The 47,915-nt window shown below is 61.2% G+C and carries 47 protein-coding genes, 2 tRNA genes and 1 riboswitch (1 of these 50 only partly in view); of the genes, 28 read left to right on the top strand and 21 right to left on the bottom strand.

What is annotated here, in order from left to right:
• A partial coding sequence (locus HAT86_RS06860) for an NADH-quinone oxidoreductase subunit NuoE family protein (protein ID WP_196780539.1) occupies positions 1-467 on the bottom strand: 467 nt, incomplete at its 3' end.
• Positions 468-682: 215 nt separating this feature from the next.
• Between HAT86_RS06860 and HAT86_RS06855 the strand changes: the two genes are divergently transcribed.
• The gene (locus HAT86_RS06855; protein ID WP_167194867.1) at positions 683-1,081 is read left to right on the top strand and encodes a hypothetical protein; all 399 of its coding nucleotides are present in this window, start codon (positions 683-685) and stop codon (positions 1,079-1,081) included.
• Positions 1,082-1,162: 81 nt separating this feature from the next.
• On the opposite strand, the gene xseA is transcribed toward HAT86_RS06855, so the two are convergent.
• On the bottom strand, positions 1,163-2,749 hold the full coding sequence (gene xseA / locus HAT86_RS06850; RefSeq protein WP_167194864.1) for an exodeoxyribonuclease VII large subunit: 1,587 nt from the start codon (positions 2,747-2,749) through the stop codon (positions 1,163-1,165).
• A gap of 73 nt (positions 2,750-2,822) precedes the next feature.
• Between xseA and purD the strand changes: the two genes are divergently transcribed.
• Positions 2,823-4,088, top strand: coding sequence for a phosphoribosylamine--glycine ligase (gene purD / locus HAT86_RS06845; protein ID WP_167194861.1), 1,266 nt, complete (start codon positions 2,823-2,825; stop codon positions 4,086-4,088).
• An 88-nt stretch (positions 4,089-4,176) separates the two neighbouring features.
• Here purD and HAT86_RS06840 read toward each other — a convergent pair whose 3' ends face one another.
• Both HAT86_RS06840 and HAT86_RS06835 read right to left on the bottom strand, forming a co-directional pair.
• A complete protein-coding gene (locus tag HAT86_RS06840; protein WP_231125843.1) occupies positions 4,177-4,611 on the bottom strand; it encodes a hypothetical protein in 435 nt (144 codons plus the stop codon).
• Positions 4,612-4,647: 36 nt separating this feature from the next.
• On the bottom strand, positions 4,648-4,971 hold the full coding sequence (locus HAT86_RS06835; protein WP_167194854.1) for a 2Fe-2S iron-sulfur cluster-binding protein: 324 nt from the start codon (positions 4,969-4,971) through the stop codon (positions 4,648-4,650).
• 133 nt (positions 4,972-5,104) lie between these two features.
• Between HAT86_RS06835 and HAT86_RS06830 the strand changes: the two genes are divergently transcribed.
• The 4 genes from HAT86_RS06830 to HAT86_RS06815 all read left to right on the top strand — a co-directional run bounded on the left by HAT86_RS06830 (position 5,105) and on the right by HAT86_RS06815 (position 8,304).
• The gene (locus tag HAT86_RS06830; protein WP_167194851.1) at positions 5,105-5,476 is read left to right on the top strand and encodes an OB-fold nucleic acid binding domain-containing protein; all 372 of its coding nucleotides are present in this window, start codon (positions 5,105-5,107) and stop codon (positions 5,474-5,476) included.
• A 99-nt stretch (positions 5,477-5,575) separates the two neighbouring features.
• Positions 5,576-6,112 (top strand): peptidoglycan-binding domain-containing protein, encoded by a 537-nt coding sequence (locus HAT86_RS06825; protein ID WP_167194848.1) that lies wholly within the window; start codon positions 5,576-5,578, stop codon positions 6,110-6,112.
• Between the two features lie 382 nt (positions 6,113-6,494).
• The gene (locus tag HAT86_RS06820; RefSeq protein WP_167194845.1) at positions 6,495-6,716 is read left to right on the top strand and encodes a DUF1127 domain-containing protein; all 222 of its coding nucleotides are present in this window, start codon (positions 6,495-6,497) and stop codon (positions 6,714-6,716) included.
• Positions 6,717-6,996: 280 nt separating this feature from the next.
• A complete protein-coding gene (locus HAT86_RS06815) occupies positions 6,997-8,304 on the top strand; it encodes an ArgE/DapE family deacylase (RefSeq protein ID WP_167194842.1) in 1,308 nt (435 codons plus the stop codon).
• Here HAT86_RS06815 and HAT86_RS06810 read toward each other — a convergent pair.
• On the bottom strand, positions 8,301-8,585 hold the full coding sequence (locus tag HAT86_RS06810) for a hypothetical protein (protein ID WP_196780538.1): 285 nt from the start codon (positions 8,583-8,585) through the stop codon (positions 8,301-8,303). The two genes, HAT86_RS06815 and HAT86_RS06810, sit on opposite strands and share 4 nt — an antisense overlap.
• 89 nt (positions 8,586-8,674) lie before the next feature.
• A riboswitch (cobalamin riboswitch) is annotated at positions 8,675-8,859 on the bottom strand.
• 160 nt (positions 8,860-9,019) lie between these two features.
• Positions 9,020-11,371, bottom strand: coding sequence for an ATP-dependent helicase (locus HAT86_RS06805; protein ID WP_167194839.1), 2,352 nt, complete (start codon positions 11,369-11,371; stop codon positions 9,020-9,022).
• A 131-nt stretch (positions 11,372-11,502) separates the two neighbouring features.
• On the opposite strand from HAT86_RS06805, the gene HAT86_RS06800 reads away from it, so the two are divergent.
• From HAT86_RS06800 to hisH, 5 genes are all read left to right on the top strand, one after another.
• Positions 11,503-12,684 (top strand): alpha-hydroxy acid oxidase, encoded by a 1,182-nt coding sequence (locus HAT86_RS06800; RefSeq protein ID WP_167194836.1) that lies wholly within the window; start codon positions 11,503-11,505, stop codon positions 12,682-12,684.
• Between the two features lie 225 nt (positions 12,685-12,909).
• Complete coding sequence (locus HAT86_RS06795; protein ID WP_167194833.1) at positions 12,910-16,347, top strand: pyruvate carboxylase; 3,438 nt, start codon at positions 12,910-12,912, stop codon at positions 16,345-16,347.
• A 663-nt stretch (positions 16,348-17,010) separates the two neighbouring features.
• Positions 17,011-17,085 (top strand) — tRNA-Gly (locus HAT86_RS06790).
• Positions 17,086-17,222: 137 nt separating this feature from the next.
• Positions 17,223-17,810, top strand: coding sequence for an imidazoleglycerol-phosphate dehydratase HisB (gene hisB, locus HAT86_RS06785; protein WP_167194830.1), 588 nt, complete (start codon positions 17,223-17,225; stop codon positions 17,808-17,810).
• Positions 17,811-17,815: 5 nt separating this feature from the next.
• Positions 17,816-18,454: an imidazole glycerol phosphate synthase subunit HisH gene (gene hisH, locus HAT86_RS06780; protein ID WP_167194827.1), complete on the top strand. Its 639-nt coding sequence runs from the start codon at positions 17,816-17,818 to the stop codon at positions 18,452-18,454.
• A 62-nt stretch (positions 18,455-18,516) separates the two neighbouring features.
• Here the strand turns inward: hisH and HAT86_RS06775 are convergent, their stop codons facing one another.
• A complete protein-coding gene (locus HAT86_RS06775) occupies positions 18,517-18,903 on the bottom strand; it encodes a DUF2147 domain-containing protein (RefSeq protein WP_167194824.1) in 387 nt (128 codons plus the stop codon).
• 140 nt (positions 18,904-19,043) lie between these two features.
• On the opposite strand from HAT86_RS06775, the gene hisA reads away from it, so the two are divergent.
• Positions 19,044-19,766 carry a 1-(5-phosphoribosyl)-5-[(5-phosphoribosylamino)methylideneamino]imidazole-4-carboxamide isomerase gene (gene hisA, locus HAT86_RS06770; RefSeq protein ID WP_167194821.1) on the top strand — a complete coding sequence of 241 codons (723 nt, stop codon included), beginning with the start codon at positions 19,044-19,046 and terminating at the stop codon, positions 19,764-19,766.
• Positions 19,767-19,784: 18 nt separating this feature from the next.
• Here hisA and HAT86_RS06765 read toward each other — a convergent pair whose 3' ends face one another.
• Positions 19,785-20,240 (bottom strand): DUF302 domain-containing protein, encoded by a 456-nt coding sequence (locus HAT86_RS06765; RefSeq protein WP_167194818.1) that lies wholly within the window; start codon positions 20,238-20,240, stop codon positions 19,785-19,787.
• Between the two features lie 99 nt (positions 20,241-20,339).
• Between HAT86_RS06765 and HAT86_RS06760 the strand changes: the two genes are divergently transcribed.
• The 4 genes from HAT86_RS06760 (at position 20,340) to HAT86_RS06745 (ending at position 22,685) form a co-directional block, all read left to right on the top strand.
• A complete protein-coding gene (locus HAT86_RS06760; RefSeq protein ID WP_167194815.1) occupies positions 20,340-21,248 on the top strand; it encodes a DMT family transporter in 909 nt (302 codons plus the stop codon).
• A gap of 77 nt (positions 21,249-21,325) precedes the next feature.
• The gene (gene hisF, locus HAT86_RS06755; protein ID WP_167194812.1) at positions 21,326-22,090 is read left to right on the top strand and encodes an imidazole glycerol phosphate synthase subunit HisF; all 765 of its coding nucleotides are present in this window, start codon (positions 21,326-21,328) and stop codon (positions 22,088-22,090) included.
• Positions 22,087-22,398: a phosphoribosyl-ATP diphosphatase gene (locus HAT86_RS06750; protein ID WP_167194808.1), complete on the top strand. Its 312-nt coding sequence runs from the start codon at positions 22,087-22,089 to the stop codon at positions 22,396-22,398. The genes hisF and HAT86_RS06750 overlap by 4 nt, the downstream gene beginning before the upstream one ends.
• Positions 22,395-22,685, top strand: coding sequence for a Dabb family protein (locus HAT86_RS06745; protein WP_167194805.1), 291 nt, complete (start codon positions 22,395-22,397; stop codon positions 22,683-22,685). The genes HAT86_RS06750 and HAT86_RS06745 overlap by 4 nt, the downstream gene beginning before the upstream one ends.
• A gap of 90 nt (positions 22,686-22,775) precedes the next feature.
• Here HAT86_RS06745 and HAT86_RS06740 read toward each other — a convergent pair whose 3' ends face one another.
• The 3 genes from HAT86_RS06740 to rlmB all read right to left on the bottom strand — a co-directional run bounded on the left by HAT86_RS06740 (position 22,776) and on the right by rlmB (position 24,585).
• Positions 22,776-23,249 carry a CoA-binding protein gene (locus tag HAT86_RS06740; RefSeq protein ID WP_167194802.1) on the bottom strand — a complete coding sequence of 158 codons (474 nt, stop codon included), beginning with the start codon at positions 23,247-23,249 and terminating at the stop codon, positions 22,776-22,778.
• Between the two features lie 193 nt (positions 23,250-23,442).
• On the bottom strand, positions 23,443-23,772 hold the full coding sequence (locus HAT86_RS06735; RefSeq protein ID WP_167194799.1) for a hypothetical protein: 330 nt from the start codon (positions 23,770-23,772) through the stop codon (positions 23,443-23,445).
• Between the two features lie 24 nt (positions 23,773-23,796).
• Positions 23,797-24,585, bottom strand: coding sequence for a 23S rRNA (guanosine(2251)-2'-O)-methyltransferase RlmB (gene rlmB, locus HAT86_RS06730; RefSeq protein ID WP_167194796.1), 789 nt, complete (start codon positions 24,583-24,585; stop codon positions 23,797-23,799).
• A gap of 139 nt (positions 24,586-24,724) precedes the next feature.
• On the opposite strand from rlmB, the gene HAT86_RS06725 reads away from it, so the two are divergent.
• Both HAT86_RS06725 and HAT86_RS06720 read left to right on the top strand, forming a co-directional pair.
• A tRNA-Tyr gene (locus HAT86_RS06725) sits at positions 24,725-24,808 on the top strand.
• A gap of 126 nt (positions 24,809-24,934) precedes the next feature.
• Positions 24,935-25,942, top strand: coding sequence for a hypothetical protein (locus tag HAT86_RS06720; protein ID WP_167194793.1), 1,008 nt, complete (start codon positions 24,935-24,937; stop codon positions 25,940-25,942).
• A 29-nt stretch (positions 25,943-25,971) separates the two neighbouring features.
• Here the strand turns inward: HAT86_RS06720 and HAT86_RS06715 are convergent, their stop codons facing one another.
• Positions 25,972-26,385: a VOC family protein gene (locus HAT86_RS06715; protein ID WP_167194790.1), complete on the bottom strand. Its 414-nt coding sequence runs from the start codon at positions 26,383-26,385 to the stop codon at positions 25,972-25,974.
• Between the two features lie 101 nt (positions 26,386-26,486).
• Here HAT86_RS06715 and HAT86_RS06710 point away from each other — a divergent pair, with 101 nt between their 5' ends.
• The 4 genes from HAT86_RS06710 (at position 26,487) to HAT86_RS06695 (ending at position 32,814) form a co-directional block, all read left to right on the top strand.
• On the top strand, positions 26,487-27,767 hold the full coding sequence (locus tag HAT86_RS06710) for an O-acetylhomoserine aminocarboxypropyltransferase/cysteine synthase family protein (protein ID WP_167194787.1): 1,281 nt from the start codon (positions 26,487-26,489) through the stop codon (positions 27,765-27,767).
• Between the two features lie 15 nt (positions 27,768-27,782).
• The gene (locus HAT86_RS06705; RefSeq protein WP_167194784.1) at positions 27,783-28,145 is read left to right on the top strand and encodes a hypothetical protein; all 363 of its coding nucleotides are present in this window, start codon (positions 27,783-27,785) and stop codon (positions 28,143-28,145) included.
• A 185-nt stretch (positions 28,146-28,330) separates the two neighbouring features.
• Entirely contained in the window at positions 28,331-30,754 is a 2,424-nt protein-coding gene (locus HAT86_RS06700) for a hypothetical protein (protein ID WP_167194781.1), read from the top strand.
• Between the two features lie 143 nt (positions 30,755-30,897).
• Positions 30,898-32,814 carry a cation:proton antiporter domain-containing protein gene (locus HAT86_RS06695; protein WP_167194778.1) on the top strand — a complete coding sequence of 639 codons (1,917 nt, stop codon included), beginning with the start codon at positions 30,898-30,900 and terminating at the stop codon, positions 32,812-32,814.
• A 70-nt stretch (positions 32,815-32,884) separates the two neighbouring features.
• Here the strand turns inward: HAT86_RS06695 and cobT are convergent, their stop codons facing one another.
• On the bottom strand, positions 32,885-33,901 hold the full coding sequence (cobT, locus tag HAT86_RS06690; RefSeq protein ID WP_167194775.1) for a nicotinate-nucleotide--dimethylbenzimidazole phosphoribosyltransferase: 1,017 nt from the start codon (positions 33,899-33,901) through the stop codon (positions 32,885-32,887).
• A gap of 82 nt (positions 33,902-33,983) precedes the next feature.
• Between cobT and cobS the strand changes: the two genes are divergently transcribed.
• Positions 33,984-34,745, top strand: a complete 762-nt coding sequence (gene cobS / locus HAT86_RS06685) for an adenosylcobinamide-GDP ribazoletransferase (RefSeq protein WP_167194772.1) — start codon at positions 33,984-33,986, stop codon at positions 34,743-34,745.
• Between the two features lie 54 nt (positions 34,746-34,799).
• Here the strand turns inward: cobS and HAT86_RS06680 are convergent, their stop codons facing one another.
• From HAT86_RS06680 to HAT86_RS06660, 5 genes are all read right to left on the bottom strand, one after another.
• On the bottom strand, positions 34,800-35,309 hold the full coding sequence (locus HAT86_RS06680) for a CarD family transcriptional regulator (RefSeq protein ID WP_167194769.1): 510 nt from the start codon (positions 35,307-35,309) through the stop codon (positions 34,800-34,802).
• A gap of 279 nt (positions 35,310-35,588) precedes the next feature.
• A complete protein-coding gene (gene fdxA, locus HAT86_RS06675) occupies positions 35,589-35,927 on the bottom strand; it encodes a ferredoxin FdxA (RefSeq protein WP_167194766.1) in 339 nt (112 codons plus the stop codon).
• Positions 35,928-35,979: 52 nt separating this feature from the next.
• Complete coding sequence (locus tag HAT86_RS06670; RefSeq protein ID WP_167194763.1) at positions 35,980-36,360, bottom strand: RNA-binding S4 domain-containing protein; 381 nt, start codon at positions 36,358-36,360, stop codon at positions 35,980-35,982.
• Positions 36,361-36,374: 14 nt separating this feature from the next.
• Positions 36,375-39,203, bottom strand: coding sequence for a helicase-related protein (locus HAT86_RS06665; RefSeq protein WP_167194760.1), 2,829 nt, complete (start codon positions 39,201-39,203; stop codon positions 36,375-36,377).
• 23 nt (positions 39,204-39,226) lie between these two features.
• The gene (locus HAT86_RS06660; protein WP_231125842.1) at positions 39,227-39,733 is read right to left on the bottom strand and encodes a tetratricopeptide repeat protein; all 507 of its coding nucleotides are present in this window, start codon (positions 39,731-39,733) and stop codon (positions 39,227-39,229) included.
• A gap of 129 nt (positions 39,734-39,862) precedes the next feature.
• Between HAT86_RS06660 and HAT86_RS06655 the strand changes: the two genes are divergently transcribed.
• Both HAT86_RS06655 and HAT86_RS06650 read left to right on the top strand, forming a co-directional pair.
• The gene (locus HAT86_RS06655; RefSeq protein ID WP_167194754.1) at positions 39,863-40,150 is read left to right on the top strand and encodes an SCP2 sterol-binding domain-containing protein; all 288 of its coding nucleotides are present in this window, start codon (positions 39,863-39,865) and stop codon (positions 40,148-40,150) included.
• On the top strand, positions 40,150-41,115 hold the full coding sequence (locus HAT86_RS06650; RefSeq protein WP_167194751.1) for an alpha/beta fold hydrolase: 966 nt from the start codon (positions 40,150-40,152) through the stop codon (positions 41,113-41,115). Before HAT86_RS06655 ends, HAT86_RS06650 begins: the two co-directional genes overlap by 1 nt.
• Here HAT86_RS06650 and HAT86_RS06645 read toward each other — a convergent pair whose 3' ends face one another.
• Positions 41,116-41,946 (bottom strand): fumarylacetoacetate hydrolase family protein, encoded by an 831-nt coding sequence (locus HAT86_RS06645; RefSeq protein ID WP_167194748.1) that lies wholly within the window; start codon positions 41,944-41,946, stop codon positions 41,116-41,118.
• 94 nt (positions 41,947-42,040) lie between these two features.
• On the opposite strand from HAT86_RS06645, the gene HAT86_RS06640 reads away from it, so the two are divergent.
• From HAT86_RS06640 to HAT86_RS06630, 3 genes are read left to right on the top strand one after another with little or no spacing between them, the layout of a single operon-like run.
• Positions 42,041-43,042: a ligase-associated DNA damage response exonuclease gene (locus tag HAT86_RS06640; RefSeq protein WP_167194745.1), complete on the top strand. Its 1,002-nt coding sequence runs from the start codon at positions 42,041-42,043 to the stop codon at positions 43,040-43,042.
• On the top strand, positions 43,039-44,631 hold the full coding sequence (locus HAT86_RS06635; RefSeq protein ID WP_167194742.1) for an ATP-dependent DNA ligase: 1,593 nt from the start codon (positions 43,039-43,041) through the stop codon (positions 44,629-44,631). Before HAT86_RS06640 ends, HAT86_RS06635 begins: the two co-directional genes overlap by 4 nt.
• 59 nt (positions 44,632-44,690) lie before the next feature.
• Positions 44,691-46,511, top strand: a complete 1,821-nt coding sequence (locus HAT86_RS06630) for a M3 family oligoendopeptidase (protein WP_167194739.1) — start codon at positions 44,691-44,693, stop codon at positions 46,509-46,511.
• 22 nt (positions 46,512-46,533) lie between these two features.
• On the opposite strand, the gene HAT86_RS06625 is transcribed toward HAT86_RS06630, so the two are convergent.
• A complete protein-coding gene (locus tag HAT86_RS06625; protein WP_331272509.1) occupies positions 46,534-47,589 on the bottom strand; it encodes an alpha/beta hydrolase in 1,056 nt (351 codons plus the stop codon).
• A 74-nt stretch (positions 47,590-47,663) separates the two neighbouring features.
• Positions 47,664-47,915 carry the 3' end of an RNA polymerase sigma factor RpoH gene (rpoH, locus tag HAT86_RS06620; RefSeq protein ID WP_167194736.1) on the bottom strand. It continues 645 nt past the right edge of the window, so only the last 252 of its 897 coding nucleotides appear in the window; its start codon lies beyond the right edge, outside the window — the gene reads right to left on this strand; its stop codon occupies positions 47,664-47,666.

Genomic DNA, 47,915 nt, shown 5'->3' with positions numbered 1-47,915 from the left:
TGGCCCAGCTCCAACACCGGGGCGGTGTCGCAGCGGCCCATGCACGGCGCGCGCAGAACGCGCACCTGCGCCGGGTCATGCCCCTCCTCCAGCGCGGATTTCAACTGTTGCGCGCCGGCCAGCTCGCATGACAGCGAATCACACACCCGGATGGTCAGCGCCGGTGGCGGGGTTTCACCCTCTTTGACCACGTCAAAATGCGCGTAAAAGGTTGCGACTTCGTAAACTTCGGCCTGCGAAATGCGCAATTCTTCGGCCAGCGCCCGCAGATGCGCCGCCGACAAATGGCCGAATTTGTCCTGAACCAAATGCAGATACTCAATCAGCAAATCGCGCCGCCGCGGCCCATCGCCCAACAGCCCGCGCACACCGTCCCACGCATGGTCCTCCAACTGGCGGCCCTTCGGCGTATGACGGCCCTTGCCCTTGCCTGACTTCCACACGCCCTGACGCTCGTCCAATGCCATCTGACTGTCTCCTGATCCGGATTTCACACTTCGGATACCGCTCTGCATACTGCCACGCCTGATCAAAAACGACACCTGCGCCGCTGTAAGCGTTCGCAGCACCGCGAATTCACGCGTGATGTTTCCGATCGTATCACATCACAGCCATTTGGCGGCACCGGGTTTGAAGCGCAAAATCTGTAGCCTGCTGTCAATCGCTCTGGCACAATGGCCTTATGAAACAGATCGTCATCCCCTTGGGCCTGATGCTTTTGGCCCCGGCGCTACAGGCCCAAGACACGATGGGGGCCGCCGCGTTCGAGGCCTACACGCAAGGCAAAACATTTTACTACGGGGCACAAGGCACGGCCTACGGAGCCGAAGAATACCTGTCTGATCGCCGTGTGCGATGGTCTTTTCTGGATGGGGATTGTCAGACTGGATATTGGTACGAAGACGATGGGCTGATCTGTTTTGTCTATGACGACCGCCCCGATCCGCAATGCTGGAGCTTTGTCAAAACCACGAACGGGCTGGTGGCCCGTTATCTGACCCAGACACGCGAAACCGAGCTTTACGAAGTTGAACAAAGCGATGAGCCACTGGAATGCAAGGGGCCGCGCATCGGGGTGTAAGTTTCACTTATGCCACCTGAATTCGAACCTTATCCACAAATTTACCGTTAAAACTCCGAAAACTCGAACCTTCGGACAGACTTAAAACAGACTTCCCTGATCCGGCGGATCGGCTTTGGGCGTGGCGGGCTTTGCAGAGGTGCGCGCGGGCTTTGCGGCAGGCGGATTGCCGTCCTGTGCTTTCGGCAAGGACAGGCGGCCATCCGCAAACTCGATCTCCAAGGCGTGTGCCTTGGCTGCAGCCGTCTTGGTGGTCACAACCTGTTCGTCGCCGCGCACCACTGCGTAACCACGCTGAAGCGTGGCCTTGTAGCCCAATGTCTCGCGCAAGCGGTCAAGCCCGTCGATCCGGTCACGCCATGCTTTGGTTTGCCGACCCGCAGCATCGGCCAAGCGACGGCTGATCTGGTCAAGCTGCTGTTGCTTTTGACCGATATCGCGTTGAATCGGCCGCAAGCTCAGGCGGTCGGTGCGACGGTCCAACGCCTCGCGCTTGGCTGTCACGCCGCGCAGCAGCGCCGGATCCAGACGCGCGCCCCATGACGCCAGCCAATCGCGCCGACCGTCCAGTCGGGAATGCAGCGTTCCGGGCCGCAATGCGCCCGACGTCTCGTATAGTCGCACGCGGCGGGTCTGAACGCTACGGGTCAGCGCCGCCGGCAGACGGTCTGACCAGCCGTCAAGCCGCTGGCGTGGGCCATCCAACAACCGGTCAGGCCGGGGCAAGGCACGGGCAAGGTCGCGCAACCGTTGGCCCCGCGCGCTGACACCAGAGGTCAGCGCATGGGTCAGCCGCGCCTCTTGATTGTCCAACCACGCCAACAGATCCAGCCGCACCGGCACCGCCAATTCGGCCGCCGCCGTGGGAGTGGGCGCGCGTTGATCGGCGGCAAAATCGATCAGGGTCGTGTCGGTTTCGTGGCCCACGGCAGAGATCAGCGGGATGTCACTGGCCGCGGCCGCGCGCACCACTGATTCCTCGTTGAAGCCCCACAGGTCTTCGATGCTGCCGCCGCCGCGCGCCACGATGAGCAAATCCGGGCGCGGCAGCGCGCCACCGGGCGTCAGGCGGTTGAAGCCCTCGATGGCGCGGGACACTTCGGGGGCGCATTTTTCGCCCTGCACCGCCACCGGCCAGATCAGCACCTTGCGCGGAAAACGATCACGCAGACGATGCAAAATATCGCGGATCACCGCCCCCGAGGGCGATGTGACCACCCCGATCACATCGGGCAGAAACGGCAGGGGGCGCTTGCGCTCGGGCGCGAACAAACCTTCCGAGGCCAATTGCGCCTTGCGCTTTTCCAACATGGCCATCAGCGCGCCCATGCCCGCCGGTTTGATATCCTCGATTACGATCTGATACCGTGACTGCCCCGGAAAGGTGGTCAGGCGGCCCGTGGCGACCACCTCCATGCCCTCTTCGGGCTGCACCGAAAGGCGCGTGGCCACACCTTTCCAGATCACCCCGGCCAGCACCGCGCGATCATCCTTGAGGTCCATGTAAACATGCCCCGAGCGTGGGCGGCTGACGCGCCCGACCTCGCCTTTCACCCGGACATGGGTGAATTCGCCTTCGATCACGCGCTTCACCGCGCCCGAGATTTCGGAAACCGAAAATTCCGGGGCGTTTTCGCCCTCTATGGGGTCATCAATCAGATCCGACATGCCTGCGCCTTGTGTCTGCCTGCGGCCCACCTTAGAACGCCTTTCAGGCAAGGCCAAGCAGGAGAGTGGCGGCATGAATATCCTGATCCTCGGGGGCGGTGGGCGCGAACACAGCATCGCATGGGCGGTGATGCAGAACCCCAAATGCGACAAGCTGATCGTGGCACCGGGCAATGCCGGTATCGCGCAGATCGCCGAATGCGCCAGCCTTGATATCGAAAATGGCGCGGCCGTGGTCAATTTCTGCGAAGGCAACGCCATCGAATTTGTCATCATCGGCCCCGAGGCCCCGCTGGCCGCAGGCGTCAGCGACCGGCTGCGCGATGCGGGCCTTTTGGTGTTTGGCCCTTCGCAGGCGGCGGCGGAACTGGAGGCCTCGAAGCGCTTTACCAAAGAGATTTGTGACGCGGCAGGGGCCCCCACGGCGGCCTATGCCCATTTCACCGGCGCCGACGCCGCGCGGGCCTATGTCAAGACGCAAGGCGCGCCGATTGTGGTCAAGGCCGACGGGCTGGCGGCAGGCAAGGGCGTGATCGTGGCCGAAACCGAAGAGCAGGCGCTGGCGGCTATCGACGACATGTTCGGCGGCGAGTTCGGAGCGGCCGGGGCCGAGGTGGTGATCGAAGAGTTCATGACCGGCGAAGAGGCCAGCTTTTTCGTGCTGTGCGATGGCGAAACCGCCCTGCCCATCGGCACCGCCCAAGATCACAAGCGCGTCGGAGAAGGCGATACCGGCCCCAATACCGGCGGCATGGGCGCCTATTCCCCCGCGCCGGTGCTGACCGACGAGATCGCGCAAAAGGCGCTGGATGCCATCATCAAACCAACGCTGGCCGAAATGGCCCGGCGCGGCACACCCTATCAAGGCGTGCTGTATGCCGGATTGATGATTGAAAACGGCCAGCCCCGGCTGGTGGAATACAACGTGCGCTTTGGCGATCCGGAATGTCAGGTGCTGATGATGCGGCTTGGCGCGCAGGCACTGGACCTGATGCAAGCCGCCGCCGAGGGCCGTCTGGCGGAGGCGCAGGTGAATTGGGCCCATGACCATGCCCTGACCGTGGTGATGGCTGCAAATGGCTATCCCGGAAGTTATGAAAAAGGCAGCACGATCAAAGGGCTGGATAATTGCGGCGAGGACAGTTTTCACATGGTGTTCCACGCGGGCACGTCTGAAGAAGACGGGCAGATCGTGGCCACGGGTGGTCGTGTTCTGAACGTGACGGCGCGCGGGGCATCGCTGAGCCAAGCGCGCGATCGCGCCTATGCCATGGTTGACCGCATCGACTGGCCACGAGGGTTCTGCCGCCGCGATATCGGCTGGCGCGCGCTTGGATGATCACCGGGATCGGATCGCGTTGCGATCCGACCGAGGCGAGGGGCGCTGCCCCTCGCGCTCCCCGGGATATTTTTGAACAGAAGAAGGCTCAGGGACAGGTTGTCGCTGCGGTCAGGCGATCCGGCCCTTCATAAGGCCCCCAGCGACGCGTCGTTACCCGCCCATGCGTCAGCCGGGCTGCCATGACCGTAGACCAATCGCCACTGGACAGAATCATTTCGGGGCCATCGCCACAGTCACGCAGGCCACCGAGGACGACATCCCAGCCGATCTGGTGGTTGGTCAGGCCCGGATTGTCGGCCACATGCCGCAGCGTTCCATCGACATAGCGCCAGATGCGCAGGGTTTTATCCAGATTCGGGCGATCACCATAAGCGATTTCAATCAGCCCGTCAGACATTTCAAGCCGCAACGCGCCCCATTCGACGGCATCGCCAAGACCCCTGTGATCACATCGTGTGGTCGGATCGATAGTGCTGGCCGCAGTGATCTGTTGAGCGGATGCCGCGCCGGCAAGAAACATCGCAAGCCCCACAATCGAAGGGCCTGCGCATATCATTTAGATTTGCTTTTCGGGCATTTTCACGACCAGCCCGTCAAGCGCGTCCGACACCTTGATCTGGCAGGTCAGGCGCGAGCGTTCAGGATCAGGCTGATAGGCGAAATCCAGCATATCTTCTTCCATGTCATCCTTGGCGGGGATTTTTTCGACCCACGTCGGATCGACATAGACATGGCAGGTTGAGCAGGCGCAAGCGCCGCCGCAATCGGCCTCGATGCCGGGAATGTTGTTGTCGCGCGCGCCTTCCATCACGGTCAGGCCGTTGGCCACGTCGACCACGTGCTCGGTGCCGTTATGCTCGATATAGGTGATCTTCGCCATGAGCTTTTGCTCTCCCCTTCATGTAGCAGACATGCACAGCTACCTAGTCAAGCCACGCGGCCCGGACCAGCCCAATTTGCGACTTGACCCAAAAAGAGTTGCGATAAATTTCCCATGTTCTATTTTTGTTCTTATGCGTGTGCTGTCAGCATCATCCTCCCCTCGTGCCGGAACAGGCCATTGGCCCCGCCCGCCCGCCTGCCTGACGGCCGCCCGCCTGCATCACCCGCCCGAAGGTGCGCGCGTGGCGGTGGCCGGTCTGGTGATTTTGCGGCAACGGCCCGGCACTGCGAAGGGCGTGATCTTTTTGACACTGGAAGACGAAACAGGCGTGGTGAACGTGGTGGTCTGGCGTGCGCTTTACGAACACGCACGCCGCGCCGTGATCGCGGGGCGTATGCTGCGTGTTACCGGCCGGATACAACGGCAATCCGGCGTTGTGCATGTGATCGCGGAACAGATCGAAGACCTGTCCAGTCTGTTGGACCGGCTGCTTGAGCCTTAAGGTGCGGGCACCATATCTGACCACGCGAAGACCGGGCCGCTTTCCCAAACGGGCGAAACCCGCTAGGATGTGAAAAAACAATGCCCCCGAGGCCCGAGCATGACATCCACCCCCGTCTTTTCCACGCTGCTGGCCTGCTTAGTTCTGGCCGCCTGCACCCAGTCCTTGCCATTGGGCCAGCCGAACGAACCAAACATCATGCACACCCTGCAAGAAGCCCCGCCCGGCGCAGCCCCCGGCACCTGTTGGGGCAAGGATATCAGCCCTGCCATCGTCGAAACCGTCACCGAGCAGATTGTATTGCAGCCCGCCGAAGTGCGAAATGACGGCACCGTGGTGCAGCCTGCCCTCTATAAGACAGAAACCCGACAGGCCATCGTGCGTGAACGCAAGGTGACGTGGTTTCAAACCCCCTGCGCCAGCGACCAAACACCCGAATTCGTGGCGTCGCTGCAGCGTGCGCTCAAGGCGCGAAGCATGTACCGCGGGCCGATTTCCGGCAAAATGGATGCCCGAACCCGTGCTGCGGTGCGGGCCTTTCAGAAGTCTCAGGGGCTGAACTCGGGTATCCTGTCGCTGGCGGCCGCCCGCAAACTGGGCCTTGTCGCGGTCAAAAACCCGGACGCCGACGAATAACCCCGGCCAACCATACAGGCCGCGCTGCCCTGCGCTGCTAAAAACCACGTTTGATTCGACGCGTTGCGCCACGATCGCGCGGCCCAGTGTGGCCTTTTTCCCACAGCCCGACAAAGGCGTCAGCCCCACCGCCACCCTGACCGCCCACCTGTCAGGCCGCCCGCTTAAAAACGCAGCACGCCATATTCTTCTTGGCCAAAGCGTTTTTTTAAACTGCCTGAAATTTACCAGTGACTGCTTAACCTTAGGTCAGTTTTGCTTATGCATTTTCTGCATAGCAGCATTGATCACGTCAGGTATTGTGCGACCGCAGCATTGGGCTAATTTAATCCCAACAGCGAAACACGCACATCGTGCCCAACCGAAGAGCCGGATCAAAACAATGACTTTTGCCAATTACTCTCGCGCAACGGAAACCGGCCTTGGGCTGGAGCTTGGTGCGGCTCTCAACCACTTGATGCAGCGCGTGGCCGATTACCGTATTTATCGCGCCACTTTGTCCGAGCTGCAAGGGTTGAGTGATCGGTCATTGGCCGATCTGGGCCTGCATCGCTCGGGCCTGCGCGGTATCGCCCTGCATGCCGTCTACGGCGCGCAACACTAGGAATTTCGAGTTCAGGTGCTTCTCTCCTCCTCCCTGAAGCATCTGTAAATGGCGGCGGCCTCCTTTCTCCTCCTCCCTAGGAGGTCGCCACCCAAAAGACCCGGGTCATTTGACCCAACCAGTTGCGATAGGCCCTCTCCTCCTCCCTGGGCCGCTCGTAAAATGGAACGGCGGCGCCTCTCCTCCTCCCTGGCGCCGCCGTTTTCTTTTTATCCCCATACACTTGACTGTCGGCGCCATAGGCTGCTCGTATCGAATGACACAATTCGGGACAGTAGACATGATGCAACCGCCACTCGATTCCGCCACAACAAACGCAATCCGCGCGGCCGTCGCTGACGGCTTTGAGCGGCAAACGCAGTTTTTGGCTGATTTCACCCGCATCCCCAGCCTGCGCGGGCGCGAACACGCCGCCCTTGATTTCATGGCCGGGGCGTTGCGCATGCGCGGCTGGCAGGTGGACGATTGGACCGTGTCCACCGATCAGCTTGCCGATCAGCCCGGCTTTAGCGATTGCAACGGCGAGGTGCCGCATATCCGGTCCGTTGTCGGCACACTTGAGCCTTCGGCGCCCCAAGACGTGGGCCAATCCCTGATCTTGCAAGGCCACCTTGATGTGGTGCCCGAAGGCCCACATGATATGTGGCACTCGCCGCCATTCGATCCGCAAATCCGCGATGGCTGGATGTATGGGCGCGGGGCGGGCGATATGAAGGCCGGCAAGGTCGCCGCCCTGTTTGCGGTCGATGCGCTGCGGCGCGCGGGCTATGCCCCGGCCGGGCGGGTCCATTATCAATCCGTCGTCGAAGAAGAAAGTTCGGGCCTTGGGGCCGTGGCCACGCTGGCGCGCGGTTATCGTGCGGATTGCGCCTTTATCCCGGAACCTACCGGCCTTGGGCTGGTGCGCGCGCAGGTGGGCGCGATCTGGTTTCGCCTCAAGGTGCGCGGACGGCCCGCGCATGTGGCCTATGCAGGCGCAGGGGCCAGCGCGATCACCGCCGCGATACACCTGATCACCGCCCTGCAGAAAATGGAGGCCGACTGGAACACGCAAGCCGCCCAACACCCTGATTACCGCGATGTGCCACACCCGCTGAACTTCAACGCAGGTCAAATCAAAGGCGGGGACTGGACGTCAAGCCTGTCCGCTTGGTGCGATGTGGATTGCCGCATGGGCCTGTTGCCCGGCGATGATGTGGCCGCGCGTCGCGCGCAAATCGTCGAAACGGTTCAACAAGCCGCCGCCGCGCATCCGTTCCTGCGCGACATGCCCCCCGAAATCGAATGGACCGGCTTCATGGCCGATGGATACAGCTTGCAAAACGCCGACGCGCCCGAAGCCGCCTTGGCGCGCGCCCATTCCGCCGCCACAGGTGCCTCAAAACCACAAGATCAATCTTGGACAGCCCTCACCGACACCCGGTTTTACGGCCTCTATCACGGCATCCCCAGCCTGTGCTACGGCCCCGAAGCCGACAGCATCCATGGGTTTGACGAAAAGGTGAATCTGGCCTCGGTCCAACGCTGCACCGAGGTCATCGCCCTGTTCATCGCCAATTGGTGCGGCCTGCGCCCCCTGTCCGGTTAATGCCAGGCCGCTGCCCGCCTGCGCCGGCGCCCTGCCCCTGACAGCGCGCCGTTGTGCCCGGCGTGTTGCAAAAACCCGACAAAGGCCTGCGCTGCCGGGCTGGCGGCGTTGCGCGCGGCCGGACAGTCCAACGCATCGCGCGCGGCCGTCGCCGTCACAAGCTCGGTCTCGGAAAACACCCATTCCAGAAACCCGAGGCGCGCCATGGCATCCGCTTCGGCCCCGATGGCGTCGCTGGCTTCCAACCCATCCAGAATACGGGTCACACACATCTTGTTCACTCCACCGGCCACACCCCGGGCCGGGCTGGGGCAAAGAACAGGGTGAACGGGGCCAAGCCGTGGCGTGCCGCGTCCCCACCGCCCTCCGCAGCTTGACGTTGTCCAAGGCTGGTTTCCGGGCTTGGCGAGATCGGATGCAGCGCCTTCCCGGACCGTCTTGGTCCAGTGGCCTGTGCCGCATCCCCCATCCTTACCGTTGCGGGGGCAGCGCCGGAGTTACACCGGCTTCCCAATTCTCCCGGCAGAACCGGGCACCTCAGGCGTTAACTGTGGCGCAATCCCAAAACCCGCGCAAGCCGCAAAACCGCCTTGTCAGGGCGCTGACCGACACAGGCAGGCTCTTCTTCTGTTCAAAAATATCCCGGGGAGCACGAGGGGCAGCGCCCCTCGTCTAACAAACCTGCGCGGCGCAGCCGCCCCTTTTGGGTATGATATCAGAACGGTACGTCATCCGCGCCGGTGACAAACCGGCCAACCACTTTCTTGACGCCCGCTTTTTCGAACTCAATTTCCAGCTTGTCGCCTTCAACCCCGATGATCGCGCCATAGCCGAACTTCTGATGGAACACGCGTTCGCCCAAAGTATGCGCGCTGATCGCTTGGGCGTCGATCACGCTGGATTTCGAGTCGCGCGGCTGGCTGATTGGCCTGTCGCCCGCGCGCGATTGCAGCCGCCGCCAACCCGGCGAGTTATAAACATTGGCCTCGGCCGCGCGCGTTTCCAGCCCACTTTGCACCGAACCGCCCGCCGCCGCGCCATAGCCGCCGCCATAAAGGCCCGGCGGGGTCAGCACCTCCACATGCGCCTCAGGCAATTCGTCAATAAAACGCGAAGGCATTTGCGATTGCCATTGCCCATACACCCGGCGGTTTCCGGCGAATGAAATCGTGCAAATTTCTTCGGCGCGGGTGATGCCGACATAGGCCAAACGGCGCTCTTCTTCGACGCCCTTGAGGCCGGATTCATCCATCGAGCGTTGCGAGGGGAACAGCCCATCTTCCCACCCCGGCAGGAAGACGGCGGGAAATTCCAGCCCCTTGGCGGCATGCAGGGTCATGATCGACACTTTCTCGCCCTGCTCTTCGTTTTCATTGTCCATGATCAGGCTGACATGTTCCAAAAACCCGCCAAGGTTCTCGAACTGCTCAAGCGCTTTCACCAGTTCCTTGAGGTTTTCCAGACGGCCCGGTGCCTCGGGCGTCTTGTCGTTCTGCCACATCTCGGTGTAGCCCGATTCGTCCAGAATGATCTCGGCCAGCTCCATATGGCTTAGGTCCGCATCCCCCGTCATTCGGCCCCAGCGTGACAGGTCAACCACCAGTTTGCCCAGGGCATTCGCGCCCTTGCCCTTGATCGCGCCCTGCTCCACCGCCAATGCCGCCCCGTCCAGCAGCGACACGCCATGGTCACGCGCGATCCGCTGAATGGTTTGCCGTGCCTTGTCGCCAAGGCCGCGCTTGGGCGTGTTCACGATCCGCTCGAAGGCCAGATCGTCGGATGGCGACACCACCAGTCGAAAATAGGCCATGGCATCGCGGATCTCCATCCGCTCGTAAAACCGGGGGCCACCGATCACCCGGTACGGCAAGCCGATGGTCAGGAACCGGTCCTCGAAGGCGCGCATCTGGTGCGACGCGCGCACCAAGATCGCCATGTCATCCAAGCCAATCGGGCGCAGGCCCCGCGTGCCGCGCTGCATCGATTCGATTTCTTCCCCGATCCAGCGCGCTTCTTCCTCGCCATCCCAATGGCCGATCAGGCGCACTTTCTCGCCCTCGGGCGCGTCGGTCCACAACTCTTTGCCCAAGCGGCCCTTGTTGGCGGCGATCACACCCCCGGCAGCGGCCAGAATATGCGGGGTCGAGCGGTAATTCTGCTCAAGCCGAACCACCTTGGCACCGGGGAAATCTTTCTCGAAGCGCAGGATATTGCCCACCTCGGCCCCGCGCCAGCCATAGATCGACTGATCGTCATCGCCCACACAGCAAATGTTCTTGTGCCCCCCGGCCAACAGCCGCAGCCACAGGTATTGGGCGACGTTGGTATCCTGATACTCGTCCACCAAGATATAGCGGAACCAGCGTTGGTATTGCGCCAGCACATCGGGATGCTGTTGGAAAATCGTGACCACATGCAACAAAAGGTCGCCAAAATCCACGGCGTTCAACTCGCGTAGGCGGGTCTGGTATTGCCGATACAGCGCCGGGGCCTTGCCATCAAACGCCCCTGCCTCGGACGCTGGCACCGTCTCGGGCGTCCAAGCTCGGTTTTTCCAATGGTCGATGACGCCTGCCAATTGCCGCGCGGGCCAGCGTTTGTCGTCGATGCCTGCGGCCTGAAGCAATTGTTTCAGCAGACGTATTTGATCGTCGGTATCCAGAATGGTGAAGTTCGACTTCAATTCAACCAGTTCGGCATGCCGCCGCAGCAGCTTGACGCAGATCGAATGAAACGTGCCGAGCCAAGGCATCCCTTCCACCGCCTCGCCCAGCAGGCGGCCAACACGCTCTTTCATCTCGCGCGCGGCCTTGTTGGTGAAGGTGACCGCCAAAATCTCGTTCGGGCGCGCGGTGCCGGTGTTGAGCAGATGCACGATGCGCGTGGTCAAAGCCTTGGTCTTGCCGGTCCCGGCCCCGGCCAGCATCAACACCGGGCCGTCCAGCGCCTCGACCGCGGCGCGTTGTTCCGGGTTCAACCCGTCAAGATAGGGCATCGGCCGCGCGGCCATGGCGCGCGCAGCCAATGAAGCGCCTTCAAAGGCATCGGATTCGTCAAAACTGCTCATGTAGGAAACGATAGCGCGGGTTAAGCCCAAGTTAAAGGGAATGTTCGGGGATTGTTCCCATGATTTTTTATGCCCGTCCGCTTTTCACCATGCCATCTGGACACCGCCTTGCACGCGCGTAAAGTCACGCCATGGACTTGCACGCAAAATACCCCGCTTTGCACGATCTGCGCCAGCGCGCCCGCCGCCGCATCCCGCATTTCGTTTGGGAATATCTCGACAGTGGCACCGGGTCCGAAGCCACGACCGCCCGCAACCGCAGTAAGCTGGATGAGGTGCGCCTCATGCCCTCGATTCTGCACGGCGAGATCACGCCGGACCTGTCCGCCCGTCTTTTCGGCCAGACCCTGCCCCTGCCCGTCGGCATTGCGCCGCTTGGCATGTCGGGCCTGATTTGGCCGGGGGCCGAACAGCTTTTGGCCGGGGCTGCGGCGCAATTGGGCATGCCCTACGCGCTGTCCACGGTGGCCACGCAAACACCCTCCGATTTACAAGGCGTGGTGGGCGAACATGCCTGGTTCCAGATGTATCCGCCGCGCGACCCCGATATTCGCGCCGATATGCTAGCGCGGGCGCGTAACGCGGGCTTTGGCACGCTGGTGCTGACAGTCGATGTGCCCGTAGCCAGCCGCCGCGAACGGCAGGTGCGCTCGGGCCTGACGACGCCGCCGAAACTGACGCCGCGCCTGTTGGCCCAGATTGCGCGTTGCCCGACATGGGCCACCGGCATCGCCCGGCGCGGCATGCCGCGGATGAAACTGATTGATCACTATGCAGGCAATCTCAGCGGGCTGTCATCAACCGCGCATGCGGGCTACCTTTTGCGCACCGCGCCGGATTGGGAGTATCTGCGCTGGCTGCGCGACGCGTGGGACGGGCCGATGATCGTCAAGGGGGTGCTTGACGCGGGCGACGTGCCCCGGCTTGAGGACGAAGGCATCGACGCGATCTGGGTTTCAAACCATGCCGGGCGGCAATTCGATGCCGCCCCCGCCACGATCGAAGCGCTGCCCGCGATCCGCGCCGCCACGTCGAAACCGGTGATCCTTGATGGCGGAATTGAAACCGGTCTCGATATCCTGCGCGCCATCGCGCTGGGGGCGGATTACGTGATGATGGGGCGGCCTTGGCATTATGCCCTCGGGGCGCTTGGCGCCAAGGGGCCTGCACATCTACATGATATTCTGTCGCTCGACCTTCGGGCAAACATGGGTCAGCTGGGCCTGTCGAACCTGTCAGAGGCCCCCCGCAGGCTGATTTCCGCCCCCGAGGTGTCGCCCCCTGCTGCGACACCATCACGCTTTACTGCGTGAAGCTGTAGAGAATTGAACTGTATACATTTTTCTATTTTGCCCAAGGCAACCGAGGTGCCGACCGAACATCCACGAAATGTCGCGTTATGGTGAAAGACGTCGCTGCGGCATTGCGCAAACCTTTCACAACTCCTACAAAATGGCTGCACCGGCGCTGCACCGCAGCAAGCTGCGCAACGCATAGGCCGGTCGAATGATATGCGACAGACAGGGGGGCTGAAGCCCGTGAGCGAGTTCAAGAAAATCCTTATTGCCAACCGCGGCGAAATTGCGATCCGCATCATGCGGGCGGCCAATGAAATGGGCAAGCGCACGGTCGCGGTCTTTGCCGAAGAAGACAAGCTGGGCCTGCATCGCTTCAAGGCCGACGAAGCCTATCGCATCGGCGAAGGCCTTGGCCCTGTGGCCGCTTATCTGTCGATTGATGAAATCATCCGTGTCGCCAAGGATTCGGGCGCTGATGCGATTCACCCCGGCTATGGCCTGCTGTCGGAAAACCCCGATTTCGTGGATGCCTGCGATGCCAATGGCATCACCTTTATCGGCCCCAAGTCCGAAACCATGCGCGCCCTTGGCGACAAGGCCAGCGCCCGCAAAGTGGCGATCGAGGCCGGTGTGCCCGTCATTCCGGCCACCGAAGTTCTGGGCGACGATATGGATGCTATCCGCGCCGAGGCCGAACAGATCGGCTATCCCTTGATGCTCAAGGCGTCATGGGGCGGCGGCGGGCGCGGCATGCGCCCGATCAACGGCCCTGATGAGCTGGCCGAGAAGGTCATGGAAGGCCGCCGCGAGGCCGAGGCCGCCTTTGGCAATGGCGAGGGGTATCTGGAAAAGATGATCATCCGCGCCCGGCATGTCGAGGTCCAGATTCTGGGCGACAAGCACGGCCAGATGTATCACCTTTTCGAGCGTGACTGCACCGTGCAGCGCCGCAACCAAAAAGTCGTTGAGCGGGCGCCAGCCCCCTACCTGACCGATCTGCAACGCGCCGAGATTTGCGAGCTTGGCTACAAGATTTGCAAGCACGTCAATTACGAATGCGCCGGCACGGTCGAGTTCCTGATGGATATGGACACCAGCCAGTTCTATTTCATCGAGGTCAACCCACGCGTGCAGGTCGAACATACCGTCACCGAGGAAGTGACCGGCATCGACATCGTGCAGGCGCAAATTCGCATCGCCGAGGGCAAAACCATCCAAGAGGCCACGGGCAAGACCGGTCAGGATGCCATCACTCTGAACGGCCATGCGTTGCAAACGCGGATCACCACCGAAGATCCGCTGAACAATTTCATACCCGATTATGGCCGCATCACCGCTTACCGCTCGGCCACGGGCATGGGCATTCGCCTTGATGGTGGCACCGCCTATGCGGGCGGGGTGATCACGCGGTATTATGACAGCCTTCTGACCAAGGTCACAGCCCACGCGCAAACGCCCGAAGCGGCAATCGCGCGAATGGACCGCGCCCTGCGCGAGTTCCGTATTCGCGGCGTCAGCACCAATATCGCCTTTGTCGAAAACCTGCTGAAGCACCCGACCTTCCTCAGCAACGATTATACGACCAAGTTCATCGACGACACGCCCGATCTGTTCAAGTTCAGCAAACGGCGGGATCGGGGCACCAAGGTTCTGACCTATATCGCCGACATCACCGTGAACGGGCATCCCGAAACCACAGGCCGCGCCAAACCGGCCGAGGCCAAGCCACCCCGCCCGCCGCATTTGATCGGCGATGCGGCCCCCGGCACCAAGACACTTTTGGACGCCAAAGGCGCCAAGGGTGTGGCCGACTGGATGCTAGACCAGCCGCAGCTTTTGTTGACCGATACAACCATGCGCGACGGGCACCAATCGCTGTTGGCCACCCGGATGCGGTCGATCGACATGATCAAAGTCGCGCCTGCTTACGCCGCCAACCTGTCGCAACTGTTCAGCGTGGAATGCTGGGGCGGGGCCACCTTCGATGTGGCCTACCGTTTCTTGCAGGAATGCCCGTGGCAACGCCTGCGCGAACTGCGCGCCGCCATGCCAAATGTGCTGACGCAAATGCTGCTGCGCGCCTCAAACGGGGTGGGCTACACCAACTATCCCGACAACGTGGTGCAGGAATTCGTGCGCCAAGCTGCGGACACCGGCGTTGATGTGTTCCGCGTGTTCGACAGCCTCAACTGGGTGGAAAACATGCGCGTCGCCATGGACGCGGTGATCGGCACCGGCAAGATCTGCGAGGGCACGATTTGCTACACCGGCGATATCCTTGATCCTGACCGCGCCAAGTATGACCTGAAATATTATGTCGCCATGGCGAAAGAACTGGAGGCGGCAGGCGCGCATGTGCTGGGCCTCAAAGACATGGCGGGCCTGTTGAAACCCGCCGCGGCGCGCGCATTGGTCAAGGCGCTGAAGGACGAATTGACGATCCCGGTGCATTTCCACACCCACGACACCAGCGGCATTGCCGGTGGCACCATTCTGGCCGCCGCAGACGCGGGCGTCGATGCGGTGGATGCGGCGATGGATGCGTTCTCGGGCGGCACCTCACAGCCCTGCCTTGGCTCGATCGTCGAAGCCTTGATGCATACCGAGCGTGACACCGGGCTGGATATCGAGCGGATCCGCGAGATCTCGAATTACTGGGAACAGGTGCGCGCGCAATACGTGGCGTTTGAATCCGGGCTCGCCGCCCCGGCCTCGGAAGTGTATCTGCACGAAATGCCCGGCGGACAGTTCACCAACCTCAAGGCGCAGGCCCGCAGCCTTGGGCTTGAGGAAAAGTGGCCCGACATCGCCAAGACCTATGCCGACGTGAACCAGATGTTCGGCGATATCGTCAAGGTCACGCCCTCCTCCAAGGTGGTGGGTGACATGGCGCTGATGATGGTCAGCCAAGGATTGACCCGCGCCGATGTCGAAAACCCCGACACCGATGTGGCCTTTCCCGATTCGGTGATCGACATGATGCGCGGCAATCTGGGCCAGCCCCCCGGCGGCTTTCCCGAGGCCATCGTCAAGAAAGTGCTGAAGGACGAAAAACCCAACACCGCGCGCCCTGGCGCACATTTGGACCCGGTTGATCTGAAGGCCGCGCAGGCCGATCTGATTGACCAGCTTGAAGGCAAGGCGGTGGATAACGAAGACCTCAACGGATATCTGATGTATCCCAAGGTCTTCCTTGATTACATGGGCCGCCACCGGATGTATGGCCCTGTGCGCACGCTGCCCACGCGCATCTTCTTTTACGGGATGGAGCCGGGCGAAGAAATCTCGGCCGAGATCGACCCCGGCAAAATCCTTGAAATCCGCCTGCAAACCGTCGGCGAAACCGGCGAGGACGGCGAGGTGAAGGTGTTCTTTGAACTCAACGGTCAGCCGCGCGTGATCCGCGTGCCCGACCGCAAGGCCAAGGCCACCACCGCCGCACGACCCAAGGCCGAGCAAGGCAACCCGGCCCATGTCGGCGCGCCAATGCCCGGCGTCGTGGCCAGTGTCACGGTGTCCGTGGGTCAGAAAATCAAGGAAGGCGACATGCTTCTGACCATCGAAGCGATGAAAATGGAAACCGGCATCCACGCCGAACGCGACGCCACCGTCAAGGCTGTGCATGTGCAGGCCGGTGGCCAGATCGACGCCAAGGATCTGCTGGTCGAATTCGAATAAGGGTGAAAGGCCCCGTGGGTGCGTTTCCGGGGCCTTGAATTTCAGGCATCGCCAATGGCGGGCCAAACCCCATCGCCGTGCCGGGTGCGTCGAATGAACAAGCCGCGCATTGCCGGGCCGCGGTGCGGCGACCCAACCCGGCGCTTTAGCACTTTATCCCAACCACTTGCGCGCGACCTTCAAGCGGCGCACCAAGATCAGCCCAATCGCCGTGCCGTGGGGGCGGCCCGGCGATGCGCGGCAGCCTTCGGCCTTGATCCCGCGCGGGCGAGGATATCCGCTTGGTCCCGCAACCCAGCCAGTCGCGGCCAACACCTTGCACATTCGCATTAATCTCCTTCAGTGCCGGTCCAAATGACTGCTCCGGGGCTAACAACCGTCATTGCTTGGTAGGGACCCAACGCTTTCGCCCGCACGCCAACAGTCACCTTCGCCCCCCGCGTCCGCCTTCTTCAAATCGGCGAAGTCGCGCCCCACGGCACCAGATCGTGCTGCTTGGGGGGGCTTGCGCTGTCAACAATGCTGGGTTTTGCCGAACTGGCCTTGTGATTTGGCCCCTCAAGCAGGTGGCGCGCGGCCCTCGAAAAACTTTTTCTTAGATTTCCTGAAATTTGGTCTTGCGGCCACCGCCAAGAGTTTATAAATCCCGCCCTACCCAAGGACGCGGGTGTAGCTCAGGGGTAGAGCGTTACCTTGCCAAGGTAAATGTCGTGAGTTCGAATCTCATCACCCGCTCCAATTACTCTTCCCCATCAAGATCATTGCGACCCGCCTGTCGCGCAGGCGCCGCAGGCCGGACCAATCGCGTGGCGGCCCCTTGGCGCGGTCGAACGTCCCCCCTATAAAGATGCCGAACACCAAAAAGGGCAAACCTAATGCGCAGCGCCACGATCACACGCAAAACCGCCGAAACCCAGATCAACGTCGAGGTCAATCTCGACGGCACCGGGGCTTATGACACCCAGACCGGCGTCGGCTTTTTTGATCACATGCTGGATCAATTGGCGCGTCATTCGCTGATCGACATGACAATCCGCTGCGATGGCGACACCCATATCGACGATCACCACAGCGTCGAGGATGTGGGCATCGCCCTTGGTCAGGCCCTGACCCAAGCGCTTGGCGACAAGCGCGGGATTCGCCGCTATGGTGCCTGCCTTCTGCCGATGGATGACGCGCTGGTGCGCGCCGCGCTTGACCTGTCGGGACGGCCCTATCTGGTGTGGAATGTCGATATGCCCACACAGAAAATCGGCCATTTCGACACCGAGCTGGTGCGCGAGTTCTTTCAGGCCCTCAGCACCCATGGCGGCATCACCCTGCATGTCGATGCGCTGCACGGGATCAACAGTCACCACATCGCCGAGGCCGCATTCAAGGCCGTCGCCCGCGCCCTGCGCGACGCCGTGGAAACCGATGCGCGCAAATCCGATGCCGTGCCATCGACCAAAGGGGCGCTGTGACCGGCATGACCACCGTTATCGTCGACTACGAATCCGGCAACCTGCACTCGGCTGAAAAAGCGTTTCAGCGCATGGCGTCCGAGGTGGGCGCCGGTGCCGTGACCATCACGTCAGACCCCGACACCGTGCGCCGCGCCTCGCGCATTGTCTTGCCGGGGGACGGCGCGTTTCCGGCCTGCCGTGATGAGCTTTACGATCACCGCGGCCTGTTCGAGGCCATCCAAGAGGCGGTCATGACCCAAGGCCGCCCCTTCATGGGTATCTGCATCGGGATGCAGATGCTGGCCACGCGCGGCCTTGAATACCGTGAAACCGACGGGTTTGACTGGATCGGCGGAACGGTGGACCGCATCGCGCCCTCCGACGCCACGCTGAAAGTGCCGCATATGGGCTGGAACGATCTGGTGATCGACCATCCGCACCCTGTGTTCGACGGCATCTCAACCGGCGATCACGCGTATTTCGTGCATTCCTATCATTTCCGCGTCGACGATCCGGCACACCTGCTGGCGCATGTCGATTATGGCGGTCCGATCACGGCAGTGGTCGGGCGCGACAATATTGTCGGCACGCAATTTCACCCGGAAAAAAGCCAGTCGACCGGCCTGCGGATCATTGCCAACTTCCTGAACTGGAAACCCTGACACACCAAGGCGCTGCGCGGCCGCCGGTCACGGCGGACAAGCGGCGCCAGATTTAACGCGGATTACTGAACCCGCGTCCATGTCTGCTTGGCGCAGATCAAACCACCCGCCACACAGCCGCGCAGCTTCAGCGCATTGCCCTGCAAATCAATCTTGCCGATGTAGATCTTGTCATTCGACGGTCGCCAAACTTTACCTTCGTATTGGCCATCGCCCTGCGGTGTCATGTTGCGCACCAACATCTTGCCAATCGTGGGCGATTTGTATTCGCCCCCATCCTTGAACGTCCGCGCGATCGTTCTACAGATATTGGCGCCACATGTCTGCATTTGCACATGCGCGTAAGATCCGTCATCCACTTCGGTTTTCCACGTGCCCAGCATCGGGTCGGCGGTGGCGCCCCCCGCACTCGCAACAATGGCTATCGCCGCGGCAAACAGCTTGTTCATCTTAGGTGTCCTCCCTGACATCTGCTGTGGCAAGTCTCGCGCGCGGCGCTGTTTTAAATCAAGTCTGACGTCGGGTCGCGTTGCATTTCGCGTGGCCCCATGCCAAACGGCCAACAACGCAGCCAACAAGGATTTCGGCCATGATCCTCTACCCCGCCATCGACCTCAAAGACGGTCAGGCCGTGCGCCTGTTCAAAGGTGAAATGGAAAAAGCCACGGTCTTTAACGACGATCCAGCCGCGCAGGCCATGGAATTTGTCGAGGCAGGATGCGAATGGCTGCATCTGGTGGACCTCAACGGCGCTTTCGCTGGTGAGCCCGTAAATGCTGCCCCGGTCGAGGCGATCCTTGAGCGCACCCGCGTGCCCGCCCAACTGGGCGGCGGCATCCGCGACATGGCCACCATCGAACGCTGGCTGTCCAAGGGGCTGGCGCGCGTGATCCTTGGCACTGTAGCGGTTGAAAACCCTACGCTCGTGCGCGACGCGGCCCGCGCCTTTCCCGGTCAGGTCGCCGTCGGCATCGACGCGCGCCAAGGCATGGTCGCCACCAAAGGCTGGGCCCAAGAAACCGATGTCAACGCCACCGATCTGGCACGCTCGTTCGAAGATGCGGGCATGGCGGCGATCATCTACACCGACATCAACCGCGATGGTGCCATGCAAGGCCCCAATATCGCAGAGACCGCCGCGCTGGCCAATGCGGTGTCGATCCCGGTGATCGCCTCGGGCGGGGTCAGTTCGATCGACGACCTAAAGGCGCTGAAAGCCTGCGGCGCGCCGCTGAACGGGGCGATCTCGGGCCGGGCGCTTTATGATGGGGCGATTGATCTGTCCGAGGCGCTGCAGGTGATGAACGCCTGACCCGCCTTCGGGTCAGCCTTAACCGTCCGCCGCCTTGGCCGTCAGATTGCCCAACGCGCCCTGCATCTTGGCGATATAGCCCGCACCTTCATTGATGCCGGGCAGATCGTCCAGGCTTTCCTCGGGGTCTTCATACGCCAGCCAGACTTGGCCTTGGGCATCCTCATAAACCAAAACCTTCAACGGCAGGTACAGCCCCGCAAGCGGGTTATCCTGCATCGCGGTCGTCCCCAATTTGGGATTGCCGAAAATCAGCAATTCTGACGGTGCCAGCTCCATATCCACATTGGCCGCGCCAGCCGCGTGATCGACGCGCGCGAACACGGTGGCACCTGCGCCGGTGACCGCCGCTTCCAGTGCGTCCATGGTGGCCGCTACGTCACCGCCTGCGCGGACTTTCAAGATATCATCATCCGAGGCCCACGCCCCCTGCGCCGCCAAGCCGAGAACACAAGCCGCTAGAAATCGTTTCATCGTAATCTCCTTTCAGGTGCACCAAAACGGCCTCAGGTTCTGGCAACCGGGCCGGTTTGCCCATACACAATACCGTGACACCCCAAACCAGGCTTATCCATGCCCGACCCACAGCGCTTGCAGACACCTTCGCACACCGGCCCCGGACGCCCGATACCGGCGGCTGTGCCGCTGTGGGTCACTTTGTTGACGGTCGTCACGGCGATGTTCAGCATCGTGACCGGTGACACCGCTGGAAAGGCCCTCAGCGCGTCGGGCGCACACCCGTTTTTCGTGGCATGGGCGCGGTTTGCCATGGCCGCGCTGGTGCTGCTGCCGTTCAGCGGTCTGCGACGGGCCGAGCTGGCACAGCTGTTTGATTGGCGTATCCTGATGCGCGGCGCGCTGATCGCCGGGGTCATCTCATCGATTCTCACCGCGCTGAGATATGCCCCCATGGCCGATGTGTTCGGGGCCTTCTTCATCGGGCCGATCATCTCGTTCATTCTGGCCGCATGGTTGCTTGGGGAACGGATCACGCCACTGCGCTGTGTGCTTCTGGGGCTTGGCTTCAGCGGCGTTCTGCTGGTTGTCAAACCGGGATTCGGCGCAGGTCCGGGCATGGGTTTTGCGCTGTTGGCGGGGGTTTTCTTCGGCAGCTTTCTTGTGACCACGCGCTGGCTGGCCGGATCGTTTCGGCCGCGCTTTCTCGTGATCTCGCAATTGCTGGCGGGCAGTCTTTTGCTGGCGCCGCTGGCCTTTGTGGTGGGCGCGCCCGCGATGACCGCATGGCTATGGCTGCTCTTCGCCATCAGCGCCTTCGGATCTGCTCTTGGCAACCTGTTGCTGGCGGTGGCCAACCGCCATGCCCCGGCCTCGGTGATCGCCCCGTTGATCTACACACAACTTCTGGCCGCCACCTTTCTGGGCTGGCTGGCCTTCGGCGACTGGCCCGATGCGCTGTCGCTGACCGGGCTGGCGGTGATCCTCGCCTCGGGGATTTTGTCGCTCAGGCTGTCGCGGCGGTAATCCCGGCGGATGTAAAAACGCCGCGCCGTGCAGGTCAGACCTTTTCAAAGCCCCATGTTTCGGGATACCTCACCGGCATGTTGAAGGTCCGCATCATCCCCTGCCTCGACGTGGCCGATGGCCGCGTGGTCAAAGGCGTGAATTTCGTCAACCTGCGCGACGCGGGTGATCCTGTCGATGCCGCCCGCGCCTATGACGCCGCCGGCGCGGACGAGCTGTGCTTTCTCGATATCCATGCGACCCATGAAAACCGTGGCGTGATGCTGGATGTGGTCACCCGCACCGCCGAGCAATGCTATATCCCGCTCACTGTGGGCGGCGGCGTGCGAACAGTGGACGATGTTCGCGCCTTGCTGCTCGCAGGCGCGGACAAGGTCAGCTTCAACTCTGCCGCCGTGGCCGACCCTGACGTCGTGCGCCGCGCCGCTGATCAGTTCGGCAGCCAATGCATCGTCGTGGCCATTGACGCAAAAACCGTCAGCCCCGGAAAATGGGAAATCTTCACCCATGGCGGGCGCAAACCCACCGGCATCGACGCCGTCGAATTCGCCAAGCTTGTCGAGGCCAAAGGCGCCGGTGAAATCCTGCTGACCTCAATGGACCGCGACGGCACGCGCGCGGGGTTCAACCTGCCGCTGACCCGCGCAATCTCGGACGCGGTTGATATTCCCGTCATCGCCTCGGGCGGTGTCGGCGATCTGGATCATCTTGTCGATGGCGTCACCAAAGGCGGCGCATCAGCGGTGCTGGCCGCCTCGATCTTTCACTTTGGCGATTACACGATCCAGCAGGCCAAGGATCACATGGCCGCCGCAGGCGTGCCCATCAGGACAGGCGCATGACCCTAGACGACCTTGAACAGATCATTGCCGCCCGCGCGGCCGCCGACCCAAGCGAAAGCTGGACCGCCAAGCTGCTGGCCAAGGGCCCTGAAAAGGCGGCCGAAAAGTTTGGCGAAGAGGCCATCGAAGCCGTAATCGAAGCCGTGAAAAACGATCCCGAACGCCTCACCTCCGAGGCTGCGGATGTGCTGTTTCACTTGCTGGTCATGCTACATGCCCGCGGCGTCCGTGTGGCCGACGTGATGGATGAACTCGCTCGCCGCCAATCCCGATCCGGCCTTCAGGAAAAGGCATCGCGCCCAGAATGATCCGTCACATCGTATTTTTCACCGCCCGCAACCCCGACGATCTGGATCGCATCCGCGACGGGCTTGAAACCCTCTCGAAAATCCCCCACGCCCGCCATTTCGAAGTGCGCCGCAACCTGCATGCCGACCGGCTGACCGGGGCCGAGGTTGATTTCGTGGTCTATGCCGAGTTCGACAATCAGGCTGATCTGGACGCCTATAAATCCCACCCGATCTATGCCCGCGCCATCGAATTGGTCAAACCGTTGCGCGACATGCGCATCGCCGCTGATATCGAAACCGGCTGAGCACCCTCGCGCAGCGCCCCACCTTCATTGTTCGAAAAATACTCCGGGGGAGTCGCGCCCCGCGCGACGGGGGCAGCGCCCCCTGACCCCTTATAGTTTCGACGAAATCACGCCGGTGTTAAAACCGCCCATGCGCAATTCCCCGAACAGGCGCTGATATTCGATCTTAGGGCAGCGGTTCATCACCACATCCACCCCGCGTTCGCGCGCCACGTCAGCCGCCGCCTCGTTGACCACACCGATCTGCATCCAGATCGTCTGCAATCCGGGAAACAGCGCCAATGCGTCATCCACGATGGGCGGCACATGTTCGGGGCGGCGGAAAATATCCACCATGTCCACCCCGCCTTCGATCTCGGCCAAACTGGCCACCACACGCGCGCCGAAAACCTCTTGGCCCGCGTGGCCCGGATTAACCGGCACCACGTCAAAACCTTTCAGTTTCAGGTAGCGCGCCACGTAATAGCTGGGGCGCACCGGGTTCAACGACATGCCGACAACCGCCACACGGCGGGTGCGGGTCAGGATCTTGCGCAAAAAGGCGTCCGAGTAGGTCTGGGTCATGCGTGATACCTTATCCCTGTTTCGCGGAAGAAAAAAGCGCCCAAGGATAACCTTGGGCGCCAGTCGCGGAACGAGGGACAGTGAAGTGAAGCGCCGATGTTCCGTATCGACGCCTCTGACTGATACGTAGGTGCGTGTTTCAAAATATAAAGGGGGTGATCAACAGGATGTGAACACGCACCACTTGTGCCGATCAGTCGAAAATATCTTCGACCACGTCCCATATCTCTTCCAGCATCTTGCGGGCAAAGGGCTTGCGCCGTTTTCGGGGCTTGTGCCGCACCCGATCCCCCAGCGCAAAGCGGCGTTCTTCTTCCCAGTCTATGCTGGCCTTGCGACGGCGCGGGTCGGCCCGGCGTTCCACTGGCGCGGGTTTTCCAGCTTTCGTGGTGGCTTGCGGCATTGCCTTCATGTCGTGCAAGGGCGCGCCGCAGCTTGAACAGGTCAGTTCGTGACGCCCTTGATCAAACACCAGCGCTGCGCGCGTGCCGCAATAATTACAAGTGGCGATTTTGTGGCCCATGTCCCCTCGAACCGTATGAGAATCTCAACCCGTTCGTGATCCATATAGGGCAACCGCCGCCGCGTTGGAGACGTTGAGCGAGCCAAACGCGCCGATAAATGCGATTCGCACCAATTGGTCGCAGCTTTCGCGCGTCTTTTCGCGCAATCCCGGCCCTTCCGACCCCAGAACCAGCGCAATCGGCTGATCGCGCCGTCCCTCCAGCGCGGTCTCCAATGTCATTTCGGCCTCACCAGCCAGCCCAAGCACGGTATAGCCCATGTCTTTCAGGGCCTCGATGGACCGCGCAAGGTTTGTGACGCGCAAATAAGGCTGACGTTCCAACGCGCCGCTGGCGGTTTTGGCCAGCGCGCCGGTTTCCGGCGCGGAATGGTGGCGCGGGGCGATCACGGCGCAGGCCCCGAACACTTCGGCCGAGCGCAGAATCGCACCCACGTTATGCGGGTCGCTGACCCGGTCCAGCAGCACCACGCGCGGCGCGGCCTCACCCGGCGGTGCGGCGCAGATATCCTCAAGAGCGCCCCAATCCAGCGGCTTGACCTCCAACGCGGCCCCTTGATGCACTGATTGCGGATCAAGCGGCGCGTGGAACTTGCGCGGATCGGCCATGTCAGGGTCGATCCCGGCGGTCGCGATCGCGTCGGCCAGTTTGTCAGCCGCGTTCTTGGTCACGATCAGCCGCAGCTTCTTGCGCGCCGGGTTCATCAACGCGTCGCGAACGGCGTGCAGGCCGAAAAGCCAAACAGTTTCGGCGTCGGCCGCCTTTTTGGCCTGTTCTTTGTCGATCACCCAACGGGGTTTTTTCTGGGCCATGCCGGTCCTTTCCTTACGCGGCGCGACAATGCGCGTGCGCGTGTCGCGGCGCAAGGCATTTTCCGGTTGACGCTGCACCACGGCTTTCCTAAATACGCCATCACGCTTCAAGGCATCTTGTTGGATGTTTTGGGCAAGTGGGCGACAGGCCGCAAGGTGTGGCAGGGGACTGTAACTCCCTCGCGGAGACGCACGCTAGGTTCGATTCCTAGGTCGCCCACCACTTTCCCCTTTAAACGCGACCAGCGGCAAAAAATCCGCCAAGAAAAGAATTCCTTACCTTCCCCTTCTGCCTGTCCACCTTCCTGCTTATACTGCGCGGAAGGCATAACCGGGCAGAGTGTGAGTGATGGCCGAAAAGGCAGGGAAAACCCCCAACCCCTACAATATCGTCATTGTCGGTCAGGCAGGCCGCTTGCAATACGAGGCCGTGCTCTTTGCCGCCTCGTTGCGCGCCAATTCGCCTGATTTCGCCGGTCGCCTGATCGTGGCCGAGCCGCAACCCGGCCCCCTTTGGCAAAATGATCCAACCATACGCGGCGACGACACCCGCGATCTGCTGGCGCATCTCGGCGCCGAGATCGTGCCCTTCGCCACGCGTCACTTTGGGCAGGCCTACCCCTATGGCAACAAAATCGAGGCGCTTTTGGCGCTTCCCAAAGGTGAACCCTTTGTTTTTTTCGATACAGACACATTGGTCACCGGTGATCTTGCCACCGTGCCCTTTGATTTCGACCGCCCCACCGCATCCCTGCGGCGCGAAGGCACATGGCCGGAAATTCAGCTTTACGGGCCGGGCTACACCGCCACATGGAAATCGCTGTATGACAAGTTCGGGCTGGATTTCGAAAGCTCGCTTGATCCGAACTACCCCGATGAGTTTTGGCGGCGCTACCTGTATTTCAACGCTGGGTTTTTCTTTTACAAATGCCCGCATGTGTTTGGCCAACGCTTTTTGGACTATGCGTTGGCCATCCGCGATGACGCACCGCCTGAACTGATCTGCCAATCGCTTGACCCATGGCTGGATCAGGTGGCGCTGCCCTTGGTCATCCATTCCCTGGGCGGGGGGCGTGACACGCTACCAGCGGGGCTGCTGGATGGGGATGTCACCTGCCACTACCGCCTGCTGCCACTGCTATACGCCCGCGAATCGGACCGGGTGGTCGAGGTGCTGGAAGAGGTCTCGGCCCCCAACAAGATCAAGAAAGTGCTGAAATCCCACGATCCGATGAAGTTCATGATTTATCACGGGCGAGGTCAAAAGGTGCGGGCGCTGTTTGATCGCGATAACCTGCCCCGCAAGGAACAGGCCATTCGCAACACGATCAAGCGTAATGGCTTCTGGATGCGCTAAACCGTGCCTATGAATTGGGCGCAGCGTGCTTAGGCGTCAAACACGCCCGCCATATCGGCGAACCCCTTGATCTCGATCGGGTTTCCAGACGGGTCGCGGAAAAACATCGTCCATTGTTCGCCCGGCTCTCCCTCAAACCGCACCGACGGCGCGATGATGAAAGACACGTCTGCGGCCTCCAGACGGTCGGCCACCTGCCGCCACACCTCTAGCGGCAGCACAACACCAAGATGCGGCATCGGCACCATATGCTCACCCACCTTGCCGGTGGCTTTGGTGGCGAACGGCTCGCCCAGATGCAGGCTCAGTTGATGGCCGAAAAAATCGAAATCGACCCAAGATTCGGTCGATCGTCCCTCAACCGCCCCCAGAAGCCCGGAATAAAAATCCCTTGAAGCGTCCAGATCGCGAACATTGATCGCCAAATGAAAGGGGTATGCCATATCGTCTCCTTGCGCGGTGCTGTTCGGGCCTGCCCAGTTGTGACGCACCTTCCAATGCCCTACACCTTTGGTCAATGAATTCCGCAGGAAGGACCAGAAAAATGGCACACGGCTTTGAAACCCTCCAAATCCACGCAGGCGCCCGGCCCGATCCGGCCACGGGCGCGCGGCAAACGCCCATCTATCAGACCACGGCCTATGTGTTTCGCGATGCCGAGCATGCCGCCGCGCTGTTTAACCTGCAAGAGGTGGGCTACATCTATTCCCGCCTGACCAACCCAACCGTAGCCGCGCTGCAAGAACGCCTTGCCACTTTGGAGGGCGGCGCCGGCGCGGTTTGCTGTTCGTCGGGGCACGCGGCGCAGATCATGGCGCTGTTCCCGCTGATGGGTCCGGGGTTGAACGTGGTCGTGTCGACCCGCCTTTATGGCGGCTCGATCACCCAGTTCAGCCAGACGATCAAACGCTTCGGCTGGGAGGCCAAGTTTGTCGATATCGACGATCTTGATGCTGTTGAGGCCGCGATTGACGACAACACCCGTGCCGTATTCTGCGAATCCATCGCCAATCCGGGTGGCCATATCGCTGATCTGGATGCACTGTCTGCGCTGGCCGACAAGGCGGGCTTGCCGCTGATCGTCGATAACACCTCGGCCACACCCTACCTGTGCCGCCCGATTGAACACGGCGCGACGCTGGTGGTGCATTCGATGACCAAATTCCTGACCGGCAACGGCACTGTGACCGGCGGTGTCGTGGTGGATTCGGGCAACTTCAATTGGTCCGCATCGGGCAAGTTCCCCTCGCTGTCCGAGCCCGAGCCCGCCTATCACGGCCTAAAGTTTCACGAAACATTCGGCCAGCTGGCCTTTACCTTTCACGGAATCGCCATTGGCCTGCGCGATCTGGGCATGACCCTGAACCCGCAAGCCGCGCATTACACCCTGATGGGGATCGAAACCCTGTCCTTGCGGATGGAGCGCCATGTTGAAAACGCCGAAAAAATTGCCGGCTGGCTGGAAAACCATGACGCCGTTGAAGGGGTAACATATGCGGGCCTGCCCTCGTCACCCTATCATGACCGCGTGGCGCAGATTTGCCCCAAAGGCGCAGGCGGCTTGTTTACCGTGGCGCTCAAGGGCGGCTATGACGCCTGCGTCAAACTGGTGGATGGCCTTGAGCTGTTCAGCCATGTCGCCAACCTTGGCGATACCCGCTCGCTGATCATCCACTCGGCCTCGACCACGCACCGCCAACTGACCGAAGAGCAACAGGTCGCCGCCGGGGCCGCGCCCAACGTGGTGCGGATTTCCATCGGGATCGAAACCGCCGACGACCTGATCGCCGATCTGGATCAGGCCTTGGCCAAGGCGGGTGGCTGAACAGGTTCACAAAGTTTGACCGACAAGCGGGCTCCGAGCATTTCGGGGCCCGTTTTGCTGTGGACCCAAGGCGGCGCGGCCAGCGGATCAACAGGGCATGGGGTTTGGGTCAGGGCGCGCTGGCGCGGAATCAAGGCCGCAGGCCGCTGCGCCATCGACGGGCCGCCCCTTCGGCCCGGCGATTGGGCTGGTTTGAGACCGGAGCTTGAACGTCGCGCGCCAGTGGCTGCGATAAAGTGCTACAGCACAAAGGCTGGATCGCCGCGCCGCGGCCCGTCGGTGGCGCAGCTCATTGTGCAAAAGCGCGGTGGCTTTGGCGCGGCGGCGCGACGCGCCTCGATTCCGCGCCGTGCAATGGGGTTGGTTGGTGCGCAGTGAATGCGCCCCCTGCGGAGGTGTCTGGATCGTCGCGCTCGGCAGGAATGCGCTCCCTACAGGGTTGACACCTAGGCATCTTATTTTACGTCGCTTCAACCCTTTGCCTCGGCGGCATGCTGCTGTAGAATCAAGCAACTGCAGGAGGCGACTCCCGCATGGTCTTGGCGAGTGTTAGAACAATACGCATGAAACCAAATTTTGCCCTCACGCTTTCTTTCGACGGCATCGGCCTTTTGCATCGTGCCTTTTCCGGCTGGCATGATGTGGGCGAGATTGCGTTGGACACGCCCGATCTTGATGCCGATCTGGCGGCGCTGCGCGACAAGGGCTTGGCGCTGGCCAAGGGGCCGATGCTATCCAAGCTGGTAATTCCCGACGCGCAAATCAAATACCTGACATTCAATGGCCACGGCGCCAGCGGTGAGGCGCTGATTCAAGCCGTCCGCGATCATCTGGACGGTGCCACGCCCTACGCGCTGGACGATCTGGCCTATGACTGGTCGCTTGAGGCCGGTCAGGTTCATGTGGCCGCCGTGGCGCGCGAAACGCTGGACGAGGCCGAAGCCTTTGCCGACACCCACGGGTTCAACCCGGTCAGTTTTGTCGCCCGCCCCGCCGATGGCAAGTTTATCGGCGAACCTTGGTTCGGAGAGGCGGCGCATGTCGCCCGCCACCTGACCGACGGCGACAGCGTTGAACGCGATACCACTCCGGTGCACGTTGTCGGCCCCGCGCCGACACCCGAACCACAAGACAGCGCCCCAACACCGCCAGAGGACGAAGCATCCCAAACACCGGACGCAAACCGCACACCTGAGGACGCGCCCGACCTGACAGCACAGGCAGACGCCAGCGATAGTGCCAAGGATGCCCCCACCAAGGCGCAGCCCGACACGGTCGCTGACGTCGACCCCACCACCCCGGACAGTGCCACGGACGCTCCGGCCGCCGCGTTCCGGTCGATCCGCGCCCGCCGCGACGAAGACCTGACCCTATCCACCCCGCGGCTGGATGGCGTTGCCCGAAACGCCCCAACCCCGGACGCCGATACGCCGGCGGCCTCGGGGACAGGTGAGCCCAAAGACGCCATGTCTGACACGGAAGTGGCAGATCTGGCCGCCTCGCTCACCGCATCACTGGATGCCGACGAAAGCGATACCGCCGACGACGGGCCCGCGCCGGAAACCGCGCACAGCTCGGCCGTGTCGTCCTTTTTTACCCGCCGTGACGCCACGCTGAGCGCGCCACAACCCACCGTGCCAGCCCCCCCGCAGGATGAAAAACAGCGGATGACCATTTTCGGAGCGCGCGACACAGCCGCCGTGCGGGGCAAACCGCGCTACCTCGGGCTTTTGCTGACAGGATTGCTGCTGCTGTTTTTGCTAGGGGTAGCGGCATGGGCCTCGGTTTTCATGGATGACGGCATTGCACGGCTGCTGCGGGGCGAGGACAGCCCCCAAATCGCAGCAACGCCCGATATCGTCGATCCCCCGCAAGAAACACCGCCCCCTGCGCCCGCCAAGGACACCGAACCGTCACCCGATCCTGAGCCCTCCGTCAGCCCGCCTGCCCAAATCCCGACGGCGGCACCGACCCCGGATGAAGCCCGCGCGCGATACGCCGCCACGGGCATTTGGCAAATCGCACCCAAGGCGCCAACGGCTCCGACGATCCTGACACTTGACGATTTTTATCAGACCTCGATCGACCCAGAGGTGAAGCCCGTCGATGCCGTGGCCCTGCCCGACATCGCCAAGACTGTGCCGGACACGCGCCCCGATACACCGGGCCGCCCGCCCGCCGCCGGCACCCAGTTTCGTGTCGATGAGCGTGGGATGGTCATCGCAACCGCCGAAGGCGCGCTGACACCGCAGGGCGTGCGCGTCTATGCCGGGGCTCCCCCGCTGACGCCGCCGCAATTGCCAGACCGCCCCGAGGCGGTTGTCTCGGACTTGCCAACAGAAGAGGTGCTGCGCCTGATGGGCGTCCGCCCCCGCCTGCGCCCCGATAATCTGAGTGAGCAAAACGAACGCGGTTTGTTGGGATCGGGCGGTCGCACACGAACCGAACTGGCCTCACTGCGCCCGCGCCTGCGCCCCGAAAGCGCGCAAGAGGCCGCGATGGCCGCAATCCAAGACACCAGCGACACCTCAGACACCGACAGCGATGCCGTGGCCGCCGCCTTGGCCGAAGCCGTGCAAACGCCACCAGACTCCTTCGAGACCGCAACCGCCCAAGCGGTGCGCGCCTCGCTTAAACCCAATCAGCGTCCGCGTGATTTTGACCGTGTCGTCGCCCGTGCCACTCAGGCCGCGCGCAGTGCGCCTGTCAGCCCGTCGCAAAAGGTCACGCCAAGCGCGCCCACCACCACAACCGTGGCCCGCGCTGCCACCGAGAAAAATCAGATCGCCTTGCGGCAGGTCAACCTGATCGGCGTTTATGGCAGCCCCTCCAACCGGCGCGCCTTGGTGCGGCTGTCCAATGGACGCTATAAAAAGGTCAAGGTCGGTGACCGTCTGGATGGCGGGCAAGTGGCCGCCATCGGCGACGGCGAACTGCGCTATCAAAAACGCGGCCGCAACATCGTTTTGCGGATGCCGCGCGGCTAAAGGCCCGCTTAGCACCGCTGCCACATCCCTGCTAAAAATGGTCTTTGGGCGCTGCTGCGCATTGCGACTGTCACAGTCGCGCCGTACCCTATGCCGCAGGCATCTGCCCCTCATGCAAATTCAACAGGCAAGGCACACCCCGAATGGAAGGTTTCCTGTTTCAGGCGTCAATTTTTCTGGCCGCTGCGGTGATCGCGGTGCCCTTGGCCGCGCGTTTGGGGCTCGGCTCGGTTCTGGGCTATCTGGCTGCTGGCATTGTGATTGGCCCGATCTTGGGACTTGTCGGGGGCCACGAAACGCTTGAGCTACAGCACTTCGCCGAATTCGGTGTTGTGATGATGCTGTTCCTGATCGGGTTAGAGCTTGAGCCGCGTGCGTTATGGGATATGCGCCATCGACTGCTGGGCTTGGGCGGGTTGCAGATTTCCCTGACGACACTGCTCGTTATGGCCGTGGCCATGGGGTTTGGCCTTCCCGTCGGCATGGCTTTTGCGGTTGGGATGATCTTTGCCCTGTCCTCGACCGCGATCGTGCTGCAAACCCTGTCCGAAAAAGGGCTGATGCAAACCGGTGGCGGGCGGTCGTCTTTTTCGGTGCTCTTGACGCAGGATATCGCCGTTATCCCCATGCTGGCGCTTTTGCCGCTGCTGGCGCTGCCCAAATCCCCCGACAAGGTTCTGTCGGACACGCTGGACCGCATGGGGCAAACCAGCATTGATAGCTATCAAGCCAACGGCGCACATGAGGTCGCGACCACCTTTATTGACAGCCTGCCGGGATGGGGCGTCACGCTGATGACGCTGGCGGCCGTGGGCGCCATCATCTTGGCCGGGATTTATCTGATCAATCCGGTATTTCGCTATATCCACGCCGCCCGCCTGCGCGAAATGTACACTGCACTGGCCCTGCTGATCGTCGTCGGCATTTCCGCGGTGATGAGCTTGGTCGGGCTGTCCCCGGCGCTTGGAGCGTTTCTGGCGGGTGTGGTTCTGGCCAACTCGGAATTCCGCCACGAGATGGAAAGCGATATCGCCCCTTTCAAAAGCCTTCTTCTGGGCCTTTTTTTTATCACTGTGGGCGCGGGCATCAATTTTTCGGTTCTGGCGCGTGATACATTCGCAGTGCTGGGTTTCGCGCTGGCGGTGATCCTGCTCAAGGGGCTGATTTTATATGGTCTTGGACGGGCCTTTGGCTTGACCGGGCGAAACCTTTGGCTATTCACATTATCCTTGGCACAGGCAGGCGAGTTTGGGTTTGTCCTGATTTCTTTCTCGGCACAGCAAAACGTGCTGCCGGCTCAGCTGACCGAAATGCTGTTGTTGGTGGTGGCGCTGACCATGCTGATCACGCCGCTATTGTTTATCCTTTACGATTGGCTGTCCAACCGGATGGAAGACACCGTCGAACAACTGGAACCTGACCAGATCGACGAACAGGCGCCGGTGATCATCGCGGGCATTGGCCGCTTCGGTCAGGTGGTCAACCGTCTGGTCCGGTCCAGCGGATTCAACACCGTTGTCCTTGATCACGATCTGGCGGCCATTCAGCGCATGCGCCGGTTCGGGGTCAAAGGGTTCTTCGGCGATCCGACCCGCCCCGAATTGCTGAACGCGGCCGGCTTGCACAAGGCCAAGGTGCTGGTCGCGGCTTTGGACAATCCCGAAGCCACAACCCGCCTTGTGGCCTTTGCCCGACGTGAGAACCCTGGGCTGCACATTGTTGCGCGCGCCCGCGACCGCACCCATGTGTTCCGCCTCTACAAAGCCGGGGCCAATGACATCGTGCGCGAGTTGTTCGACAGCTCGATGCGCGCCGGGCGCTATGTTCTGGAAAACATGGGGTTGACCGAGTTTGAGGCCGCCGAGCTGGAAAAAACCTTTTACCGCCACGACAGGCAATCTGTCCGCGATCTGGCCGCGCTGTGGGATCCAGATACCCCCACGATCGAAAACAAGGCCTACATCGCCCGCGCGAAAGAGCTTGAGAACGAACTTCAGACAATGCTGTTGTCGCAACTGGAGGAAACCATTGACGACCAAGCCGATAGCACCAAAGGTTAAGTTGCGCCGCAGCGGTCACAAATAGGGGTTCACAAAAGCGCGTCACACGCACAACACGGTTTTTCAGTCGTCAGGCGTCGCTGACACCGGCCTCAGCGAATGTTGCCATGCCTGAATGACACGCCACCGCGCCTTGCAAAACCGCGATAGCCAAGGCCCCGCCGGATCCTTCGCCCAACCGCATGTCCAGCGACAGGATGGGATCTTTGTTCAGGTGCTTCAGTATCTTCGCGTGCCCCACCTCGGCGCTGACGTGGCCTGCAACCGTATGGTCCAACGCGTCGCGCCGTGCCGCATGTAGGCACGCCGCCGCCGCTGTGCAGATAAAACCATCTAGTATCAATGGAATCCGCAAAAGACGCGCCCGCACCATCGCCCCCGCCATCGCTGCCAACTCGCGCCCGCCAAGGCAGCGCAACACCTCTAGGCCGTTGCTTTTACAATCCGCGTTGACCGCGACTGCGCGTGCGACCACCGCAGCCTTGTGGGTTAGCGCGCCCCCCTCAACACCGGTGCCACGCCCGGTCCACTCCTCGGCTGCGCCCCCGAACAACGCCGCGGCAATCGCCGATGCGCTGGTGGTGTTGCCGATCCCCATCTCGCCAACCACAAGCACATCCGCCTTGGGATCAACAGCGTGCCACCCCACGCCCAACGCCTCGACAAAATCGCTTTCGCTCATCGCCGGACCTTGTGTGATATCATGGGTTGGCCTGTCCAACGCCAAGGCGTGCACATCCATCCGCGCCCCGACCGACTTGGCCAACTGGTTGACCGCCGCGCCCCCGGCTTGAAAATTGGCGACCATCTGCGCGGTGACTTCGGCAGGAAAGGCGCTGACGCCTTGAGCCGTTACGCCGTGATTGCCCGCGAAAACGATGACTTGCGGGGTCGAGATGCTGGGCTGTGGATCACTGCGCCAGCCGCAATACCATGCCGCCAAATCCTCAAGCCGACCAAGCGCACCAAGGGGTTTGGTCAACTGCCCATTCCGCGCTTGGGCCGCGTCCTGCGCGGCACGATCAAATGCGGGAAGCTGTTGAAGTATCTCGGAAAACTCAGATAGTGTCGTGAAATCTTGGCGCATTCGCGTTCCCCATTGCATGCCGGGCTCGCTCCCATGTAACGCAGGCGGGGCACCGGTCGCAGCCGAAAAAGGCCCGAAGCTGATGAAAAACGACCAACCTCTTGTTTGCGCGCGGGATTTCCCCTTGGCCCTTGCATTACTGACGCGCCTACCGGTGCATGTGTCGGGTTTTGACCGCACGGCGCAGGCCGCTTGGGCCTTTCCCTTGGTCGGTTTGGTCATCGGCGGGGTGGCCGGTTTCACCGGGCTTATGGCCAATTCCCTTGGACTACCAAGCCCCATCAATGCATTGATTTCGTTGTTTGTTCTGGTTTTTTTAACCGGGGCTATGCATGAAGACGGGATCGCCGACAGCGCCGATGGCCTTTGGGGCGGATGGGATGCGGCGCGCCGCTTGGAGATCATGAAAGACAGCCATATCGGCAGCTATGGGGTATTGGCCCTGCTGTTCAGCTTTGCGGCCCGTTGGGCGGCCTTGTGGCTGTTGTTTGATCTCGGCCAAGGTTTTGGTTTTGCGGCCATATTGTCAGGTGCCGTGGCGTCGCGTGCCATGATGCCCGCGCTGATGGCAGCACTGCCAAACGCGCGCGCCTCCGGCTTGTCGCACAGAACGGGGCGCCCCTCGGCCACCACGGCGGCTGTCGGTCTGTGCATTGCGTTTTTGGTGTCTGTGCTGCTTCTTGGTTGGGTCGGGCTGTGGGCCGTCATATGCAGCGGGTTGGCGGCCATCGCCATCGCGTTCCTTGCCAGCAAGAAAATTGGTGGCCAAACCGGCGATATCCTTGGGGCGGCGCAACAACTTTCTGAAATCGCGGTTCTGTTTTCACTGTTGATGCTGCACTAAAAAAGGCCGCGCCTTGCAGGACGCGGCCTTCTGTTCATGGAACCTCGTGGCGCGTCAGGCTGCGCGTGAGATCAAAACCTCATCAACTTGCTTGGCCGCCTGCACTTCGTCATCACCGCTGACAGCGGCCACCTCACGGGTCAGACGCTCAAGCGCGGCTTCATAAAGCTGACGCTCGGAATAGCTTTGCTCACGCTGCTCATCCGAGCGGTGCAGATCGCGCACCACCTCGGCAATCGCGATGAGGTCGCCGGAATTGATCTTTTGCTCGTATTCCTGCGCGCGGCGCGACCACATGGCCTTTTTGACCTTGGCTTTACCTTTCAATGTCGACATCGCCTTCGAGACCACATCAGGGCTGGACAGTGACCGCATGCCGACCTCGGTGGCCTTGTTTGTTGGCACACGCAGCGTCATCTTGTCTTTTTCAAAGGACACAACAAACAATTCCAGAGACAATCCGGCAATTTCCTGTTCTTCGATCGACACGATTTGCCCCACACCATGGGCGGGGTAAACAACGTAATCGTTAGGCCGAAACTCTAGCTTTTTCGCTTTGCTCATTCAGATCTTCCTCACAGGGCTGCGGGACAAAGCCAAAGCCCATCTGCAAAAGGCGAACCCTCATACGGATGGTTTAAGGCCAAAAAATACCCATCCCGGCGATGGCGCCGTGGGGAATGGATATTTGGCAGCATTCTACATTTGTAACATCTATATAGCACAAAAAACGTGCTTTCGGAAGTGGCCTACGATGAATCACCGGGTTTGTTAATAAAAACCAAGGCCTTGCATGTGTGATCCTGTTAAAACGTCAGGCTCTCTAGGTCCAACACACCCGAATCAGCCGCCTTCACCCGGCTTTTCCGAGAAATATTTTTCCATCTTGCCGGCCTCGCCGTCGCGATCTTCTGCATCTGGCAGTTGATCTTTCTTGGTGATGATGACCGGCCACATTTCCGAATATTTGCGGTTGAATTCAACCCACCGTTCCATTTCCGGCTCGGTGTCAGGGCGGATCGCGTCAGCGGGGCATTCCGGTTCACAGACACCACAATCAATGCATTCGTCGGGATGGATCACCAGCATGTTTTCCCCTTCGTAGAAACAGTCTACGGGGCACACCTCGACACAGTCGGTATATTTGCATGCGATGCAGTTGTCCGTCACGACGTAGGTCATCTTGGTCTCTCAACTTAGCGGATTTACGGTTCACCTAATCCAGCGGCATGGATCAATCAAGCGTCTCCGGACGGTTCAGGTCCAGTTTGCGCCGATCGCGCTTGGTTGGGCGACCTTTTCCTTCATATTTCGGCGCAGATGGGACGTTTGGCCGCTCCTCTGGTGGGCTCAGGTCTTCATACAGCGCCTGCGCCTCGGGGGCTGGGCCGCGCCTTTCGCCAAGCGCCAGAACACGAACAACACGCGTCGCGCGCGCTTGTGGAAAGGTCAACACGTCACCCGGAGCAACCGCATGCGCGGGTTTTGATACCTTGTCACGGTTGACCCGCACATGCCCGCCCGAGACCAACTTGGCCGACAGGCTGCGGGTTTTGAAAAAACGCGCATGCCAAAGCCATTTGTCCAGCCGGATTTTGGCAGGTGCCTCAGCCAAGCAACCGCCCCCGATCAGCCCTTGTCTTTCAGCCCCATAAGGGCTGCGGCAAAGGGGTTGTCCGGGTCAATCTGGTCTTTTTTCTTCTGCGGCTTGGCCGAGAACGTTTTGGCCCCCTGATCCCGGCGCGGCTTGCCTTTGGCAGGTGGTTTGCCAGCTTTGCCCTTGGGCTTGTCACCCCGTGGCTTGCCCCGGTTGTCCTGACCTCCACGTGCAGCACGACCGGCCCAAGTGAACGTGTAGAATACTTCGATTTCCGGCTCAGACGGCTCGGCGGCGGGCGGTTCTCCGGGCAGGACTTCGCCTTCGCTGGCTGCGGGGATATCGGCAGGTTGCTCTGGCTGTTCGGCGGCTTCGGAAATGATCGGCGCTTCGCCCTCATCCGGGATCGCATTGACCACTTCCTCGGCGGCCTCGGCCTTGGCATCATCTGCCGGGGCCTCAGCCATCGCCTGATCGACCGGTTTCACCTTTTCACGTTCGCCCTTTTCGGCCTTGTAACCAAGGCCCTGCATAAGGTCTGCGAACTGTTCCAGCGTCATGCCGGTAATCGACAGCATGTCAGCCTTGGCTTCAAACCCCGTGCGGGTGTCTTCTGCCCGCAGCATATCGGCCAAACGTTCCAGCATGTCGATCCGAATCGCCCGTTCCCCGGCGGCGCGATACCCGGCCATCGAATGATAGCCCCGCGGCGCAGCTTTCGCGGCGGGCACGGTTACCAGACCCGGCGGCGGGGCTTCGGGGAAATCATCCAGACCTTGGGCCAGCGACCATAACACCAAACGCAAGCGCGTCGGGGCGGGTTTCAGCAAAAGCGGCATGAAAATGGTGAACTGACCAAAGCGCACACCATGCTTGCGCAACGCGCCGCGCGCGTCCTGATCAAGCGCTTTCACCTCGTCGGCCACCTCGCCGCGCGGGATCACGCCGAAGTTTTCGACCAGTTGGAAGCCGAACCCGCGCGCCAGACCGTTCAGCGCCTCGTCACGCTGAATGTTCAACAGCGGCTCGAACAACGTGGCAACCTTGCGGTCGATGAAATGCTGCAAGCGGCGCTGCACCTTTTGGGCCAAATCCGCGCCAGCCTCGTCATCAACGAAGGCCTGTGCCTGCGGCTTGAGGGCATCCGCCCCGGCCACCAGTTTACCCACAGCCTGATCGCCCCACATCAGGCCACCCTGCTCGGTAAAATCAATTTCCGTGTCAGGCGCGTTATAGAACCGATCCGCCTTGAGATGGAAATGCGGCGCAAGCGCCTGCAGGCTGGCCTGCGAAATCGCCTTGGCCTCGGGCCCTGCCCCTGACTTGTCCTGCCGGAAGCGGAACCCTTCCAAACGACCGACGAATTCACCTTCGACCGTCACATCACCGTTTTCATTCACTTCGGCCACCATGGCCTCCTTCTGCTTGAGCCGGCGCAAAAGCACGGATGTGCGCCGGTCCACAAATCTTTGGGTCAAACGCTCGTGCAGCGCATCTGACAGGCGGTCTTCTACCGCGCGTGTTGCGCCGCGCCAATGTGTTTCGTCATCAACCCAGCCTTTTCGCTGCGCAACATACGTCCAAGTTCGAATATACGCGAGACGTTTTGACAATGTGTCGATATCGCCATCGGTCCGATCAATACGGTTGACCTGCCGGGCCAACCAATCATCGGGGATGCGGCCATGCTCGTGCAGGTCACAATAGATACGCTCCAACAGCCCCGCATGTTCGGCCTGACTGATTCCGCGAAAATCCGGCACACGGCAGACATCCCACAGCAGGCGCACAGAGGCCCCATCACTGGCCCGCGCCCGCACTTCGGCCACCTGCCCCAAAGTTTTCAGCGCGCCCAGATCATCGGCTTCGCGTGCCCGGACCAACCAATCGTCCTCGGGCTTGACCTCAAGCGCCCCAATCAGCGCATCAAGGTTGACAAAGGGCAACCGGGCATTGCGCCACTCCAACCGCCGAATGGGTACGAAACGGTGATCGGTGATTGCCTGTGCCATCTCGTCCGGCAACGGCGGCGCTTCTCCGGTCACACCGAAGGTGCCATGGCTCATCCCGCGTCCGGCGCGCCCTGCGATCTGCGCCAGTTCGTTTGGCGCCAACGAACGCATCCGACGCCCGTCAAATTTGCTCAACGATGAAAAGGCGACGTGATCAATATCCAAATTGAGCCCCATGCCAATGGCATCGGTGGCCACCAGAAAATCCACATCGCCATTTTGATAGAGCGCGACTTGCGCGTTGCGTGTCCGCGGGCTGAGCGCGCCCATCACGACAGCCGCACCGCCCTTTTGACGGCGCAGCAGTTCGGCGATTGCATACACATTATCAACCGAAAATCCGACAATCGCGCTTCGGGGTGGCAGCTTGCTTATCTTTTTCGAACCTACATACGAAAGCTGCGACATTCGTTCGCGGCTCAGGAACTCGACGCCCGGAACCAGTGCGGCAATCGCACCGCGCATGGTGTGACTGCCCAAGAACTGGGTTTCGCGCAGGCCGCGCATGCGCAGCAGCCGGTCGGTAAAGACATGGCCACGCTCAGGATCGGCGCACAATTGAATTTCATCAATCGCCACAAAATCCGCGCCCAGACCTTCCGGCATCGCCTCGACCGTGCAAACCCAATATTGCGTTCGCGCGGGCACGATCCGTTCCTCGCCGGTGACCAAGGCCACCACGGACGGGCCACGCAGCGCAACAATCTTGTCATAGACTTCACGTGCCAACAGGCGCAGCGGCAGGCCGATCACGCCAGTGCGATAGCCCAGCATCCGTTCGATTGCGAAATGGGTCTTACCCGTATTCGTCGGCCCCAGAACCGCAAGGGTTCTTGACTGATCGGCCATTGGTTTGCTCCGTTTCGGTCAAGTCACAGCTCAGAGCCGCCGACCTGACTGCCCAGTCTCTCCAAGGCCTTGGTTACGGCTTCGTGATGGGGATGTATAGCCAAGACACGGGTAAAGGCACGATGCGCCAAATCGGGTTGGTTCAGTTCTTCCAAGATAACCCCAAGCCCGTGGATGGCATTGAAATGCCTCGGGTTCAACGCCAACGCCTGTTCGATATCGGCAAGCGCCAACCCGTAGCGACCAACCCGCGAAAACGCCACGGAGCGCATGTGCCACCCTTCGGCAAAATCTGGCGCATGATCGATCAAGGCGCTGAAGTGCTCGATCGCCGCCTGCGAATCACCTGCTTCCAATGCATCACGTCCACGCCCAAGCAAAAGGTCCATCGCAGCCGACCCGGATTGCGCCCACGCATGTTCAATATCACGCGCCGCACGCCGGGCATCGGCAGGCTCTGCCTGTTCCAGCCGGTCAAACAAATCGTCCAGCCGTGCCGGGTTTTGCCCTGTGGCTGGTAAGGAAAACATGACTACGGCAAAACCTGCCGCGACGATACGATTGAGATATGGATGTTTTACGCTCATAACCCTTGTGATTGTAGCGTTTGACGCCGGGTTGCACACCCCCCGGTGCGGCAAAAGCAGGAGGAGACCCCTATGAGCGACATTATCACAGCGGCCGTGACAGCCCTCAACGACAAGATCAGCGAGGATTTCGACGGCTCGGCGAAATTCCACATTGAGGGTGAAGGCGCCATCGTGATCGATTCGGACGGCGCACGCGCGTCCGATGACGCGGCTGACGTGACCCTGACGGCGGATGCCGACACGTTTCAGGCCATTCTTGACGGCGACATGGACCCGACCGCGGCGTTTATGTCCGGCAAACTGACCGTCGATGGCGATATGGGCATGGCGATGAAACTGGGCAGCGTGCTGGCCTGATGGAACGCGCGCCTTTCTTTGCGGATATCGACGATGGCCCAAAGGGTGGCGCTGCATGGTGGCTGACAGCCGATGACGGTCTAAGGATTCGCGTCGGCGTTTGGTCCAAAGAGGCGGCGAAGGGCACTGTTTTGCTGTTCCCCGGCCGCACCGAGTATATCGAGAAATATGGCCGCGCCGCGCAGGATTTCGCGCAGCGCGGCTATGCAACGCTTGCCGTGGACTGGCGCGGCCAAGGGCTGGCTGACCGGATATTGAATGACCCGATGTCAGGTCACGTCATGCATTTCACCGACTATCAGCGCGATGTGACGGCAATGATGGCCGCAGCCGAGGCACTGGATTTGCCAGGGCCTTGGCATCTTTTAGGCCACTCCATGGGGGGCTGCATCGGCCTGCGGTCCGCAATGGAAGGTCTGCCTGTTGCCAGCTGTGCGTTTTCAGGGCCCATGTGGGGGATTCGCATGGCCTCATCGCTCAGGCCGCTGGCATGGTCGCTGTCATGGGGCAGTCGACGGTTGGGTGTGGGGCACTTGTATGCCCCCGGAACGGCCTCGGACAATTATGTTTTGACTGAACCGTTTGAGACTAACAAGCTGACCTGCGACCGTGGCATGTATGACTACATGATCGAACAGGCCAATGCGCATCCGGAACTGGGGCTTGGCGGGCCAAGCCTGCATTGGTTGCACGAAGCGCTGAAAGAAACCCGCGCACTGGCGCGCAAACCCTCGCCAAATCTGCCCTGCCTGACGGTTCTGGGCAGCGACGAGGATATCGTTGATGTGGACCGGATATACGACCGGGTGAACCGCTGGCCCGGTGCAGAGCTGGAGGTGATAAACGGCGGACGCCACGAGGTGATGATGGACAGCACCGCGATGCGCCAGCACGTGTTTGACAAGATCGGCGCATTTTATGACCGCGCCACCGACCGGCTTGATCAAACGGCGGAAACCGCCTGATCAGCCGTCCCGCCCGACCGTCAGCCGTTGTTCGCCAAGGCCGCTGATTTTTGCAACCACCTCATCCCCTTCGCTCAGGAAGCGTGGCGGTGTCATGCCCATGCCCACGCCGGGCGGTGTGCCGGTGGCAATCACGTCGCCGGGGTGCAGGCTCATGACGTGGCTCAGATGTGACACGATCAAAGGGATCGGGAAAATCATGTAGCGGCTGCTGCCGGTTTGCATCCGCTCGCCATTCACCTCAAGCGAAAGGTCCAGATCGTCCAGATCGCCCATCTCGTCCGGGGTGACCAACCATGGCCCGATCGGGCCGAACGTGTCAGCGCTTTTGCCCTTGGTCCACTGACCGGAAAGCTCCATCTGAAAGCTACGCTCTGACACGTCATTGGCGATGCAGAAACCGGCCACATGGTCCATGGCATCGGCCTCGGACACATATTTGGCCGGTTTGCCGATCACGATGGCCAGTTCGACCTCCCAATCGGTTTTCTGTGATCCCCGGGGCATAAGAATTGTGTCGTTCGGCCCACAAATCGCCGACGTGGCTTTCATGAAAACCACGGGGTGATCCGGCGGTGTCGCACCAAGCTCTGCCGCGTGATCCGAGTAATTCAGCCCGATGCAAATAAATTTCCCAATCTGCCCAACCGGCGGGCCAAGTCGCGGCGACCCGTCGACCAAGGGCAGACCGTTGGGATCAATATTGGGAAGTTTACCCAGAACCGCGCCCGCCAAATCCGGCACAACGCCTGACAGGTCGCGCAAGCGCCCCTCGGCATCCAGCATCCCGGGACGTTCCTGTCCCGGCTCTCCGTATCTGACGAACCGCATGATCTATTCCCTTGTCATTTCGCGTGCAGGATAGCCGCTGGTCCGCCCGGCGCAAGAGGCTGGCAGATCATTCTGCACGCGCTATTGTTCCGGCATGGTTTTGGAGTTCACACCACAAGGCATTTATTGCCCGGCCGGGGATTTTTTTATCGACCCTTGGCGGCCGGTAGATCGCGCCCTGATTACACATGGCCATGCCGATCATGCCCGCCCCGGCCACCAACGCTATCTGGCAACAGACCTTGCCGCGCCGGTGATGCGCCATAGGCTGGGGGATATAGCACTTGAAACCATAGCCTATGGCGAATCGCGCAAAATAGGCGACGCGCGGGTGTCGTTTCATCCGGCAGGCCATGTGCCCGGCTCGGCCCAGATCAGACTCGAGGTCAGCGGCGAGATTTGGGTTGTCTCGGGCGATTATAAAACCGAAGCGGACCGCCTAAGCACACCGTTTGAGCCGCTGCGTTGCCATGGCTTTGTCACCGAAAGCACCTTTGGCCTGCCGGTCTTCAACTGGCCACGCGAGAATCAGGTGGCCGCCGAGATCAACGCTTGGTGGGCCGACAACGCGGCACAGGGCGTCTTCAGCCTGTTGGGGGCCTATGCCCTTGGTAAGGCCCAGCGGGTCTTGTCCTTGCTTGACCCGGACATCGCACCGATCCTGACCCATGGCGCGGTCGAAAACACCAATGCCGTTTTGCGGGGCCAAGGGCTGCAATTGCCCGACACGATCCAAGTGACCCCTGACACACAGGCGCGCGACTATCCCGGTGCCCTGATCATCGCCCCGCCCGGCGCATTGAACAGCACATGGGCGCGCCGGTTTCGCCCCGCCTCCACCGGGTTTGCAAGTGGCTGGATGCGCCTGCGCGGCGTGCGACGGCGGCGCGCGGCGGATCGTGGGTTTGTCATCTCGGGTCACGCCGATTGGGCGGGCCTGAACATGGCGATCAGGGAAACTGGTGCGGAAAATATCTATGTCACGCATGGCTACACTGATATCTTCAAGCGGTGGCTAACCTCGCAAGGATACAACGCCAAAGTTGTGCCGACCGAGTTCACAGGCGAAACGCTGGATGAGGCCGCAAGCGAATGAAACGCTTTGCCGCCCTGTTCACCGCCATTGACCAAACCACCAAAACCAACGCCAAGGTGGCCGCCTTGGCCGCCTATTTCCGTGATGCGCCGGATGATGACAAGTTATGGACAATCGCGCTGTTCTCGGGGCGTCGGCCGCGCCGGGCCGTCACCACCACCCGCCTGCGTGAATGGGCCGCCGAACGCGCGGGCATTCCCCTTTGGCTGTTCGAGGAAAGCTATCCCATCGTTGGCGATCTGGCCGAAACCATTGCATTGGTTTTGCCCGCGCCAACGGCGACACATGACGACAGCCTGACCACGTGGATCATGCGGCTGCGCGCCCTTGATACAGCCGACGACAGCGCGCGCATGGCCGCCGTGCTGGACGCATGGGACCAGATGCTGCCGACCGAACGCATGGTGTTCAACAAACTGCTGACCGGCGGCTTTCGCGTCGGGATCAGCCGCAAGCTGATGACCCGCGCCCTTGCCCAAGCCACCGGCCGGGACGAAGCCGAGCTGGCGCATCGCCTGATGGGCGACTGGACGCCGGACAGCACCAGTTTTCACGATCTGATCGAGAGCCCAGACAGCACCGCACAGGCGTCGCGCCCCTACCCGTTCTGTCTGGCGCATGGGTTGGACGACACGCCCGATACCCTTGGCCCGCCGACTGACTGGCTGGCCGAATGGAAATGGGACGGCATCCGGGGGCAGGTGATCGTGCGGCAAGGCACGCATTTTGTTTGGTCACGCGGCGAAGAGTTGATGACCGATCGTTTCCCCGAGTTCGCCGATGCCGCCGAGATATTGCCCGATGGCACGGTTCTGGATGGTGAATTGCTGGCCTTTGATGGCAGCGCCCCCCTGCCCTTCAACGCCTTGCAAAAACGCATCGGGCGCAAAACCGTGCCCAAGACACTGCTGACCGAAGCGCCGGTTATTCTGATGGCCTATGACCTTCTGGAAGACAACGGCCAAGACCTGCGCCACCTGCCCTTTGCCACGCGCCGGGCGCGCCTTGATACGATGCTGGCCAACCTGCCCGCAGAGGCACCAATCCGCGCCTCACAGCCTTTGACCTTTACCGATTGGTCCGATCTGGCAAATCAACGCGCCGATGCGCGCACCCATAGGGCCGAAGGCGTGATGCTAAAGCACAAGGACAGCCCATATCACGCCGGGCGCAAGAAAGGCGATTGGTGGAAATGGAAGCTGGACCCGCTGACGCTGGACGCGGTGATGATCTATGCGCAGCAGGGCCACGGGCGGCGGGCCAATCTGTTCACCGATTTCACATTTGCGGTGTGGGATGGCAACGATCTGGTGCCCTTCACCAAGGCCTATTCCGGGCTGACCGATGCCGAATTTCGACAGATCACGGCATGGGTGCGCAAGAACACGCTGCAACGGTTCGGCCCCGTCCGGCAGGTGCGCCCCGAACATGTGTTCGAGATTGCATTTGAGGGCATCGCGCCCTCACCCCGGCATAAATCCGGCGTTGCGTTGCGGTTTCCCCGCATGAAACGCTGGCGTCACGATAAACCCGTGGCCGAGGCCAACACATTGCAAGACCTGCGCGATATGCTGGCGCAATTCGGATGAAGCCTTGAGACATGGACCAAGGGGCCATATGTCTGATCGAAATCACAGGAGTTTCCCGCATGTTCCATCTGCCCACCCCCCTTCATGACGCCAACGCACCTTCAGGCGACGACGCTTTGGGGCGCTTGCCGGAATGGGATCTGACGGATCTTTACCCCAGCCCCGACGCACCCGAATTAAAGCGCGATCTGGACTGGCTTGAACAGGCCTGCGCCGATTTCGCCAAGGATTACGAGGGAAAACTGGCCGATCTTGATGCGGCAGGGCTGTTGGAGTGCATCAAACGCGATGAAAAGATCAGCAACATCGCCGGGCGGGTGATGTCCTATGCGGGGTTACGCTATTATCAGCACACCACCGATGGCGACCGGGCCAAGTTCATGTCCGACTGTCAGGAAAAGATCACCAACTACACCACGCCCTTGGTGTTTTTCACACTGGAACTGAACCGGCTGGACGAAGACGCGCTGACGACGATGTATGCCGAGGATGGCGACTTGGCCCGCTACAAGCCGGTGCTGGATCGTATCCGTGCAATGAAACCCTACCAACTGTCGGATGAACTTGAAAAATTCCTGCATGACATGGGCGTTGTCGGCGATGCTTGGGAACGCCTGTTCGATGAAACCATTGCCGGTCTGACCTTTACCATCGACGACGAAGAGTTGGGGATCGAGGCCACGCTGAACCTGCTGACAGATCAAGACCGCCGCAAACGCGAGGCCGGTGCGCGTGAATTGGCGCGGGTGTTTGGCCAGAACATCCGCACCTTTAGCCGTGTTCACAACACGGCGGCCAAGGAAAAAGAGGTGATCGACCGTTGGCGCGGCATGTCCACCCCGCAAACCGGGCGGCACCTGTCCAACGATGTTGAGCCCGAGGTGGTCGAGGCGCTGCGCGATGCGGTGGTGGCCGCCTATCCCAAGCTGAGCCACCGGTATTACGAGCTAAAGCGCAAATGGCTGGGCTTGGACCGGATGCAGGTGTGGGACCGCAACGCGCCGCTGCCGATCGAGGACACCAAGACCGTCGATTGGGACAGCGCCCGCGATATCGTAATGGAGGCCTATTCGGCCTTCGATCCGCGCATGGGCGATCTGGCAAACCCTTTCTTTTCGAAGGGTTGGATTGATGCCGGCGTCAAACCCGGCAAAGCGCCGGGAGCGTTTGCGCATCCCACGGTAACGGATGTGCACCCCTATGTGATGCTGAACTATCTGGGCAAACCCCGCGATGTGATGACGCTGGCGCATGAATTGGGCCATGGTGTGCACCAAGTCTTGGCCGCCGATCAGGGCGAATTGCTGGCCAACACCCCGCTGACGCTGGCCGAAACCGCCAGTGTGTTCGGCGAGATGCTGACCTTCCGCAAGATGCTGGACAAAGCGGCCAGTGACACCGAGCGCAAGGTGCTTCTGGCGGGCAAGGTCGAGGATATGATCAACACCGTGGTGCGCCAGATCGCGTTCTACGACTTTGAATGCAAGTTGCACGCCGCCCGCCGTGGGGGCGAGCTGACACCCGATGACATTAATGCCCTGTGGATGTCGGTTCAGGCCGAATCCCTTGGCCCGGCGTTTGATTTCATGGACGGATACGAAACGTTCTGGGCCTATATCCCGCATTTCGTGCATTCGCCGTTTTACGTTTACGCCTATGCTTTCGGCGATGGCTTGGTGAATGCGCTCTACGCCGTTTACGAAGAAGCCCCCGAAGGGTTTCAGGACAAATATTTCGATATGCTGAAGGCCGGGGGATCGAAGCATCACAAAGAGTTGCTGGCGCCTTTCGGGCTGGATGCCAGCGACCCCGCGTTCTGGGACAAGGGGCTCAGCATGATCTCGCGTCTGATTGACGAGTTGGAAGCGATGGAGGGCTAAGGCCCAGACAGGGGGCAGCGCATCACTGCGCGGCTTTCGGCACAAGAACCATGTAATCGGAAAAATCACCGCCCGACCCGCTTTCGGCAATCATCCCCCGCAGCAATTCGACGGCTGCGGGTGCCGTGACCGGCACAAAGTGATTGTAGCCTGCGCCATCGGCAAGCGCGGTGAAATCGATCACTTTGACATCCAGACCCTGCACTTTCTCCGGGCCGTCGATCAGGCCCAGCCGGGGCTTGCGCCCGGTCAGCCACCCGGCGACCGACAAGGCACGGTCCTGACGGGTGGTGAAGATCAGAAAGGGTTGTGGCAGTTGGCCTATGGCTTGCGCCTGCTTTTGAAATAATTCGGGGTCGATATCGGGCGACATCAGAACAACACCGCTGATCCGGCCAAGCAACGCATGATCACCGCGTATGGCCGCCTGTCGCAGCGTTTCCATAACCAGTTGCGACCCCATGGAATGTGCCAGTAACAGCACTTTCTCATTCGGCGCGGTGGCCAGCGCATCCAGCACCGACAGGAACGCATCTCGGGAATACAACACGCTGTCGCGGTCATAGATATAGCCACGCGGGTCCCCCGCCGATGGCCATGAAAACAGCACCGACGGCATGGTCAAATCGAAATCCGCACGAATCTGGGCCAGCCGATACATCGAATCGGACAGGGTGTTGTTGTAACCGTGAACAAAGACAAGGGTTTCAGGCCCGGTGCCGGTGCGGCGCAGGTCGCGCACAAGCCCCGCCTGTCCTTCCAAGATTTCGGTCTTGGTCACGACGAAATCGGTTGCCGCGTTCGGCTGTTCGTCAGGCCATTCGATCTGTCCCACCTGATGGGTTGGCGGCACCGAGACATCCGCACGGAAATAATTGAGACGATCCGCACGCAGCATGCCAAAGGCCTGCCCGGTCGCGTCAAACGGGCGCAAGGTGGCAATGTGGATGGGTTGAATAGTTGCATCGGGGTGTGGTGCACCACGCAAGGCGGTTTCTCGGGGCGCGCAGGCCGCAAGAGCCATCACCCCGCCCAACAGCCAGACCCGGCCAAGTCGCACGGTTCGCAGGATACTCACATGACCACTCCCAAGAAAAGCTTCTGCCGATACACGGCAGAAGCTAAAGCTTTTACGATGTTTCGCGCAAGCGGTCAGGTTGCGGACAGCATCCCTTTCTCAGCCGCCAAGTCGCGCATCCGTTTTTGCAGCTTTTCAAAGGCGCGCACCTCGATTTGCCGAATCCGTTCGCGGCTGACATCATATTGCGTGCTAAGATCTTCCAGCGTGATGGTCTTATCGCTAAGGCGGCGCTGCGTCAGGATATCACGCTCGCGGTCATTAAGAACGTCCATCGCCGCCGCCAGCATTTCGCGGCGCGCATCCAATTCATCACGTTTTTCATA

The organism is Roseovarius gahaiensis (genome assembly GCF_011601345.1).
Classification (GTDB): Bacteria; Pseudomonadota; Alphaproteobacteria; order Rhodobacterales; family Rhodobacteraceae; genus Roseovarius; species Roseovarius gahaiensis.
This window is presented reverse-complemented; position numbering and strand designations above follow the sequence as displayed.

Bases quoted from the DNA above. Each gene is read 5' to 3' on its own strand.
- HAT86_RS06855 (WP_167194867.1), top strand. From the start codon at position 683: ATGAAACAGATCGTCATCCCCTTGGGCCTGATGCTTTTGGCCCCGGCG.
- xseA (WP_167194864.1), bottom strand. From the start codon at position 2,749: ATGTCGGATCTGATTGATGACCCCATAGAGGGCGAAAACGCCCCGGAA.
- purD (WP_167194861.1), top strand. From the start codon at position 2,823: ATGAATATCCTGATCCTCGGGGGCGGTGGGCGCGAACACAGCATCGCA.
- HAT86_RS06840 (WP_231125843.1), bottom strand. From the start codon at position 4,611: ATGTTTCTTGCCGGCGCGGCATCCGCTCAACAGATCACTGCGGCCAGC.
- HAT86_RS06835 (WP_167194854.1), bottom strand. From the start codon at position 4,971: ATGGCGAAGATCACCTATATCGAGCATAACGGCACCGAGCACGTGGTC.
- HAT86_RS06830 (WP_167194851.1), top strand. From the start codon at position 5,105: ATGCGTGTGCTGTCAGCATCATCCTCCCCTCGTGCCGGAACAGGCCAT.
- HAT86_RS06825 (WP_167194848.1), top strand. From the start codon at position 5,576: ATGACATCCACCCCCGTCTTTTCCACGCTGCTGGCCTGCTTAGTTCTG.
- HAT86_RS06820 (WP_167194845.1), top strand. From the start codon at position 6,495: ATGACTTTTGCCAATTACTCTCGCGCAACGGAAACCGGCCTTGGGCTG.
- HAT86_RS06815 (WP_167194842.1), top strand. From the start codon at position 6,997: ATGATGCAACCGCCACTCGATTCCGCCACAACAAACGCAATCCGCGCG.
- HAT86_RS06805 (WP_167194839.1), bottom strand. From the start codon at position 11,371: ATGAGCAGTTTTGACGAATCCGATGCCTTTGAAGGCGCTTCATTGGCT.
- HAT86_RS06800 (WP_167194836.1), top strand. From the start codon at position 11,503: ATGGACTTGCACGCAAAATACCCCGCTTTGCACGATCTGCGCCAGCGC.
- hisB (WP_167194830.1), top strand. From the start codon at position 17,223: ATGCGCAGCGCCACGATCACACGCAAAACCGCCGAAACCCAGATCAAC.
- hisH (WP_167194827.1), top strand. From the start codon at position 17,816: ATGACCACCGTTATCGTCGACTACGAATCCGGCAACCTGCACTCGGCT.
- HAT86_RS06775 (WP_167194824.1), bottom strand. From the start codon at position 18,903: ATGAACAAGCTGTTTGCCGCGGCGATAGCCATTGTTGCGAGTGCGGGG.
- hisA (WP_167194821.1), top strand. From the start codon at position 19,044: ATGATCCTCTACCCCGCCATCGACCTCAAAGACGGTCAGGCCGTGCGC.
- HAT86_RS06765 (WP_167194818.1), bottom strand. From the start codon at position 20,240: ATGAAACGATTTCTAGCGGCTTGTGTTCTCGGCTTGGCGGCGCAGGGG.
- HAT86_RS06760 (WP_167194815.1), top strand. From the start codon at position 20,340: ATGCCCGACCCACAGCGCTTGCAGACACCTTCGCACACCGGCCCCGGA.
- hisF (WP_167194812.1), top strand. From the start codon at position 21,326: ATGTTGAAGGTCCGCATCATCCCCTGCCTCGACGTGGCCGATGGCCGC.
- HAT86_RS06750 (WP_167194808.1), top strand. From the start codon at position 22,087: ATGACCCTAGACGACCTTGAACAGATCATTGCCGCCCGCGCGGCCGCC.
- HAT86_RS06745 (WP_167194805.1), top strand. From the start codon at position 22,395: ATGATCCGTCACATCGTATTTTTCACCGCCCGCAACCCCGACGATCTG.
- HAT86_RS06740 (WP_167194802.1), bottom strand. From the start codon at position 23,249: ATGACCCAGACCTACTCGGACGCCTTTTTGCGCAAGATCCTGACCCGC.
- HAT86_RS06735 (WP_167194799.1), bottom strand. From the start codon at position 23,772: ATGGGCCACAAAATCGCCACTTGTAATTATTGCGGCACGCGCGCAGCG.
- rlmB (WP_167194796.1), bottom strand. From the start codon at position 24,585: ATGGCCCAGAAAAAACCCCGTTGGGTGATCGACAAAGAACAGGCCAAA.
- HAT86_RS06720 (WP_167194793.1), top strand. From the start codon at position 24,935: ATGGCCGAAAAGGCAGGGAAAACCCCCAACCCCTACAATATCGTCATT.
- HAT86_RS06715 (WP_167194790.1), bottom strand. From the start codon at position 26,385: ATGGCATACCCCTTTCATTTGGCGATCAATGTTCGCGATCTGGACGCT.
- HAT86_RS06710 (WP_167194787.1), top strand. From the start codon at position 26,487: ATGGCACACGGCTTTGAAACCCTCCAAATCCACGCAGGCGCCCGGCCC.
- HAT86_RS06700 (WP_167194781.1), top strand. From the start codon at position 28,331: ATGAAACCAAATTTTGCCCTCACGCTTTCTTTCGACGGCATCGGCCTT.
- HAT86_RS06695 (WP_167194778.1), top strand. From the start codon at position 30,898: ATGGAAGGTTTCCTGTTTCAGGCGTCAATTTTTCTGGCCGCTGCGGTG.
- cobT (WP_167194775.1), bottom strand. From the start codon at position 33,901: ATGCGCCAAGATTTCACGACACTATCTGAGTTTTCCGAGATACTTCAA.
- cobS (WP_167194772.1), top strand. From the start codon at position 33,984: ATGAAAAACGACCAACCTCTTGTTTGCGCGCGGGATTTCCCCTTGGCC.
- HAT86_RS06680 (WP_167194769.1), bottom strand. From the start codon at position 35,309: ATGAGCAAAGCGAAAAAGCTAGAGTTTCGGCCTAACGATTACGTTGTT.
- fdxA (WP_167194766.1), bottom strand. From the start codon at position 35,927: ATGACCTACGTCGTGACGGACAACTGCATCGCATGCAAATATACCGAC.
- HAT86_RS06665 (WP_167194760.1), bottom strand. From the start codon at position 39,203: ATGGCCGATCAGTCAAGAACCCTTGCGGTTCTGGGGCCGACGAATACG.
- HAT86_RS06660 (WP_231125842.1), bottom strand. From the start codon at position 39,733: ATGTTTTCCTTACCAGCCACAGGGCAAAACCCGGCACGGCTGGACGAT.
- HAT86_RS06655 (WP_167194754.1), top strand. From the start codon at position 39,863: ATGAGCGACATTATCACAGCGGCCGTGACAGCCCTCAACGACAAGATC.
- HAT86_RS06650 (WP_167194751.1), top strand. From the start codon at position 40,150: ATGGAACGCGCGCCTTTCTTTGCGGATATCGACGATGGCCCAAAGGGT.
- HAT86_RS06645 (WP_167194748.1), bottom strand. From the start codon at position 41,946: ATGCGGTTCGTCAGATACGGAGAGCCGGGACAGGAACGTCCCGGGATG.
- HAT86_RS06640 (WP_167194745.1), top strand. From the start codon at position 42,041: ATGGTTTTGGAGTTCACACCACAAGGCATTTATTGCCCGGCCGGGGAT.
- HAT86_RS06635 (WP_167194742.1), top strand. From the start codon at position 43,039: ATGAAACGCTTTGCCGCCCTGTTCACCGCCATTGACCAAACCACCAAA.
- HAT86_RS06630 (WP_167194739.1), top strand. From the start codon at position 44,691: ATGTTCCATCTGCCCACCCCCCTTCATGACGCCAACGCACCTTCAGGC.